The following is a 56596-nucleotide window of genomic DNA, read 5'->3' on the forward strand; positions in this document are numbered from 1 at the left end:
TCTTGGCGAAGAGCTTCATGTTGTCGAAGGAATCATCCGGATAGGCGTCGGCATCGTTGGAGTTGATCGTAACAAAGCCGATGCCTTCGGGCTTGAGGTCGTTGGCATCGCGGACGACGCGGGAAATCGCCGCCTTCACGTAAGGGCAGTGGTTGCAGATGAAGGCCACCACCAGCCCGTTCGGGCCGGCGTGGCTGAAGATCGAATGCGATTTGCCGTCGACACCGGGCAAGACGGCATCGATGGCTTGCCAGCCGAAATCGCAGACAGGTGGGATTGCCCCCATGTTGTGCTCCGATGAAATGGTTTACGCGGCTTTCCGGATCGCCCCGTCGGCTGCCTGCCTGATGGCGCCGATATTGGCGCGATAGGCAGCCTCGCTGCCGCCCTTGAAGATGGCCGAGCCGGCGACCAGCACATTGGCGCCGGCCGCGCTGACCAGCGGGGCGGTCTCGGGGGTGACGCCGCCGTCGATCTCGATGTCGATCGGGCGGTTGCCGATCAGCGACTTGACCCGCCTGACCTTGTCGACGACCGCCGGAATGAAAGCCTGGCCGCCGAAGCCCGGATTGACCGTCATCAGAAGCACCAGATCGAGCCGGTCGAGCACATATTCGATGACGCTTTCCGGCGTCGACGGGTTCAGCGACACGCCGGCCTTCTTGCCGAGATTCCTGATCGCCTGCAGCGAACGGTCGAGATGCGGCCCGGCCTCGGCATGCACGGTGATGATGTCGCAACCGGCATCGGCGAAGGCGGCGAGATAGGCGTCGGCCGGCGCAATCATCAGGTGACAGTCGAAGACCTTGTCGGTTCGATCGCGGATCGCCTTGATCACCGGCGGACCGAAGGTGATGTTGGGCACGAAATGACCGTCCATCACGTCGAGATGGATCCAGTCGGCGCCCGCCCGGACGACTGCTTCGACCTCGTCGCCGAGCCGCGAGAAGTCCGCAGAAAGCACCGAGGGCGCAATGATTGTCTTGGTACCCATGGTCGTCGGCTCCCATTCTGTCTTCCGTACCCGGTCGCTGCTCGCCAACCGGCGTCATCTTGTCAGCGCGGCTTCGTCTCCGGTTCGCCTTCGAGCTTGCCTTCCGCAAACACGCGGCTGCCGCGAATGTCGGATTCCTCAATGGTGATAAGGTCGGTCTTCGTCAACACCCGGTCGCGCGACGTGAAAAGCCGGTTGGCCTGGCGAAGCCGCGCCCGGTCGAGCCCATTGCGGACCGAGCGAGCGTTGGAGAAATGCGGCAGCCGCATGCGGATCGGCAGGTACTCTTCGAGCGCCTTGGCCGCCGCCTCGCTGAGACGGTAATTCTGTTCCGCCAGCATGATCTCGGCGATCGATTTGAGCTCGCCGACGCCGTAGTCGGGAAAATCGAGGTGGTGGGCGATGCGCGAGCGCATGCCGGGATTGCTGTTGAAGAAGCGGTCCATCTTGTCCTTGTAGCCGGCAAGGATCACAACCAGATCGTCACGGTTGTTTTCCATGCATTGCAGCAGGATCTCGATCGATTCCTGGCCGTAGTCGCGTTCGTTCTCGGGCTTGTAGAGATAGTAGGCCTCGTCGATGAAAAGTACCCCGCCCATGGCGCGCTTGATCACTTCGCGGGTTTTGGGCGCGGTGTGGCCGACATACTGGCCGACGAGATCGTCTCGCGTCACCGCGACCATGTGGCCTTCGCGGACATAGCCGAGACGATGCAGGATTTCGGCCATCCTCAGCGCCACGGTGGTCTTTCCGGTGCCGGGATTTCCGGTGAAGTTCATGTGCAGGGTCGGCGCGCCCGAGGTCAGGCCGAACTTGCGGCGAAGCCGGTCGACCAGGAGCAGGGCCGCGATCTCGCGAATACGAGTCTTGATCGGCTTCAGGCCAACGAGTTCGCGGTCGAGCTTGCCCAACACCTCATCGATGTTGGACGCCTCGAACTCGGCCTGCAGATCGACCGGCGCGTCCGGCGCGGCAGTGCCCTTTGCTATCGCGTCCAGCATGGTTCGGCTAGCTCCGCTCGCCTTCAGGCCTGTCGGTCGCATAAGGCACGATCGAATAGCCCTGGCTGCGGCCGTCGCGCTCCTGGCGCAGCAGCCGGAACCCGGGTTCGTTGGGCGGCCGGTTGACGATGAACGACATGCGCGGCGCTTCCCAGCCCTTGCTCGAGTCGAAGGCGGTGACCCGGACATACATGTTGGGCATGGCTTTCCGGCAATTGTTGACTTCAAGCAGGATGCCCGCCGGGTCCTTCAGGTCGAACATCGGGTTGCCGTACATCTCCCAATAGGTGTTTCGCGGATGCGGGTCGTCCGTGTACTCGACGCTGACCGCCCAGTGGTTTTTCAGCGCGTATTTGATCTGCGCCGAAATCTGCTCATCGGTCAGGTCAGGCAGGAACGAAAACTGTCCTTGCGTGACCTTGTTTCCCGGATTGGTCATCATGGCGACGGTTCCTTTCGTCTAGAAGCTGGGCGTTGCGGTTGGCACGAAGTCGGCCGTGTCGGTCGATTCGTAGTTGAAGGTGACGTCCTTCCAGGTCTCCAGCGCCGCCTTCAGCGGCGTGCACCATCTGGCCGCCTGCTCGAGGATTTGGGTGCCTTCGCGCAGATAGTCGCGGCCTTCGTTGCGGGCGAGGATCATCGCTTCCAAGGCGACGCGATTGGCCGTCGCGCCGGCCTGGATGCCGTCCGGATGGCCGATCGTGCCGCCGCCGAACTGCAGGATGACGTCCTCGCCGAGATAATGGATCAGCTGGTGCATCTGGCCGGCATGGATGCCGCCCGAGGCGACCGGCATCACCTTGTTGAGCGAGGCCCACTCCTGGTCGAAGAACAGCCCGGTTTCGAGGTTCTGCGGCGTGCGCTCCTCGCGCAGCGTGTCATAGAAACCCTTGATCATCAGCGGGTCGCCTTCCAGCTTGCCGACCACGGTGCCGGCATGGATGTGATCGACGCCGGCCATCCGCATCCATTTGCAGATGACGCGAAAATTCATGCCGTGGTTCTTCTGGCGCGAATAGGTCGAGTTGCCGGCGCGGTGCAGGTGCAGGATCATGTCGTTGCGGCGTGCCCATTTGGCCATCGACTGGATCGCCGTGTAGCCGATGACCAGGTCGATCATGACGATGCAGGAGCCAAGCTGTTTTGCGAATTCGGCGCGCTCGTACATCTCCTCCATCGTGCCGGCGGTGACGTTGAGATAATGGCCCTTGACTTCGCCGGTGGCGGCCGACGCCTTGTTCACGGCCTCCATGCAGTAGAGGAAGCGGTCGCGCCAGTGCATGAACGGCTGCGAGTTGATGTTCTCGTCGTCCTTGACGAAGTCGAGGCCACCCTTCAGCGCCTCGTAGACGACGCGGCCATAGTTGCGGCCTGACAGGCCAAGCTTCGGCTTCGTCGTCGCGCCGAGCAGCGGCCGGCCGAACTTGTCGAGCCGCTCGCGTTCCACCACGATGCCGGTCGCCGGGCCTTGGAAGGTTTTGAGGTAAGCCACCGGAATGCGCATGTCCTCGAGCCGCAAGGCCTTGACTGCCTTGAAGCCGAACACGTTGCCGATGATCGATGCCGTCAGGTTGGCGATCGAGCCCGGCTCGAACAGGTCGAGGTCGTAGGCGATGTAGGCGAAGTACTGCTGCTCGGTCTTGGTGCCGGGACCGGTGTTCGGCACCGGCTCGGATCTGAACGCCTTGGCCCGGTAGAGCTCGCAGGCGGTCAACCTGTCGGTCCACACCACCGTCCATGTCGCGGTGGAGGATTCACCGGCGATGGCGGCGGCCGCCTCCTCGTGGTCGACGCCTGGCTGCGGCGTGATCCGAAACATGGCGATCAGGTCGGTCTCCTTGGGCCGGTAGTCCGGCTCCCAGTAGCCCATCTTCTTGTAGGGAATGACGCCCGACTTGTAGCGTTCCTTGCCTTCCTTGAGCGTGCCAGCTGACGGCATGTCGATCTTGTTCATGACAGGTCTCCTTTTTGCCGCTCAGGCGGCTTTCGCGGTTGCGATTTGCGGATCGAGTTTTCCCGCGGCGTAACGTTTGGCCATCTCGTCCATGGCGATGACCCTGATCTTCGAGGCGTTGCCGGCGGTGCCGAAGCGCTCGAAGCGATCGCGGCAAAGGTCGCGCAGGGCATCCATGGCGGGTTTCAGGAATTTGCGCGGATCGAATTCGCGCGGGTCTTCCGTCGCGACGCGGCGGAACTGCCCGGCCATGGCCATGCGGCAATCGGTGTCGATGTTGACCTTGCGCACGCCGTAGCGGATGCCGCGCTCAATCTCCTCGACCGGAACCCCAAAGGTCTGGGGCATCTCGCCGCCATATCGGTTGATGACGTCCTGCAGTTCCTGCGGCACCGAGGAAGAGCCATGCATGACCAGATGCGTGTTGGGCAGCTTTTCGTGGATCGCCTCGATCACCTGCATGGCGAGGATGCCGCCGTCGGGCTTGCGGCTGAATTTGTAGGCGCCGTGCGAGGTGCCGCAGGCGATCGCCAGCGCGTCGACCTGGGTGGCGGTGACGAAGTCGACCGCCTGATCGGGATCGGTTAAAAGCTGGTCGTGGGAAAGCACACCTTCGGCGCCATGCCCGTCCTCGGCCTCGCCCTGGCCGGTTTCCAGCGAGCCGAGCACGCCGAGCTCGCCTTCGACCGAAGCGCCGACCCAATGCGCCATGCGTGCGACACGTTCGGTGATGGCGACGTTGTAGTCATAGCTCGCCGGCGTCTTGGCGTCCGCCATCAATGAGCCGTCCATCATCACCGAGGTGAAGCCGTGGCGAATCGCCGAAAGGCAGGTGGCTTCGTTGTTGCCGTGGTCCTGATGGATGCAGAGCGGAATGGCCGGATGCATTTCGGTCAACGCCTCCATCATCTTGGCCAGCATGATGTCGTTGGCATAGGAGCGAGCGCCGCGCGATGCCTGGATGATCACCGGCGCGTCGCAGGCCCTGGCCGCCTCCATGATGGCAAGGCCCTGTTCCATGTTGTTGATGTTGAATGCCGGAACGCCGTAGCCATGCTCGGCGGCATGGTCGAGAAGCTGGCGAAGGGTGATGCGGGCCATTTTTGGGGTCCTTCCTAGATGATGAGCTTCAGCGCCGCTGCGGCGACGGCTTCGGGCGTGATGTCGAAATGCCGGTAGAGATCCGGGGCAGGGGCGCTGGCGCCGAAACCGGCCATACCGACGAACACGCCGGTATCGCCGATCCAGCGGTCCCAGCCGAGCCGTGCTGCGGCTTCGACCGCAATGCGCGGCGCCGAGCCGAGGACCGCCTTGCGGGTGTCGGCATCCTGTTCCTCGAACAGCTCCCAGCACGGCATCGAGACGACGGCGGCGGCGATGCCGTGCTCGGTCTCCAGCCGTTCGGCGGCGGCAACGGCGATCTCGACCTCCGAGCCGGTGGCGATCAGCGTCACTGCGCGGTGCTCGGCTGGCTCGCGCAGGACGTAGGCGCCCTGGCTCGACCGGTTCTCGTCGCTATATGCTTGGCGCAGCATCGGCAGGTTCTGCCGCGAGAGCACCAGCACGCTCGGCCGGTTCTTGTTCTTTAGCGCCAGTTCCCAGCACTCCGCCGTCTCGATGATGTCGGCCGGTCGGAAGACGTTGAGGTTGGGCGTCGCCCGTAGCATCGCCAGGTGCTCGATCGGCTGGTGGGTCGGGCCGTCCTCGCCGAGACCGATGGAATCATGCGTCATCACATAGATGACGCGCTGGCCCATCAGTGCCGAGAGTCGCATCGCGCCGCGGGCATAGTCGGCGAAGCACAGGAAGGTGCCGCCGTAAGGCACGAAGCCGCCATGCAGCGCGATGCCGTTCATGGCCGCGGCCATGCCATGCTCGCGGATGCCGTAGTGGATGTAGCGGCCGGCATAGGCACCAGGCGCTATGCGATCCATGCCCTTGGTGATCGTCAGGTTCGAATGCGTCAGATCGGCAGAGCCGCCAACAGTCAACTCGGTTGCGGCGTTGATGGCGCCGAGCGCCATTTCGGAGGCTTTTCGTGTTGCGACCTTGGTCGCCTTTTCGACATGCTCTTTGCGGAAAGCGCCGAGCGCTTCGAAGACCGCGTCGGGCAGGGCGCCGGCGACCGCACTCTCGAAGGCGTCGCGCTGCGGCGAGGCGGCAAGCCGCTGCTCCCAGGCGTGCCGCGCCGCTTGCCCGCGATCGGCACTTTCGCGCCAGGCGAAAAGGATGTCGTCCGGCACCTCGAACGGCGCGCAGGCCCAGCCGATGTTTTCGCGCGTCGCGGCGATCTCGACATCGCCCAGCGGCGCGCCATGCGTCTTTTCCGAGCCACCCAGATTGGGCGCGCCCTTGCCGATCACCGTTCGGCAGGCGATCAGCGACGGCCGGTCCGACTGCTGCGCGGATTCGATTGCCGCAGCGACGGCTTCCGTGTCGTGGCCGTCCACCGACTGGACATGCCATCCGGCGGCTTCGAACCGTGCCGGCTGGTCCATCGATGTCGACAGCGACGTCGGCCCGTCGATCGAGATCGCATTGTCGTCCCAGAAGACGATCAGCCGGGCGAGCTTCAGGTGACCGGCAAGGTCGATCGCCTCATGGCTGATGCCTTCCTGCAGGCAGCCGTCGCCGGCGATCGCGTAGGTGAAATGATCGACGAGATCGGCGCCGTGGCGGGCAGCAAGCATCCGCTCGGCCAGCGCCATGCCGACGGCGGTCGAGATGCCTTGTCCAAGCGGACCGGTCGTCGTCTCGATGCCAAGCGCATGGCCATATTCGGGATGTCCGGCGGTGCGGCTGCCCAGCTGGCGAAACCGCTGCAATTCCTCGATCGGCATGTCTTCAAAGCCGAGCAGGTAATGCAGCGCATATTGCAGCATCGAGCCGTGCCCGGCCGAAAGCACGAAGCGGTCGCGATCGGGCCAGTCGGGCATCGACGGATCGATGTTGATGAAGCGGCTGAACAGCACCGTCGCGACGTCGGCCATGCCCATCGGCATGCCCGGATGACCGGAATTGGCCTTTTGGACGCTATCCATCGCCAGTGCGCGAATGGCGTTCGCCATGTCGCGCTCCGAGACGGCGGCGACGGGCTTCAGGGCTGCTGCTTGGCTGTTCATGGCGTCCTCCTCACGACACACGATTCTTGCGTTCGATCAATTGCAGGATGAGCGGCGTCAGGATCAGCTGCATGGCAAGATCGAGCTTGTTGCCTGGCACCACTATGGAATTCGGCCGCGACATGAAGGAGTCGTGGATCATCGAAAGCAGGTAAGGGAAATCGATGCCGCGGGGGTTGGCGAAGCGGATGACCAGCATCGATTCGTCGGGCGTCGGAATCCAGCGCGCGATGAACGGGTTGGACGTGTCGACGATCGGCACGCGCTGGAAGTTGATGGCGGTCTGCGAGAACTGCGGGACGATGTAGCGGACGTAGTCCGGCATGCGGCGCAGGATGACGTCCATCACCGCCTCGGTGGAATAGCCGCGGGTTGCCCGGTCGCGATGGATCTTCTGGATCCATTCGAGATTTATGACCGGCACCACGCCGATCCTGAGGTCGGCGTGCCTGGCCAGGTCTATCTTGTCGGTGACGACGCAGCCATGCAGGCCCTCGTAGAAGAGCAGGTCGCTCGGCGGGAATTCGCGCCATTCGGTAAATTGTCCCGGCGGCGTGCCGTACTGCTTCTCCTCGTCCTCGTCATGGATGTAGGTGCGGGTCTTTCCGGTTCCGCGGCGGCCATATTCCTCAAACACCTCTTCGAGGATTGCGAGCTCATTGGCCTCGGCATGGAAGTGGGTGAAGTTCGGATTGCCGGCCTTCTCCTGCTCGGCCACCTTGACCTTCATCGTGGCGCGGTCGTAGCGGTGAAAGGCATCGCCCTCGATGAAGGCCGCGTCGATGTTCTCGCGCCGGAAGATCAGCTCGAAGATGCGCTTGACCGAGGTGGTGCCGGCGCCTGACGATCCGGTGATGGTGATGATGGGGTGCTTTGCCGACATGATGTTCAGGCCCTGAACAGGCCGCGGCGGCTGAACAGCGGCGCACGCTCGCCGATCGCGCTGGGCTCGGTGTGGTAGCGGGTGATGCGCGCGACTTCGCGCGCCGATCCGAACACCACGGGCACGCGCTGGTGCAGGCCCTCGGGTTCGATCTCGAGGATGCGGGTGATCGTGTCGGTGGCGGCGCCGCCCGCCTGTTCGATGAGATAGGCGATCGGGTTGGCCTCATAGACAAGGCGCAGCCGTCCCTGGCGGTAACCCTTGCGCTTGTCGCCTGGATACAGGAACACGCCGCCGCGCATCAGTATGCGGTAGCAGTCGGCGACGAGAGAGGCGATCCAGCGCATGTTGAAGTCCTTTCCGCGTGGGCCTTCAGTGCCTTCGAGGCAGTCGTCGATGTAGAGCCGCACCGCCTCGTCCCAATGCCGGTAGTTGGCGGCGTTGATGGCGAACTCCTGGGTACGCTGCGGGATGATCCGGCTCTCGTAGGCCTGGACGAAGGTGCCGAGCCTGGTCGAGAGAACGAAGACATGCGTGCCGCTGCCGAGCGACAGAACCAGCGCCAGCTGCGGCCCGTAGATGAAGAAACCGGCGCCCAGCTGGTTCACGCCCGCCTGCAAAAAAGAGGCGGCCGGATTTTCGTCCGGCGCGCCAGTTGCAGGGAGGAGCGAGAAGATCGTTCCGATCGACACGTTGGTGTCGATGTTGGAAGAGCCGTCGAGCGGGTCGATGGCGATGGCGAGAGGCGCCTGGCTGTCGAGCAGGACCGGCTGCTCCAGTTCCTCGGAGGCGTAGAGCGCGACCGGAGCGTGGCGCATGGCATCGAGGAAGATGTCGTCGGCGAAGATGTCGAGATCCTTCTGGATGTCGCCGTCGGCATTGGCGCTGCGGGTCCCGGCAAAGGCGGTGCCGAGCACCCCCTGATTGATGGTGTTGCGGACCTTGGTGGCGGCCTGCGTCAGCTGACGGACGGTCGCGACGACTGCCGAACGCAGTTCGTCGGGCGGGCCGAGATAGGAATTCAGAAATGCGTCGAGCGTTGCCGCTGGCATCGTAACCTCCCGCTCCAGCCGCAACTCCTCCGGCCGGATTGGGGAATGAGAACAAACTGCCTCGGATAAGTAAAATTCAATAACTTTACTTTCGTACTAAAAAAAATTTAGTATGGGGCATGCGAAACCTCACGCTCAAGCAATTCAAGACCGTTCAGGCCATCATCAGCCATGGGAAAATTGTTAGCGCGGCCAAGGTGTTAGGCTTGTCTCCTCCAGCGGTGACGATCCAGTTGCGGCAGGTCGAGGAGGAGTTCCAGCTGGCCTTGTTCGACCGGACGTCGGACGGCATGCGTCCGACTGCCGCAGGTCTGGCCTTCGTCGAGACGGCGCAGGCGATCGAGGAGCGGCTTCGCCTGCTCGAAGACAAGATGGATGCGATCAAGGGCGTGCGCATCGGCAGTTTACGGCTCGGCGTGGTCTCCACCGCCAAATATTTCGCGCCGCGGCTGATGGCCGGCTTCATGAAGGAGCATCCCGACGTCGACATGCGGCTCGCCATCGGCAACCGCGCCGAAACCATCGACAGGCTGAAGAACCACGACATCGACATCGCGCTGATGGGACGCCCGGCGAAGGAAGTCCCGGTGCGTGCCTCGGTCTTCGGCGATCACCCGCTAGTCATCATCGCGCCGCCCGACCACAAGCTGGCCTCAGTGCGCGAGATATCCAAGGAGCGGATCGCCGAAGAGCATTTCCTCATCCGCGAGCCCGGTTCCGGCACGCGCATCTCGCTGGAAATATTCCTGAGCGACGTGCCCGGCCGCATCGACGATCTCGGCGTCGAGATGGACTCGAACGAAACGATCAAGCAGGCAGTGATGGCCGGGCTCGGCATCGCCTTCATCTCTGCCCACACCATCGCCGCCGAGACCGAGGCCAGCCGGCTGGTCATCCTCGACGTCGTCGGCATGCCGATCCGCCGGCAGTGGTTTTCGGTGATGCGCAGCGATCACGCGATCTCGCCGGCGATGGCGACGTTCCACGATTTCCTGATGCGCAAGGGCGCGATGTACCTGCCGCTGTTCGGCAAGCTCTATCCGCACGAAGGACCGGATATTGGAGGTCGCGCCTGAATCGAGGGCGGAATGCGTCGCTGGCAACCACCTACGTTGGCGCCTAGTTCGATTTGCCGAGAGCTTTCAAGACAAAGCGAATCTGCGTGCGCAGGCCCGCTTCGGTGTCTTCACCGTGTTGAACGCAGTGCTCGATCAGAATCGGGTGGAAGAACGGCGTGAACGCGGCGTTGACCGCACGCGCCGCTTCTGCCGGGTCCTCGACCTTGAGTTCGCCCGCCTCGGTCCCCTCGCGAATGATCGCCTCAAGGATTTTCAACATTCGCTCGACATGCGCCTTGATTACCGCCCGATTCTCGCGCATGGCGGCGACGATCAAGTCGTGCATGCTTCTTTCCTTGATCAATTTTGTCTTGTTGTGCTGGTGAACGGCGGTCAGGAGCCGGTCGAGTTTCTCCAAGGCCGGCGCGTTGGTGCGCGCGATCGCAACGGCGATGTCCGCGACCTCGTTCACGACCAGCCTGCAGATGGACTCGTTGATTGCATCCCTGGAGGAAAAGAAACGGTAGACGTTCGCCCGGCTCATGCCGAGTTCGGAGGCGATGTCGGCTACCGACGTCTTATGGTAGCCGATGCGGCGAAAATGCTCCTCTGCCACCTCCAGGATGCGAGCCCGCACCTCGTCGGGATCCGTTCGCGTTCCGACCGGATGATTCATCGACGTCTCCAGAACTGATGATGGATCTGCCGGGCTCGCCCTGAACGATCACTTGCAAGCGCTAAGGTCGTGCGACTGGCCCTGCGTGTGTTCAGGCAAAGCCAGCGGCGAAATCTTGATCCGCCTGCTCGACAACAGGGCCCTATTCAGCAGCAATTGCCGGGTGCATTTCCAGTTCCTCCGCGGCGCCCTCACGGGCCTCGTCAGCAGTCGGCTTGATGCCGAACCACGCGGCATAGAGCGCGGGAAGGAAGAGCAGGATCAGCACCGTGCCGACCGCCGTGCCGCCGATCAACGTATAGGCCATCGATCCCCAGAAGACGGAGTGCGTGAGCGGGATGAAGGCCAGCACGGCGGCAAGTGCCGTGAGGATCACGGGCCTGGTGCGTTGCACCGTCGCCTCGATCACGGCGTGATAGTCGTCAAGGCCGGCAGCACGGTTCTCCTTGATCTGTTCGGTCAGGATCAGCGTGTTGCGCATCAGGATGCCGGCCAGTCCTATCATCCCCAGAATGGCGTTGAATCCGAAGGGCTGGTTGAAGGTGAGCAGCATCGGCACGACGCCGACGAGGCCAAGCGGCGCCGTCAGCATGACCATGGCCATCGTCGAGAAGGATCGCACCTGCAGCATGATAACGATCAGCATTGCGGCGATCATTGCCGGAAAGACTTTGCGCAGCGCGGTGTTGGCCTTTTCAGCCTCCTCGATCGATCCGCCCAATTCGATGCGATAGCCGGCCGGAAGGGATGCAATCAGCGGCTGAAGGGCTTTCATGATCTCCTTGGAAACCTCTGGAGGCTGACTCGCTTCGTTGATATCCGAGCGGATCGTGATGACAGGCGTGCGATCGCGGCGCTTCAGGATCGGCTCTTCCAGACGGATTTCCGAATGGCCGATCTGGTCGAGCGGAATCGGGCGACCGTCCCGGCTCATCAGTGAGAAATCCGCCAAACGTGTCGGATCCAGCCGCTCGCCGCCGGCGCTGCGTGCGAGGATGGGAACGTTGCGGATGTCCTCACGAACCTGCGTAACGGCGATGCCGGTGAGCAAGAACTGGAGTTGCTGGCCCACCTCCGCCGGCGACAGGCCGATCAGGTTCAGTCGATCTTGATCCGGGACGAAGCGGAGCACGGGTGTGCGATTGCCCCAATCGCGGTTGGCCTGACGCACGTCCGGGACGCCCCGCATGATGTCGAGGGCCTTCTCGGATATGCTGTAGAGTCGCGCGGGATCAGGTCCGGTAATCCGGAACTCGACCGGGAATGGCGTGTAGGGGCCGAACACGAGTTGCGTGACGCGGACATTGGCCTCGGGTGCAAGCCCCTCTGCCACCGCCTCGCGAAGGCGGTGCTTCAACACCTCACGCGCCTCGGCGTCCTGGGTCAGCACGACGATCTTGGCGAAGGCAGGGTCAGGCAGTTCCGGCGCCATTGCGAAAAAGAAGCGGGGTGCGCCCTGACCGACATAGCTCGTGACGATCTTAGCCTCGGCCTGGTCGTCCAGCCAGCCTTCGAGCTTCTCGACCGTAGCGGTCGTCGTCTCGATGCTGGTGCCTTCGGGCAGGCGAACCTCCACCAGCACTTCGGGGCGGTCGGATGTCGGGAAGAACTGCTGTTTGAGAGAGCCCATGCCGACAACGGAAAGCACGAAGGCGATGCCAACGATACCGCTGATTATGAACTTGTGGCGCACGGCGAAGGTGATCAGCCGCCGCAAGCGCCGATAATTGGGTGTGTCATAGATCGCGTGGTGACCGCCTTCGACCGGTTTGATCGCGGGCAGCATCTTGACGCCGAGGTAAGGTGTGAAGACCACCGCGACGATCCAGGAGACGATGAGGGCGAAGCCTACGACCCAAAAGATGTTGCCGGCGTATTCGCCGGCGGTCGAGCGCGCGAAGCCCACCGGCAGGAAGCCGGCGATCGTCACCAGCGTTCCGGACAGCATCGGCGCCGCAGTGTGGCTCCACGCATAGGCCGCCGCCTTGATGCGGTCCATGCCTTCTTCCATCTTCACCACCATCACTTCGATGGCAATGATGGCGTCGTCCACGAGAAGACCGAGCGCCAGGATGAGAGCGCCGAGCGTGATGCGGTCGAAGAACCGGCCGGTCTCCAGCATGATGAGGAACACGACGGCGAGCGTCAGGGGGACGGCAGCCGCCACGACGATGCCGACGCGCCAGCCGAGGCTCAACAGGCTCACCAAGAGCACCACACCGAGCGCCATCGCAAACTTCATCATGAATTCATCGACCGCAGAGGTGATGTTGACGGCCTGGTCAGTCACCTTGTCGAGCGTCATCCCGAGCGGCAGTGTCTGTGCGATGGCTGCTGTCCTGTCCTCCAGCGCCTTGCCGAGCGCGAGACCATCCCAGCCCTCCTGCATGACAGCCGCGAGCATGATGGTGGGCTCACCCTGACGTCGAATGAGGTAGGTAGGAGGATCTTCATAGCCGCGGCGGACCTCGGCGATATCGGAGAGCTTCAGCGTCCGCCCCGCAGCGGCAATCGGCGTGTCGGCGATCGCCTGAACGCTGTCATAAGCGCCGTCGACCCGGATGAAGACCCGCGGCCCTTGGGTGTCGATCGAGCCTGCCGGCGTGAGGGTGTTCTGCCGCTGCAAGGCGGCGACGATGTCCTGTGCCGACACGCCGAGGGTAGCCAGCTTGGCGTAGGAAAATTCGACGAATATCTGTTCGGGACGTTCACCAAGGATGTTGATCTTCTTGACGCCGGGCACGTGCAGGAGGTCCTGGCGGATCGCCTCGGCCTGCCTCGCCAGCTCACGCATCGGCATACCCTTGGCCTTCAGCGCATAAAGGGCGAAGCTCACATCCGAATATTCGTCGTTGACGAAGGGGCCGAAGACGCCAGACGGCAGGTTGCGGGCTTCATCCCCGAGCTTCTTGCGGGCCTGATAAAACTCCTCCTGCACGACAGAAGGCGGTGTGCTGTCCTTCAGCGTGACCGTCATATACGCGTAACCCGGCCGTGTGGTCGTCTCGACCCGGTCGTACCAGGTCATCTCCTGAAGCCGCTTCTCCAACGGTTCGGCGACGAGGTCCTGCATCTCGCGCGCCGTTGCGCCCGGCCATGCCGTCGTGACCGTCAGGGTCTTGATGGTGAAGTTGGGGTCCTCCGCCCGCCCGAGCATGACGAAAGCGTAGGCGCCGGCGGCCACCAGCAGGAGGATAAAGAACAGCGTGACGGCGCGTTCGCGAACGGCGATCGCGGAAAGATTGAGGTTCATATCAGTTGCCCCCGCTTTCGGGCGCAGTCCTGACGCGAGCGCCCTCCTGCAGGAGATGGGCGCCGAGCGAAACGATCGGATCGCTGGAGTTCAGTCCGGAGACCACAGCGGTTTCGCTGGTCACACGAACAAGCTTGACGGGCCGAAACTTTACGGTCGAGGTGGCGTTGTCCAGGACCCAAACGCCAGTCTTCTCGCCGTCATCGAGCACGGCTCCCAGCGGCACCTGGACTTCGCGCTGGCGCGCCTGGCCCGCAAGCCGAATGGTTACCGTCGCACCAAGCGGTGCTGCCGCGGCCTCACCGTCGAGCACATAACGGGCCTCATAGGTACGGGTTTGGGCATCGGCAGAGTTCGATAATTGCCGCAGATGTGCCGTATAACGACGCCCATCGCCGCCATACACGTTGGCCTCGGCCGCCGACCCAATCGCCGGCCGGATCGTTTCGGGAAGCGCGACCACCGCTTCGCGGGAGCCGGCCTTGGCGATCCGGACCACTGTCTGGCCGGCGGAGACGACCTGCCCCGGCTCGCCAAGCGTTTCGACCACCGTTCCATCCGCGTCGGCCAGCAGGACCGCGTAGATCGCTTCGTTCTTGGCGACCCGTGCGTCGGCTTCGGCGGCGGCGAGTTGCGCCTCGGCCGTATCCACCGCGGCCTTCGCCTGCTCGTAGCGCTGTCGGGGGACCCATCCATCCCTAAGCAAACTGGCGTATCGCCGTTCGTCCGGTTCCGTCTGAACGACTGTTGCACGCGCTGCGGCAACGGCGTTGCGCTTCGCCGTGAGCGCGAGGCGAAGGTCGGTGTCGTCGATGCGCATCAGTGGCTGACCAGCCTTGACCTCCTGACCCACATCCACGAGCCGCTCCACGATCTTGCCGGGGACGCGAAAGCCGAGATCGCTCTGCACCCTCGCCCCGACAATACCGGTAAAGCCGCGTTCGGATCCGGTCACCGGCGCTGCCGTCACCAGTCTGACGATCGGCGGTTCCTGCCTCGGGTCGCCTACGGCGGAGGCTCCCTGCGTAGGAATGGCAAGTGTGGCAAATGCCGCCGCTCCTGACATCGCGATCAGCACGCCCCCCAGCACAACAGCGGGTCTCTTTTTCACGTTCGTCGCCTCCCAAAAAAAAGATTGCGTTTGACCTTTACATCGGCCCGACGGACGCGAGCCCAGCAGCACGCAGGCTGCCGTCTGCAAGGCGGGTCGGTGCATTGGCATCGGCGCGCATGCCGGTCTCGGACGACACCGTCACCTCGTCGCCGGACCGCGAGAACGCGTAGAGCGGGCCGCGGTGGCCCGGCATCGAAAAGGCGACGGAGTCGCCGTCGGCGAGGCCCATGACGACGCGCTGCGGATCGCCGCCGATCTTTGGCGCGAAGGTGGCAGTAACCTCCAGGCGGTCGCCCTCGACCGGGACGTAATAGACGACCATGTCGAGGTGTCCCTCGTGCAGGCTGCCGGCTTCGATCGGGCGTCCTATGGTGGTTTCCTCGGCAAACGCCGGGGCGGCAAGAAACAGCGCGGCCAAAACTGAGGCGCTCAGGGTTTTGCGGATCATCTCGTATCTCCTTCTTTTTGGATTGCGTTCGAGCTCTATAACTGAGTTAGATTACGAATGCAATCTAAAAAATGAAAATTTATGATGCATGTGAGTCGCATGGCGCATCGCGCAGACAGAATGGAGGGCTGCCGGATTGACGCGCTCGGTTCGGATGCCGCCAGGCAGGGCGCCGACGTGAGGCATCATTCGAGGCCGGGGGATCAGGGAATATCCTGGGATGCTCGGTAGCTAGGTTGGCGAGGGCAGGGCAAGAGCCCAGCTGCAAGGCCATTCTCTCGACAATGGCCGGCGCGGTGCTCCTCTCGCGACCATCAGCGACGAGCGGCTGTCGAAGCGGTTCCCGCAAGCGGCCGCCGAGCGCGCGCTGATGGGGTCGGCATGGCCACGGGCTAGCGTACCCGCGGTTACGCAACGCAGCGGGGCGCTGACTGCGCTCCTGCTAGCCTACAATTGGTTCGGCGACAGCTTCTTCGAGGCCAGTTGCCGCCTGGGTGGCAAGACCGCGGGCCGCTGCTTGTGAATCGTAGAATTCCTCAAGTGCATAGACCTTGCCCCATCGCAGGGTGAACACGTGCAGACCGCTGTTGACGTAGGAGGCGTCGCCGTTGAGCAGCGTCGCGGTGCCGTCCCACTGGGCAAATACGGTGGTATGCCACGGCCAGCCCTTCACCCAGACGTGGTTGACCGTGAGATGGAGATTGGGCAGGACGCGGCTGAGGCGCTCAAACCAGCGGCGCACGGCATCCTTGTCGTGGCGCTCACCACCAAGCGCGTGGGCGCCGGAAACGCGGTGATGGACATGCGGCACGAGTGCTTTCACCGCCTCATCCCAGCGATGGTTGTTGACGTGGTCGAAGCTCTGCCGGATCGATTTCTCGACGATATAACTGTATAGCATTTGACCTCTCCTCCAATTTGGATTGCGTTCGTACTCTATACCTGCTATAGATGTCGAACACAAGCTAAATAAGGAGGTCGACATGCGTGTGAGTCGCATTCAGGCGGCGGAAAACCGCGAAACCGTGATCAATGTGGCAAGCCGGCTTTTTCGGGAGCGCGGCTTTGACGGCATCGGCCTCAAGGACCTGATGCAGGCTGCCGGGCTGACCCAGGGCGCGTTCTATAAGCAGTTCGCCTCCAAGGACGATCTGGCTGTGCAGGCGTCGAGGCGGGCGATGGAGAGCGCCACGCTGCGGTGGTCGGCCGCGACTGCGGCAAAATCCGAGGATCCGCTTGGCGCGGTGATCGCATTCTACCTCAGTATGGACCATCGCGGAGAAAAGATGGACGGCTGCCCGATTGTCGCGCTCGGCTCGGATGCCGCCAGACAGGGCAGCGAGGTGAAAGCGTCGTTCGAAGCCGGGATCAAGGAGCATCTCGAAATCCTTGGGCGTTTCATTGCCGAGGCCGATGGTGAGGAGCCCGATAGAAAGGCCATGGCCATTCTCTCGACGATGGTCGGTGCGCTGACGCTATCGCGCGTCGTCAACGACCCTGGCCTCGCCCAGGCCTTCCTGGACGCGGCGACCGAACAGGTTCGCGAAGCAGCCGCCGCTTGAACGGCGTGCGCAGCGCTGGCGGCGCAGCCAAATCGATAGGAAAACAGATGCGACGGATTGTTGTTACAGGCATGGGAGCGGTCACGCCCCTTGCTGCCGATGTCGAAGCGTCGTGGTCGCGGCTGCTGGCCGGTCGCTCGGGCATCCGCAGGCTTCCGGACGATGTGGTGGCAGACCTGCCGGCCAAGATCGGCGGGGTGGTTCCCTCGCTGGAAGACGATCCGGACGCTGGTTTCGATCCGAATACCGTCCTGGCTGCGAAGGACCAGCGCAAGGTAGACCGGTTCATCATCTTCGGGCTCGCCGCTGCACAAGAGGCCCTCGCGCAAGCAGGGTGGGCGCCGGTCTCGGAAGCGGATCGCCTGCGCACGGCCACGATCATCGCGTCCGGCATCGGCGGGTTCCCCGCCATAACCGAGGCGGTGCGCACGGTCGACCAGCGCGGCGTCCGCCGCCTGTCGCCGTTTACGGTACCGTCCTTCCTGGTGAACCTCGCGGCGGGCCACATCTCGATCCGCCATGGCTTCAAGGGGCCACTCGGCGCGCCGGTGACGGCGTGCGCGGCCGGCATCCAGGCGATCGGCGATGCGGCCCGCCTCATCCGCGCCAACGAAGCCGATATCGCCGTGTGCGGTGGAACGGAAGCCTGCATGAACATCGTCAGTCTCGGTGGTTTTGCTGCCGCACGCTCTCTTTCGACCGGCTTCAACTGGGCGCCGGCTCAAGCGTCACGGCCTTTCGACGTGTCGCGGGACGGCTTCGTCATGGGCGAAGGGGCCGGCATGCTGGTCATCGAGGCGTTGAGCCACGCGCTGGCGCGCGGCGCGAAACCGCTCGCCGAACTCGTCGGCTACGGCACGACGGCGGATGCGCATCACGTCACCTCCGGTCCCGAGGATGGCGACGGGGCGCGCCGAGCCATGCAGATCGCGATTGCCCAAGCTGGCATTTCGCCGCGTGAGGTTCGCCACCTCAACGCGCACGCGACCTCGACGCCGATCGGTGATCTCGGGGAAATCGCGGCGATCAAAACACTCTTCGGCGCAGGTTCCACCATCGCCGTCAGCGCAACGAAATCGGCGACCGGACACCTGCTCGGAGCCGCCGGCGGGCTTGGAGCCATCTTCGCAATCCTGGCGCTCAGGGATCAGGTGGCGCCGCCAACCCTCAATCTGAGCGCGCCGGATCCAGCCGGCGACGGCATCGACTTCGTCGCAAACCAGGCCCGCCCGATGGCAATGGACCACGCGATATCAAACGGCTTCGGCTTTGGCGGCGTCAACGCCAGCGCGCTATTCCGGCGCTGGACGGACGAGTTGGCCGGTGCGAACGCCAGGGGCGCTCATAACTGACTCCGACCTTTCGTGCTTCTTCCATGCCAATCCAAAATCAGTCCAACCCAAAGAAAGAAATGATTTCCATGAACAAGACCAATCCTGGCGTCGCCCTGGTGACGGGGGCGTCCTCCGGCATCGGGCGCGCGACGGCCATAGCTTTGCAAAGCGCCGGTTTCCGAGTGTTCGGCACCAGCCGTCGCGCAGCCAAGAACTCCGACGGCCTAACCATGCTGGCCTGTGACGTGACCGATGACGCGTCGGTGGCGAAACTGGTCGATGACGTGCTGGCCGAGACCGGGCGCATCGACCTGCTCGTCAACAATGCCGGCATGGGTCTGCTCGGCGGCGCGGAAGAGTCCTCGCTGGCGCAGGCTCAGGCACTGTTCGATGTGAACGTCTTCGGCGTGCTCCGCGTGACCAACGCGATCCTGCCGATAATGCGCCGTCAAGGCAAGGGTAGAATCGTCAATTTGAGTTCGGTGCAGGGGTTCATTCCAGCTCCCTATTTCGCGCTTTATGCGTCGACCAAACATGCCATCGAAGGCTATTCCGAATCGCTCGACCACGAACTGCGCCCGTTCGGGATTCGCGTTGCATTGGTCGAACCCGCCTATACCCGCACGTCCTTCGAAGATAATCTCGCCAAGCCGGATCAGTTGCTTGATATCTATGACGCTGCGCGCGCTGGCATGAACGCAGTCGTGCGGAAAGCAATGGAAAAAGGCGATACACCCGAAGGGGTAGCCAAGACGGTTTTGGCGACTGCGACCGATCGCGTTCCGAAGAGGCGCTATGCGGCGGGAAAAATGGCGCGCCAGGTCAGTCTCCTGCGCCGTTTCGTCCCCGCATCCGCATTCGACAAGAGTCTGCGCAAGCAGAACGGGCTGCCGGCCTGACGACATCGAAGACACCCCGCGAGATCGGAATCATCGGCCCTGGAAACGTCGGCGCCGCATTGGCGCAGGCAACCTGAAGCAATTGCTTTGGAGAACGCCCGGCGGTTGTTGGCGTTAGATAAGCGATATGTTATGTTGCAGTGCGAAAGAGCGGGGCCACGTCCTTTCAAATCCGTAAGCGATCTGTATGTGCGACCCCTGCAGACTGGTCGGTATCACTGAAACTCCCGGGCATGGGGTTCGGGATTCGATGGGGACGAGGGGTATGCTTTACACGCTGGTTATGATGGTCTGCCTGACGGATGTGCCGCAGACCTGTGAACAACGCGAACAGATGGTGGACGGCCTGGCGATGAACCCCGGGACCGCCTTCATGCAGGCGCAGCCGCTGGTAGCCCAGTGGATCGAGACGCATCCCGGTTATTTCGTGCAGCGCTGGCGCGTGTTGCCCGGCCGGGGATCGTGAGATCCGCTGCGAAGATAGAGGTTCTACTTCTTCGCGGCGAGGGTTTCCGAGACGGCCTTGGACAATTGATAAAGCCGCTGCTCGATGATCGTCGGCACTTCGCAGACGTAAGTCAGTGATTGGACGCGTTCATTGAAAATTCGCGTTGCGAATTTCAGCTGCTCGGTTCGCCGTTCGATGTCATCGGGATCCGCATCCGGCTTTGCCCGCAACGCATCGACGGCGGACGCTTCCTTGCGCAAGGCGGCGGCCATTTCGAGCTGCTTGTGGGCGTAACGGGAAATGCCTGAGATCACGTGCGAACGCTCGGCGTCCATGTGATCGAACATGCCTTGCACCAGCATCGCCATTTTCGGCGCAAGCTGCTCGGCCGGCAGCGACGCGGCGAAATCCTTGATCTTCTTTTGGGCTTCGGCGATCGGCATGCGCCGGGCCGCCACCTCCTCGACCAGGCCGGAGACGGCAGGGTCCTTCGAAAAATCCGTCGCCGCTGGCGGAAGCTCCGGTCCATTCCAGATCTGGCCGAGCGAGAGTTGCGGCACCTTGCGCTGTATGCAGGGCCAGTCCGGATCGGTATTCGCCGCCCTGGCGTTCACGCTCGGCGCGAGCATGGCAACCACAGCCAGGCTGCGAACAAGGCTCATTCGTGCCATCAGCCATTTCCTCCGGTGTCTTGTTTGCGGGTCACCAGGCCGCGCGAAGGGTCGTAGGCGATGATGGCGGCGGCAAGGAACAGAACAGTGCAGCCGGCAACGACGCCCAGCGACAGCCACTCAATCTGGCCGTAGAAGGCGAAACGGATCAGTTCGACGGCATAGGTGAACGGATTGGCGAGGCAGATCTTGTGGAGCAGCGGGCTCGCCTCCTGGATGCGCCACAACGGATAGAGCGCCGGAGAGGCGAAATAGCCGGGAAAGATGACGAAGTTCATGATGCCGGCGAAATTTTCGAGCTGCTTGATCATCGACGACAAAAGCATGCCGAGCGCGCAAAGCATCATGCCCGACAGGAACAGCGCCGGCAGCACCATGAGATAGCCGATCGGTGGCGCCTTGACGCCCCAGAACCAGGCAACGATCAGGAACGCATAGACCTGCGCGATCGATACGGAGACCCCGGCGAGCATCTTCGACACCAGCAGGAACCAGCGCGGGAAGGGGCTGACCAGCAGGGTGCGCATGTTGCCCATCTCGCGGTCATAAACCATCGACAGCGAAGACTGCATACCCGAGAACAGCAGGATCATGCCGCACAACCCCGGCGTGATGTAGACCTCGTAGAGCACGTAGGTCTTGTAGGGCGGGATGATCGACACGCCGAGCACCTGCCGGAATCCGGCGGCAAAGATGAAGAGCCAGATGAGCGGCCGAACCAGTGAGGAAATGAAGCGCTCGCGCTGGTGCAGGAAGCGCAGGCATTCCCGCAGGACGACGCCCTTGAGGCAAATGAGATAGTGGCGCAGGCCGAATTTCTCGTACTTCGCCGGAATGATGCCGGCGACTTTGTCGGGCATTGCGGGAGCGCTCATGGCGATAGCTCCGCGGTGCCGGCCGCCTCGATGCGGCTGAGCCTCGAAAAGGCGTCGCGGATCGAGCCGCCGCCGCTCGTCCTGACGACATCGGCCACCTTGCCCTTGGCGACCAGTTCGCCCTGCCGCAGCACGACGACATGGTCGCCGTCGTCAACCTCGTCGATCAGATGCGTCGCCCACAGCACGCCGATGCCCTCGGTTTCGACGAGCTTGCGGATGGTGGCGAGAATGCCGGCGCGCGACTGGATGTCGAGACCGACCGTCGCCTCGTCGAGCAGCAGCAGGGAAGGGCGGTGGAGCAGCGCCCTGGCGATCTCGATGCGCCGCATCTGGCCGCCGGAAAGACTGCGCGCCTTGTCATGCTGCCGACCTGGCATGTCGACGATATCGAGCAGCGCGGCAATGCGCTGCCGGGCCTCGCGTCCGCCGATGCCATGCAGCGCGGCGTGGTAGGAGAGGTTCTGGTGGACGCTGAGATCGAGGTCGAGCGTGCGCGCCTGGAACACGATGCCGACACGCCTCAGCGCTTCGCCCGAGGCGCGGCTGACGTCATGGCCGAAGATGCGGATCGATCCGCGGCGCGTGTCGTAGAGGTGGCTGATCAGCGAGAACAGGGTCGTCTTGCCGGCGCCGTTGAGACCGAGAAGAACGGTGAACGTCGCCGGCGCGATCGAGAACGAGACGTCGTTGAGCGCCGGCTTCGGACCATAGGAATGGCTGACGGCGGCGACGTCGAGCGCCGCCACCTGATCTCCCGGTTCGCTTGTCCTCACATGCTGCACGCCGTCTGACTCCCTTGTCGTCGACAATAGTCTAGCCCAAGTCTAGCCCTCGAGGCGCGATCGCGCAGGGTCCTGCTTTCAAGTGACCTTACTTGATCGTGATCGTGCCCTTCATGCCCTTGTCGGCGAGGTCGGGCACTGACCATGTGTAGATGCCGGGCCTCACGGTGGTGAACTGTACCTGGATGGTGCCGTCGGCGTCGAATTCGAGCCATGCGGGTGCGCCGTTCATGTGCACCTCGAGATCGTTGATGACGATCTGGTTGTTCCACACATTGCGGAACAGGTCGGTGTGGAATTTGTACTCCAGCCCGCCCGCCGCGGTGATCTTCCAGCGATAGCCCTGGCCGGCGATCAGCTCAAAATCCTTCTGGTTGGCGGTGAACTGGTCTTGCTTGCTGCCGAGGATAAGTTCCGGCACGTCCTTGCTGGCCCGGGTCGTCTTCTCGGCCTGCGGACTGGCCTCCGTGCTGGCGGCCTCGCCCGCGGCTGCGTCGGCGTCATCGTCCTGCGCCCAGACCTGGCCCTGCGTGAGTGCCATGCCCACCAGTGCAGCGAGAACGAGTACCCGAAATTCCCGCATGATTTCCTGCCCTTCTGCTGTTTTTCTGTCGGTTTGATTCACCTGGTTTAATCAATGGTGCATTTGGCGCGAGTCACTTGGGCGAGACGACGACGCCCCACGGCAGCGCGCCGACGGTCACCGACTGCACCGGCTCGTCGGTCGCCACGTCGATGAAAGTGATGTCGTTCGACACGCCGTTGGTCGAGATGATGGTCTTCTGGTCCGGGGTGAAAGCGAGCTGCCAGACGCGTTGGCCGACCAGCACGTATTTCTCGACCTCGTATGTCTGCGTGTTGATCACCGCGACGCGGTTGGCCGGTCCGAGCGCCACATAGGCTTTCTTGCCGTCGGCGGTGATGCGCACACCGACCGGCTGGATGGATTCGGGCCTCAGGCCGGCAACCTCGAAGGTGATCTTCTGGACGACTTCGCGTGTTTGATTGTCGATCACCGAAACCGTGCCACCGATCTCGGCACTCACCCAGGCCTGCTTGCCGTCGGGCGTGAACTCGACGAAGCGCGGACGCGTATCCACCAGCACGTTGTCGGTGATCTCGTGGGTCGTCGTATCGATGAAATGCGCCATGTTTGTCGTTTCCGACGTATTGACCATGGTCTTTCCGTCCGGGCTGACGCCCATGCCTTCCGGTTCGACGCCGACCGGAATCTCAGACAGCACCTTCTTGCCCTCGAGGTCGATGACGGTGACGAGATTGTCGTCCTCATTGGCGACATAGAGCGTCTTGCCGTCAGGCGACAGCACGAACAGTTCCGGGTCGGGTCCGGAAGGCAAGGTGTCGACGATCTCCAGGGTTGCCGTGTCGATGACCTCGATCGAATCGTCGTCGCTGGCGCAGAGATAAATGTGCTTGCCGTCATGCGAGATGGTGATGCCGCGCGGACGTTGCCCGACATTGACCGTCTTCACCACCTGCATCGTCGCGGTGTCGACGACGGACATCGTGTTGTCTTTCTCGTTGGAGACATAGGCCATGTAGGCCGAAGCCGGACCGGCCATGAAGCCGGTCGCAACTATGGCGAGTACGCAAGCTCGTCTCTGCACTAAAATTCCTCCCAATCTTTCTACTTAAGCACGCATTTTGTTTCCGGCTCGTCGACCCCGAGCGTATCGAGCTCGGACAGCTGGTGCAAAAATCCCTCCTGCGGCGATGTCGAGACGACCGACCTGGTGTCGCCGAGGAAGATCGGCTGCCGCAACTGCTGGTTCCACTTGCGGAAGGTCAGTTTCTGCCCCTTGAAGGCGGCGATCGAAAAATCGTCGGAGCGGATGAAATCGGCCATCTTGCGCGGGTCGGCGCCCTGCGTGCGGGTCGCCGCCTCGCCGAGGATGCGCACCGCGGTCCACGCCGCCATGTCCTTCGACACCATGCGGCGGCCGCTTGCCTTGGCGAAGCGGTTCTGGATCTGGGTGCCGCCCCATTGCTCGCTGGCCGGATGCCAGGCCAACGGGGTGAGGCCGGCGGTGCCGGCGACCGGCCGCGGAATCCAGGTGCGGAACGGAACGTAGGTACCGAACACCTCGCTTTCGTCGGCGACCAGCAGCACATCGTGCTCCGGCAGGTCCTGGGTGAAGACAGGCATCTGCCGCTGGATCTGGACGATGCCGGAATCGGTCCGTCGTGCCGTGCCGGTATCCTCGAACAGCTTTTCGCCGACGATCTCGCCGCCGAAGCGCGTCGCCGCCCGGCGCAGCGCCTCGGCAAAAAGCTGGTCGCGCTCGTGCGAACCGTAGATCAGCACCCAACGCCGCCATTGCTTCCAGATGAGATATTGCGCCAGCCCGTCGGCCAGCATGCTGCGCGTCGGGATAGTGTGGAAGATGCTGGCGCGGCATTCCTCCTCGCGAAGACTATCGTCGGTGGCGCCGGCATTGAAGATCAAAACACCGTTGTCGCGGGCAAGATCGGCGATCGACAGCAATTGCCTGGCCGAGAGATCCGCGACCACAAAGCGGTTGCCTTTGGCGATCATCTCCTGGAAGGCCGGGACGACATCGGCATCCGGCTTCACCTCGGTCACGTCGAGGCTGAATTTCTGGCCGAGGAAGCTGCCGGTCGTGTTGTTGTCGGCAATCGCCACATTGCCGCCGGCAACCCCTTCATCGCGCGGCGGGACGTCGAGCACCGACAAGGCCAGCTGCGGCGCATAGGCGCGCAAATAGCCTATCTTGATCTCGGTCAGCTTTTTTTCCGGCTTGGCCGTTGCAGTCGGCTGCTTGCCTGTCGCTTCCTGGGCGAGCGCGCCCGGAACGTTGACGGTCAGGGAAAAAAAGCACAAAAAGGCCGCCAGAGTGCCCGGCACCGCGCTCGTCATCGATAAAATTACCCGTTCTTGCGCTAAAGTCCGATTGTTGTCGGAGCGGCGCGAAGTCAAGGTGCCCGTGATGAGCTTAGCTGACCGGCAATTTTTATCAAACCCTGAAAGTGGACCTCTCACGTCTGCTTTAGTGCCATGCCTGCTCGCCCGAACGGCGACCGAGCGGATTTCGGTATTCGGGCCCAAGAACGTCCTTTTCCTCATGCCGGAGAAAGTCCGTCAATGACCAGAATGCTGGCCAGCGTCACCGGCGCCGACGAGGCGGAGATCGCGCTTTCAGGCGGTGCCGACATCGTCGACCTGAAGGATCCGAAGGCGGGAGCGCTGGGCGCGGTGTCCACGCAGACCATCCGCCGGACGATTTCACTGATCGCCGGCCGGACGCCGGTCAGCGCGGTCTGCGGCGACCTGCCGATGGAGCCGGAGACGATCCGCGCCAAGGCCGAAGAGATCGCCGCAACCGGCGTCGATTACGTCAAGATAGGCTTTTTTCCGTCGGCAAATGTCGCGGCTTGCGCGGCAGCGCTCGCGCCGCTTGCCGCGGGAACGAAACTGATCGCCGTGCTTTTCGCCGACCTGGCGCCGGATTTCGAGCTTCTGCCGATGTTTGCCAAACATCGCTTCCACGGCGCTATGGTCGACACGGCGAACAAGGCAAACGGGCGGCTGCTCGACCATCTGCCGCCCGAGCGTATCCCGGGGTTCATCGATCGAGCGAAATCGCTCGGCCTCATGGTTGGGCTGAGCGGATCGCTGGAAGCCCCTGATATTCCGCGCCTGCTGCCCTTCGCTCCCGATTTTCTCGGCTTTCGCGGGGCGCTGTGCGGCCATTCCGGCCGCGTAGGCTCGATCAGCGCCGAGGCGGTTTCACAGATCCGCGAGCTGATCCCGGAAGCATCCCGGGCCGGCGGCGCGTCAAGCGTCGACTACCGCCTGCTGGCGGCGAGGGGCTATTCGCCGGGCACCGACCCGACACTGGGCACCGACAAGATTTTCGTGCGGGACTTTGTCCTGCCGGTCCAGATCGGCGCCTACAGTTTTGAGCACGGCCATACCCAAAAAGTGCGTTTCGACGTGACCGCCGACGTGCTGCAAGTCACCGACCATCCCGAAGACATGCGCCATGTGTTCTCCTACGACATCATCATGGACGGCATTCGCACCATCGTCGCGCGCGGCCACATCCAGCTTAGCGAGGCCCTGGCCGAGCAGGTGGCGACCTACATCCTGGAGAACCCGCGTGTCGTGCGGGTCACGGTAAGGGTGGAAAAACTCGAGCTCGGCCCGGGCGGCGTCGGCGTCGAGATCGAACGCAAGCGCCAATCGGCTGGCCGCGGCGTCGCCACCGGCCCTGCCGGCCGAAAAGACCAAGGCGCTGTTTCCCAGCCGCGAACGGAAAGGCCCGAAGCCGTCAGGCGCGCCGCCGTCAAGCCGTCCGTCGTCAAGCTTGGCGGCAGCACGGTCCATGCGGCGGAACTGGAAAGCTGGATCGCGGCGCTGGCGGGCTCCAAGCTGCCGATCGTCATCGTGCCCGGCGGCGGCCGCTTTGCCGACCAGGTGCGCGAGACGCAGATTTACATGGATTTTTCCGACACCGCCGCCCACGCCATGGCGATCCTCGCCATGGAGCAGTTCGCCCAAATCATCCTCGACCGTGACGAAAGGCTGGCGCCGGCACGGTCGCTGGAAGAAATGCGGCGGGCGCTGGACGCGGGGAAGGTCCCGGTGTGGCTGCCGTCGTCATTGGCGCTGCCGGCGCCGGACATTCCGGCGTCCTGGGACGTTACCTCCGATTCGCTTGCCGCCTGGCTTGCCGCCAAGCTCGGCGCAAATGCGCTGCTTTTGATCAAGCAGACCGGCGCCTTCGTCAGCAGCGACACGATCGACAGCCTGGCCGTCAGAGGCATCGTCGACGCCGGCTTCGCCGCCATGCTGCCCGACGGTGTCGATGTCCATCTCGCCGGACCGAACGATGCCGCGGCGGCCGGGGCGCTGCTCGCGGCGGGCAATCTGCCCGGCATTGCGATCGCGGCTCCGATCCGGTCGGCAAGAAAAGCAGGGTAGGCGATGGCGACGCTGCATACGCCGCGCTGGGCATGGGTTTTGACCGGTTCCGGTCATTTTTTTACGGAGAGTTTTGCACTCATCCACCAGATCGAGCATTGCGATGTCTTCGTGTCGAAAGCCGCCAACGAGGTGCTGCGCATGTACAAGCTCAAGCTCGATTTCCCGGAGACGACGCGCGTGCTGCACGACAAGACGGCGAGCGCGATCCCGGTCGGCGAATTCTATCACGGTGTCTATCATACGGTGGTGGTGGCGCCGGCCAGCTCCAACACCGTCGCCAAATGCGTGCACGGCATCTCCGACACGCTCGCCACCAACGTCTTTGCCCAGGCCGGAAAATGCCGGGTGCCGGCCATCGTCTTTGCCTGCGACACCGCGCCGGAACTCGAAACCATGGCGCCGCATGGGCTGGTCAAGGTCTATCCGCGCAGGATCGACCTGGAGAATACCAACCAGCTGAAGAGTTTTGAGCGAACCCTGGTGGTCGAGTCGCTTGCCGATCTCGAAGCCTCGGTCAGGCGGCGCCACGCCGAACTCGCACGCCATGGCTGAGCGGCTGGTCTTTCTTACCGGCCATCTGGCAAAAGTCCGGCTGGAAAGGCTGCTTGCCGGACTGGGCGAAACCGAATTTGCCTGGGAGATCATCGACATCGGCGTCAAGGTCGCGGCGCTGATGAGCGAAGACATCATCAAGCGGCGGCTCAGCCTGGCCGACGGCACCGACCGCGTCATCCTGCCCGGCCGCTATCGCGGCGACATCGAGCATCTGTCGAAGCGTTTCGGCGTGCCCTTCATACGCGGGCCCGACGAGATCGCCGATCTGCCGGCCTTTCTCGGCCGGGCGGGCGAGCCACCCGACCTTTCGCGTCACGACATGCGCATCTTCGCCGAAATCGTCGATGCGCCGATGCTGTCGGTCGAGGCGCTGGTGGCGAGGGCACGGACGCTGACCGCGGCGGGCGCCGACGTCATCGATCTCGGCTGCCTGCCGGAAACGCCGTTCCCATTGCTGGAAGAGGCGGTGCGCGAGCTGAAGGCACAGGAATTTCTGGTCAGCGTCGATTCGGCCAGCACCGATGAACTGTCGATCGGCGCGCGCGCCGGTGCGGACTATCTTCTCAGCCTCGATGAGAACACGCTGCCCTTGGCCTTCGATTGCAAGGCTGTGCCAGTGCTGATCCCGGCCACCCCCGGCGACCTGGATTCGCTCGGCCGAGCCATCGAAGCGGCGCAAAAGGCCGGCGTCGCCTTCCTCGCCGATCCGGTGCTCGACCCGATCCATTTCGGCTTTGCGGCGTCACTTGCGCGCTTCATCGAGGTGCGGCGGCGCTGGCCCGAGGTCGAACTGCTGATGGGCACCGGCAATCTCACCGAATTGACCGACGCCGACAGTTCCGGCGTTACCGCGGTTCTGGCCGGGCTCTGCTCGGAACTTCAGATCCGAAACGTGCTTGCCGTGCATGTCAGCCCGCATACGCTGCGAACGATAGAGGAGCACGACGTTGCCCGCCGCATCCTGTTTGCCGCGAAGAACGACGGTGCGCTGCCGCGCAGTTACCATCCAGGGCTGCTGCAGGTCCACGACCGCAAGCCGTTCACCGCCTCGACCGGGGATATCGAAGCACTGGCGGCCGAGGTGCGCGACACCAACTTCCGCATCATGACCGCCGAGGACGGCATTCATGTTTTCAACGGCAAGGGGCATGCGGTTGCCACGGATGCGTTCGAACTCTTTGCCGGGCTTGGCGTTGAGGCGGATGGCGCGCACGCGTTCTATCTCGGCGCGGAACTGATGAAGGCCGAGATCGCGTGGCGCCTCGGCAAGCGCTATGTGCAGGACGAGCCGCTCGCATGGGGCGTTGCCGCGCCGGCTCCCGAAACCGACCGCAGCCGTCTTGCGGAAGCGGGCCACACGCTTCGCGCGAAGAAAGAGCGCTAAACCATGCCCTACATTCGCGAATCGATTATCACCACCGTCAACCAAGCCGGCGACGTCCACATCGCACCGATCGGCATCATCGCCGAGAAGGACGGCTGGGTCATCGCGCCGTTCCGGCCGTCGATCACGCTCGACAATCTCGCCGAAGTGCCGTTCGCCATTGCCAATTACACCGATGACGTGCGCATCTTTGCCGGCTGCCTGACTGGCCGCAAGCATTGGCCGACCGTTGCGGTAAACGGGTGTCCGGTGCCGCGGCTCGCAGCGGCGCTCGCGCATTCGGTCCTCGAAGTCGAAAGTGTCGACGACGATGCCATGCGGCCTCGCCATTTCTGCCGCGTGGTGCGGGAGGAAACGCATGCGCCATTCACCGGCTTCAATCGCGCCAAGGCCGCGGTGCTGGAACTGGCCATCCTGGTCAGCCGGCTCGGCATGCTGCCGCGCGACAAGATCGAGGCGGAAATCGCCTACCTTTCGATTGCCATCGAAAAGACCGCGGGCGAGGGCGAAAAAGAAGCCTGGGGCTGGCTGATGCAGCGTGTCGGCGATCACCTGTCGGTCCAGGAGTCCCACGGCGACGAGGTGCGTGGCTGAACCGGATATGCTGAACCTGGGTAAGCGTCCGGGCTGACGTGTTTTAGCATGATACACGGTGGCGGTGATCTCAAACGGCGGAGTGCGCTCGCGTAGGGTAATTCACCACATTTGGCGGCACCTGCAGATGCTTTTTCGTGTTATGATGGGCCTGCAACGCGCGTAATCTCGACCTCAGCAATATGGCAGAGGTCGAAACCTATTGCCTTGGCACAGGAAGCTTTCGCCCCAGCACTTGATCGCCTCCGAAACGCTGGGTGTGCTGCTTTCCCTGACTGACCCGGGGCGAGGAGGTTGTCCATGTCCACGAGTAGTGTTGACCGCCCGCTGCAGCCGGGCGACCGGGCACCGAATGTTGTGCTCGATGCGATCTCACGCGAAGGCAAGATCGCGCTCGATGATTTTCGAGGCCGTAGCCCGTTGTTGATCGGTTTGTTCCGAGGCCTGCACTGTCCGTTCTGCCGGCGCCATGTCGCGGCGATGGCGCAACTCAAGCCGGCCCTGCGTGATAAAGGAGTCGAATGCCTGGCGGTGGTCAATACGCCGGTCGAGCGGGCGCGGCTCTATTTCCGTTACCACCCGGCACCCGATCTTCTCGCCGCATCCGACCCGGAGCGAGCCTCGCACCGTGCTTTCGGCTTGCGCGAGGTCGGGATGGACACGGTCATGGCGATACCGTTCCATCTCCCGGGCGAGTTGCCCGAGCCTATGGACGTCATGGCAATGAATGAATTTCTTAACAAGAAGGAAGGATATGAGATTACGGAAGTCGATCGGCAGGCGATGGCTTCCAGTCAGGCGCAGCTTGTCGGTCAGTTCCTAATCGACCGGGCGGGCATCGTACGCTGGAACTTTACTGAAGTTCTGGAGGATGGCCTCAACACCTTCAGAGCGCTGAATCCCGAGGAATTGATGTCGGCAGCTTCCCAAGTTGCACATTAATAGGCTGCGGAAATGGGCTGCTGAAAACTCGCTCGACGGCCACCGTCCTGTGGTGATTCTTTGGATTTAACAATCATCGAAATGCTCAGCGCAGGAGGCTAAGGTCTGCCCGTGGGCTTCGTAGCGATTTCGATTCAACGGTCTGCGGACCGCCCCGACGCTAGAGTGAGCAAGCCGCATAGGCGGGGCAACGTCCGCTCCTTGCCGCAATCACGTCGTTCCGACAGGCGCGCATACGGCAAGTTTCCACCCTGTTGCGACCTTGCGCGCGGTCCGGTTTTGGACGCGCTGGTACGGGTTGAGATCTTTCAAGCCGGGCCAATTCCAGGGCGGTACCTCATCGATCCGATTGATCGGATGGCCATGATATAGCACCTACACTTGAGATCCCGCCAGCAGCGCCACCGCTGATGCAGGTGCGACGCTGCTGGCTTCGCTGCGGACGGCGTCATCTGCGGGGGCGATCTCGGCGAAATCGACGAAGCGGCGTTGCATGCGTTCGGCCAGCCGCCTGATCTGCCAGCGGCCGGTCCCGGCGCCAACGATCGGCCGATCCGGCTCCATGGACCCGGCAACCAGGGCCGCTGCGTCGTGGATCTTGCGCAATTGCTGCTCGCTGAACCAGCGTGCGATTTCCTGCCATTCCGGCAGGGGCAGCTCGGTGGCGTCGCGGCCGATCATGCGCGCCAGCCGCGCGATCGAGCCGTCGATCGTCTTTTCCTTGCCGTCGGCGGAAGCGTGCCTGTCGTCGTTCTCGTCGAGCACACCCAGGATCCGGTGCGCATCGGCGATCGAGGCGAAATACTCGTTCATCAGCGGTGTCAGCCGGCCGCGGACGGGGGCCGACGAGGCGACACCGAACAGGAACGTCCTGGTGAAGCCGGTATAGACCAGTTCGCCGCTCAGCAGCCGTCCGGCATCGGTGTAGCCGTCATTGGCGACGGCGCCATTTTTGATGGCGATGATGTCGGTGGTGGTCGAGCCCATGTCGACGAACAGGGCATCGCCGGCGAGCTTTGCCACCAACGACGCTGTCGCGTGCCAGTTGGCGGAGGCGACATCGCTGCTCAGCCGCGCTGCCTGCTCGACCCCGACAAAGCCGGACGGTCCGGCATAGATCAAGTTTTCGCCTGGGACCCGCGCTGAAATCTCATCCAGCAGAGCCGCGGCGCCCGCGTCGCCGGACGGAAAAACGTCCGCCAGTTCGCCGGTCATGGTGAATGCGTTGAGGTCGGCGCCGGCATAGATCGGGGCCGTTTCCTCGAATGCCAAGGTCAGGGTTTGGAGCCCCAGCCAAAGCGGCGTGGCGATCGTTACCGCCTCGACGATGCGGCCGTCTTGCGCACGCGTCACCTTCAGATGGGCGCCGCCAATATCGAAGCCGGCAACGATGCTCTTTCTTTTTTCCACACTTCAAGCTTTCATCACAGTTGGTCAGGGGCAGTTGGCCAGCGAGAAAAAGAGCGTTGCGTATCATTCCGGTTCTCGACCTGAAAGGCGGCGAGGTGGTGCGCGCCCAGCAAGGAAAACGCGATCGCTACAGGCCGATCGTCACGCCGCTCAGCCAAAGTTCCGATGCCGTCGCGGTCGCCGGAGGGCTGCGCCGGCTTTATCCTTTTCCGGCCTTCTATATCGCCGATCTTGATGCCATCGAAGGCGGAACGCCAAACAGCGGCGCGCTTGCCCGGCTGAAGGCGATGGTGGAGCCGCCGGAGCTTTGGGTCGATGCCGGCTTCGCCGACGAGAAAACACTTTCGGCAGCACTTGCCGAACCCTGGCTTTGCCCGGTGCTGGGTTCCGAATCGCAGCAGGACGACGCGCTGCTGCGGCGTTTTTGCGATCATCCGGAGCTTATCCTGTCGCTGGATTTCTTCGACGATGGGTTTCGCGGTCCGGCATCATTTCTCGACGAGCCGGAGCTTTGGCCGCAAAAGGTGATCGTCATGACATTGGCCAAGGTCGGCTCCGCCTCCGGTCCCGATTTCACGCGGCTCGAAGCGATCAAGGCGAAGGCTGGAAGCCGCTCCGTCATCGCGGCCGGCGGGGTGCGCAACGCGGCTGACATTCGCGCCCTTTCGTCACTCGGTATCGCCGCGGCGCTGGTTGCGACCTCGCTGCATGACGGCACGCTCACGCCGGGGCACCTCGCAACGCTTGTCACCTGACAAACGCTGGGCACCTGATAGTCGTGTGGCCTCGAACTTCGGCCGCGGAAACAGGGCCTAGTAGAGCGGCGGGCCGTCAAGTCGATGGTCTCGCCGCTCTATCTCTTTGCTGGAGCATCGGATTCCCAAAACCAATCCCACCCTCGGTCAGGCCCGAGGGCAGGCTCTTTGTCCGGTGCTCTAAAGGCCCAGAAGCTTTTTCAGGCGGCGCAACAGACCATCCGGCTCCGCGGAGGGTTTTGCCTGTGCGGGGCTGTCTCTTGTCTAAGCCGCGAACGGATGTTTCACTTGGTCCCGCTTATCCGTGGCTTCGGCGGCCGTCGGCGTTCCCGCGACCGCGCGCTGGATGGCTTCCTTCGTCGCCTCGTAATTGTACTTCTGGATCTTGGCGTCGTCCGCCGCGTCCCAATGGATGAAAACGCCGACGCAGATGAACAGATCGTCCGCCTCGTTGGCAGGAATGATCCCCTCGGCGACGCTGTCCTGCACGGCCTTTGCAACCGCATGCTGGGCCGGGCCGAACATCTGCACCGCCTGCTTGGCGCCCTTGATCGTGACCTTGTTGAACATCACGGTGTTGGGCTTGCACTGAAGATTGGGCGCGATCACCGCCAAAAGGGAGGTAAAACCGTCCTTGTTGTTGGTCAGCGCGTTGCAAAATGCTGTTTCGACCGCGCTCCCCCGTGGGCCGATGAGCAGGTCGACATGCGCCACTTCGTTGCCGTCTCCTACCAGCGATTCACCGACCATTACTTTCGAGATCTTTGCCATGCCAATTCTCCTCCAAGACACAGTTATGGTGTCCAAAGACGCCGCAAACCGAGCGAGCGCTCGATGGACAGCTATCCTTGTTGGCAGCGCCCGGAGATCCGGACCGGTTGGCTGGATAGCCGCGGAAGCCCAGCTTCCGCTCCTGAAAGTCAACCACCAACGTTGCGATTATGCAAGCTGAACGCCAAGGGTGTGGACTAAAAGAGTAGCCACGGTCAGGTCGGCCGAGGTGCCGGGGTTGACGTTGTTCGCTTTCAGCCGGCGGTCGAGCTCCATGAGCAGACGAATGCGCGACGTCTCGTCGTCATTGCCATGCAGTGCCGCTTCAACGGCAAGGGCTTCTTGCCGCGCCTGATTTGCGACTTCAGCGCCATGGTTGCGCACCACATGACTGTCGGGGAAGCCGGCGAGAAACGCCATATAGGCGAACACCGTCGGCCACATGCCGCCTTCGCCGCGTGCCAACGCGGCCTGCAGAGCCGCAAGCCCGGCGCCGAACACGTCGCCGAAACCGGTAACATACTGGCGGGCGATCATGTCGCGGTCGGCCGCCTCCCGCATGGCGTCGAGCAGATGAACTTTTGGCTCCTGCCGCACATCGTTCGCCGCCTCTCCGAGGCCGCCCGGCGCGGCGGCGACGATCGCTTCGAACACCGCCCTAGTATCGTCCATGCTCATCGCGCGCAGCACCGCGTCGAGATTGTCAGGCAGTCGATTGTCGGGCAGTCGATTGTCGTGCAGTTGGGCGCCCGTCATTTCGGCGGCGCATAGCAGGGGTCCTGCCAGAAGGATGATACCGAGATTGGTATTGGTCGCGACCGCCAGGCGTGTCGCGCGGACCGCTTCCAGCATGCGCTGTCCGACCGACAGGCGCGGGTCGGTCAGCGGTCCGGACGAGACCTCCGCACTCGTCATGAACTGGGCAGCGGACATGCCGTGCCCGTCGGCGAACAGATGGACGTTGCCCGGTTTCAGCGCCTCGATCTCCATCCGGCAGGCGTCCTTGTAGGCAGCCCGGAGGCGTTCTCGCGAAAGCGCCATGCCGTCGGTCACGAATTCGCCGGCGCGGTGAGGCGGTAGGGTCGCGCTGCCGCCGCCCCCTCTGGGCGATCAGCCAGGAATTTCAGCAGCGCGTCGGCAATCGCATCGGCGATGTTGACTGCGACGACCGATTGCAGCCCGGACCAGGCGGGCATGCTGTTGACCTCCAGCACGAACAGCTTGCCGTCGGCCGACGGCACGATATCGACGCCGGCGAAATCCGCGCCGATGGCGGCGGCGGCGGCCCGTGCCAGCGCCGCCAGTTCGGTTTCGCCATGCCCGGAAAGCTGCCCTGAAACCAGCTCTGGCACCGCCCCGCGATTGACGTTGGTGATCCAGTCGTCGCCACGACGGCTCATCATCGCCAAAACCTCGCCTGCGCAGACGAAAACGCGAAAATCGCGGTAAGGAGGGCCGGGGCGCGGCACGTAATGCTGGAGATAGTAGACGCCGTCCACCTCGTCCTCGGCGGGGAGGTCGGACAGTGTTTCGATCAGCCGGATGCCGCGGCCCTGGGCGCCGAAAAGCGGTTTTAGCACCAGTGGCGTGAACGGCAGTTCGCGTCTGGCGACCGCTTCGGCCATGGCAAGGCCCTCGACCGCAAATGTCGGCGGTGTCGGCAGGCCGGCATTTTTCAGCAGGAAGGTCGTCATCGACTTGTCGACGCAGCGTTCGATCGCCTGCGCGGAGTTCCACACCGGGATGGAAAGCTTGGCGAATGCGTGCAGCACGCCGAGGCGCCGGGTGACCGCTTCGAACGATCCGGCGGCGATCGAACGGACAAGCACGGCGTCGGGCAGCGCACCGTCGAAGCCGGGGATCGACAGTCCGCTCGGGCTGCCGGTGTCGAACGCGATCGCCGCCAGCGGCACGGTTGCGACCGCGGCGCCGCGACGGTCCAGCCTTGCCGCCAGGCCCTTGGAGCGGGCGTCCGAGACGTCGCTGACGATCAGGATGCGGGGGATCATGTCACGCCTTGGATACCGGTATATCGAAAGCCGGAACGAATGCCCCGGCAGGCGGATGACAGACCAATCCATTGCAGCGCCATGGTCTAGCCGAGGCTCCGTTCGAGCATCTGCAGATCACGCTCGCCGGCGCGAAACGTATCGCCGGTCTCGATCGCCGTGACGATCACTTCAGCCGGGCTGAACAGCAGCGGATCGATGGCATAGAAATCTCCCTTGAACCGCTTGAAGACTTCGGCGAAGGGGTGGCCGTGGTCGCGGGAGGCGCGGCTCGGCAATCGCTCCGCGAGTTCGCTGGCGTCTTTCGCCGAGCCTTTTACGAAGAGCTGGACGCTGCCGCCATAGATGATGGCGTCGTTGGTCCTGCCCATGGCGGTCAGGAAATCCGGATGCGGAGCGGGGATGGGCGCCGTGCCGATGCCGTCGACAACGTTCTCCAGCGGAAATTTGAGATCGTTGGTCTTGTGCAGGGCGACCTCGAGCGCGCGCGCGACGATCTGCACGCCGCCCGCAAGGCTTTGTGTCGGCGCATAGAGGAAGGTGAGCTTTTCGGCTGGCAATCCGGTGGCCCTGCCGACCTTCTCGACGATCGCCTGGGGCGGTGGCTCGGCGGTCTCCAGGATCAGCACGGCGGATGATGCAGTGTCGCGATAGGAGAGTGTTTCGAACAGCGGTTCGACGCGGGCGAGCGCCCGCGCAGGTCCCGATCCCATGGCGAAATAGCCCTGGCTCGACAGGTTCCAGCCCGCATACTGGCTGCCCAGGCAGGCAAGCACCGGCTGCGACGACCGCACTTCGATGGTGAACGGCCATTTTGGCGAGCCACGGTCCATGCACACCGAAATGCTGCCGAGGCCGCCCATCGCGGCTTCCGCCATACGCAGCCCGGCCTCGACGCCGCCGGCGGCCTTGGCGCCGGCATCGATCAGGCACTCGCCCAATGGCCCCCTGGAAACGCCGATACGCAGTCGTTCGGCGTCACCCATCATGCCGTCGATGATGCGCTGCGCATTGTCGTTGAGGAATGCCGAACCGTCTTTCATGTCCGGTCTCCTTGCCATTGGTGTTGCAACCGGCTGGCTTGTCCCTTGATCAGCCGCCTGGTCAGATCGGCGCTCGGACCGCGCGCGAAGATGGTGCAGACCGGATCGCCAGCAATCAGACGGGTGCCGGGCGACTGATGATCGGCAGTCCATTCAGGCCAGGCAATCGATGGAAAGCGGGCGATCGGCGCCGCCGCGTAGGTCACCATCGACGCCATGGAATCGACGAAGCGCGGCAGACGGCAGGCCTTGCCTGCCGCGGCGCGCAGATGCGCTTCGATCAGCGGCGCGCCGGCATCGTCGAAAATGTCGAGCGTGGCGCCGGGCCTCGGATTGATCTCGATGAGCTTGTAGCCATCCGGTCCGCGAATGAGATCGGCGCTGCACAACCCAACCAGGCCGGCGCGGCGCGCCAGACCTGAAAGCCAGCCGCGGATCATCGCCGCCTGGCTGCGATCGAAGCGCCTCAACCGCACGGCGCCGCCATAGCGATAGGGCGCTGCCGGGGCAGGCGACGCCCATTGTTGGCTGAAGCCGACGATATCAGCGCTTTGGCCGTCGCCGACGAACAGGGCCGAGATGCTGCGGCCGGCAACGAAACGCTGGAAATAGCGGCCGCTAGGAGCCTGACACTGTAATATCGGGGTTTCTCCAGCGGCCCGTCTGATATGCGCGCCGCCGGCGCCGCCTGCGGTCTTGACCACCCAGTTCTCCGGATCGGGCGGCGGGTCCCATCGGAATTGCGGATGCGGGATGCCGAGTTCGGCGCAATCGGCGGCCAGCAATTGCGGGTCCTTGATCCTGCGGATCGCGGCGCCGCTGTTGCCGGCGAGCGGAAAATGGCGCGCGATCTCGTCGACGGTCTCCGTCATCCGCTCGAAGCCCGAACCCAGGATGATGGCGACGGGCTGGTCGTCTCCGGCCAGTTGCCGAAGCGTCTCGATGATGCGCAGGCCGTCGATGCCGCCTTGCAGGTCGCCCGGCAGCATCGTCGCGCGTTCGGCAAGCGCGACCGTGTCGGTATCGGAAAAGAAATCGGCGACCAGCGGACGATAGAAGGCGCGGCGCGCAGCGGCAGCCAGCGCCCGGCCTGAAATCGCCGCGATCAGCAGAGTTCCGGCGTTATTTGGCAGTCTCGCGTGCAAGGGAAAATGCTTCCTGGAAATCGAGCGTGATGGTTTTTTCGGATTCGATCATTCTTTTGAAGAGGCCGAATTCGACCTTGTATTTCACGTTGCCGATGGCGAGCGGACCAATGCCGACAGCATTTGACGCTTCGAGCGGATCGCCATTGGCATTGACGGCCACGCCTTCGATGCCGGCCGGTGGAACCGCATTGACGTCGGCGGCGATGAGCAGGCCGTCGCCTTTCAGCTGGGCTTTCGAGACCACCTGGACGCCGGCCTTGGCGCACGCCAGGATCACCTCGCTCGCCTCGACCAGCTTCGTCTTGCGGGCGTCGCTCGATCCGTCGGCCGCATCGACGGCGGTGTTGAACCGGCTTTTGATCTCGGCCGCGATCTGCTTGACCCTTTCGATGCCGTCATGACCGACCAGCGTGACCCGGGCGCCTTCCCTGGCGGCGATCACGGCAGTGCAGAAGCCGACGACGCCGGTGGCGCCGAAGACAGCGATCCTCGTGTCTTTCAGCCCGCGCTCGAATTTCTTCTCCAGCGCTTTTTCGACCTTGGCCACCATCGCCGCGGCCGTGGTGAACGAGCCGGCCGGATCGGCGAATACAGAAACCTGGAAAGGCGGCACCATCGCCTTTCGCGCTGCGTCGAACATGTCGAGCGCCAGCGAGGCATCCTTGCCGGCGATAAAAATGCCGGTATCGACGCCCGCATCGGGCGGGCGCGAAAAGATCGCGTCCTGCACGAGGCCCGTCACCTCGCCGAGGCTTACATCGACATAGGGGACGACGGCGTCGAAGCCTGCATCGAGCGCCATGTTCACGTCGAACGGGCTCATATGCTTCAACGGCGTCAGCATGTGCAGGATATGTTTGCGGGCCATTTCTCGCCTTCCTTCTTGGACCTGATCGCGTTGCCGGCCGTCAGCTGCCGACGAGATCAAGTCTGGTCGAACTGATCTTCGCGCCGGAATTCCTGCCCTTGACGATCCTGATCTCGATGCCGTCTTCAACTGTCTGCTGAACCGCGCTGACGAAGCTGGCTGCGGCGTCTTGCGATGGGGCGAAGGCAAACCCTGTCGGCCCCCACGAGCTCTGGCCGATGCCGACCGCGCCTGCTTGGTTGAGAGCGTGGGCCACGCTCTCGACCCGCCTGGAGGTGAACACGCCGCCTTGCGCCGGGGCGAAATGGGTGCCGATCAGCATCTGGATCGCGGTGACGGCGGCGCCGAAGGCTGGCAGGTCGTGCTCGACAAGAGCCGGCATGATGCCCATCAGCACCCGCCGGCAGATCTCGCCGCTGCCGGATGCCGGGAACGGCGGCAGCGAACGAAATGCGGCGATCTCGGCATCGCCATGCAGTCCATGCCCGCCATGGTCGAGGATCAGGATGACGCGCCACTCTTCCGGGAACGGCAGTCGCGCCACGACGGGCGGCGGCCTGCCGCTGTCGTCCTTGCCGGCGTCGATAATGACGCCACCGCTTTCGAAGCTGGCGATGCCGATGCCGGATCGTCCGCCGCGATCGAGCAGGGTCGCATCGCTGCCGATATCGAGAGGCAGTTTGTGGAGCGTGCGCAGCGCCGCAGCGACCGCAAGGGCGATCTGCGTGCCGGAGCCCAAGCCGGCATGGCTCGGGATCGACTGTTCGACCACCAGACGGTGCTGACCGCGAATGCCGAGATGGCTGCAGAGCGTCGACAGATGTTCGCCGGCGCGCCGGCTCTCGGCGCCTTCGACGATGGTCTCGCTGGACCGTGACAGGGTGACTGTTGTTTCGGGTTCGCTCAGCGGCAGCCCGACGCTGCCAAAGCGACGCCCGGTATCGCCGTTGAGATCGAGGAAGCCAAGATGCAGGCGGGCGGGCACTTGTATGGTGACAGAATTCGACATCTACCCCCCGATGGGTGCATCATAGACGCATCATGGAAGTTTAGGTGCCCGTCGCCATGATAGCTGTTTTCGTCGAAGGGGCAAGCCGCAGAGAGTGCATTCGTTTTATCTTCTTTTGGCCCCGGCGCGAGAACGGACCGGGCAATTCGCGGAGGTCGAGATGAACGAGACGCCTAAAGAAAAAGTCTATTCGGAAGCCGAGATTGCCGACCGGCTCGAGAAGGAACTGCCGAAATGGTATTACGAGAACGGCTGGATCCGGCGCAAATACAAGACCCACAGCTGGAAATCGACACTGATGGTCATCAACACCGTCGGCCATCTCGCCGAGGCGGCATGGCACCACCCCGACATCACGGCTTCCTATGCCTGGGTCGAGGTGCGCCTGATGAACCATGCAGCCAAAGGCATCACCGACAAAGACTTCGAACTGGCCAAAAAGATCGAGGATGTCGTCCAGTGGCAGCCGGCCAAGGAAGGTGGCGCGCTGGAAGGCACTCCGCCGACCGATCAGCGCTTCGCTTACATCAAATATGATTAAGCGCGGTCGGAATTTGTTGATGGCGTAAGAAAAACATTCGCTAATCTGCTGACAGGCGGGGTTCACGGCCAATCCAGTTTCGTCTAGGATCGGGCCGGCACCAGAAAGTAGCGTAGTGAATGGCGGTTGCTTGGATCGGCAACCGGGAAACGCTGGTCGAGCGCGCGGCCGCACATGCCGCCGCGCTGTTGGGGTCAAGCCGGTGCCCGGTTTTCAGCCTGGATACGGATATACACGGCACCAGGGCGGCGATTGCGCTGGCTGAGCGGGTTGGCGCGGCATACGATCATGCCGATGGCGCGGCAGTTTTCCGGGAGGTCGCGCTTTTTACCGACAAAGGCGCGATGACCGTGGCGCCTGGCGAGACGCGCCGGCGCGCCGATGTCGTGGTGATCGTCGGCGAACTCCCGCAGATCCATCATCAATTTGTCGGCGAGCTTGCTGAGACGGTTCCCGATCTCTCGGCCAAAAATCAGCGCGAAATCTTTCTGGTCGGGTCGAACGAAACGTCTGCGCCGCGATTGAGCAACGGGCGGACGGCGACGCTGCTGTCCTGCGGCGAGGCAAGCCTCGGCGCGACGCTGGCGGCACTGAGGGCGCAGTGGAGGGGGCGCCAGGCATCGCAACCGGTATCGAATTTCGACGATTTCGCCAAAGCCCTAGAGGCTGCGCATTTTCCCGTCTTCCTGTTTTCAGGCGACGCGACCGAAGGGCTGGCGCTGGAGATGCTGCAAGGACTGGTCACCGATCTCAACCGCAAATCGCGGGCATCCGGCCTGCATCTGCCGGCCAGCGAAAATGGCTGGGGAAGCGCGCTCGCCTCGACCTGGATGACCGGTTTTCCACTGCGCACCGGCTTTGCGCGCGGCTTCCCGGAATTCGATCCCTGGCGTTACGATGTCGCGCGGATGCTCGCTGCCGGCGAAGCCGACCTGCACCTGCGGATCTCGTCCTCAACTGTCCAGCCGCAGAAGAAAAGGAACCGCATGGCGCTGATCGCGCTGGCGAAAACGCAGCAGCCGGTCGCGGGCGCCGCAGTCACCATCGCCATCGGCGAAGCCGGCGTCGATCATCAGGCGGTGGTCTATTCCAGCCGCACCGGTTCGCTGAGGTCAGTCGATGCGCGAGCGGCGTCGGAACTGCCCTCCGCTGCAACTGTTATCCGGCTGGTTGCCAGTCATGTCTCCGCCGAGGCGGCGTTGCCATGCTGACGAAAATCGCCGGCGGCGACATCATCGATCCGGTCAACGGCCGCCTCGGCAAGGGCGACCTGTGGATCCGCGACGACAAGATCGTTGCGGCGCCGGCGGCGGGCGCTGCCGAGCGGACCATCGACGCTGTCGGCTGCATCGTCATGGCGGGCGCCATCGACATCCATTCCCACATCGGCGGCGGCAACGTGAATACGGCACGGCTGCTGTTGCCCGAGCAGCATGCCGCGCACCAGGCGCGACCGGCGACGACGCCGCTCTCCAATGCCGGCTGGTCGACCTTCCAGACCGGCTGCCTCTACGCCAAGATGGGTTTCACAACGGTGGTCGAGCCGGCGATGTCGCCGGGAGCAGCACTTCACACCCATCTCGAACTGGCCGACATCCCGATCATCGACAAGGCGACGCTCGCCATTCTCGGCAACGACGATTTCCTGCTGTCGATGATCCGCGACGACGCCTCCTCGCAAATGATCGAGGACTATGTCGCCTGGACGGTCGCCTCGACGCGGGCGCTTGGGGTCAAGGTGATCAATGCCGGTGCGGCGGCCGCCTTCAAGGAAAACGTCCGCACCTTCTCGCTGGACGATGTGGTGCCTTCCTACGGCGTCAGCTCGCGCAAGATCGTCAAGACGCTGCAGGCGGCCGTCGACAGCCTTGGCGTCCCGCATCCGCTGCATGTCCATTGCAACAATCTGGGCAGCCCCGGATCGGCGGACACGGCGGCCGCGACGATCGCGGCGGCGGAAGGATTGCCGCTGCACCTCGCCCATCTCCAGTTCTACGGCTATGGCACGGAAGGCAAGCGCAGGTTTTCCTCGGCTGCGGCGCGTCTTGCCGAACTGGTCAACGCGACGCCGGAAGTCACCATCGACATCGGCCAGGTGATGTTCGGCCAGACCGTCACCGTCTCCTCCGACGTCATGCGGCAGTTTTCGGCGCGTGGCAGTGCGCAGCCGAAGAAATCCGTCATTCATGACGGCGACGGCAATGGCGGCGGCATCGTGCCGTACCGCTATTCCAAGGATTTCTATGGCACGATGCAGTGGGCGATCGGGCTCGAGCTTTTTCTGCTGATCGACGATCCGTGGCGTGTCTTCTTCACCACCGATCACCCCAACGGCGCGCCCTTTACCGTCTACCCGGCTCTGTTCGAGCTGCTGATGAGCCGGGAAGCGCGCACCGAAATGATGGCCGGACTTTCACCTTCCGCCATGGCGCTCTCAACCCTGGCGGCGATCGACCGCGAATACAATTTCGAGGAAATCGCCATCATGACGCGCGCGGCTCCAGCCAGGCTGCTCGGGCTGACGGACCGAGGCCATCTGGGCGCCGGCGCGACTGCCGACATCGCCGTCTACCGCAGGGATCAAAATATCGCGAAAATGCTGGGGCAGGCGGCGTATGTCTTCAAGGATGGCGATCTCGTCGTGCAGGATGGGGAGATCACCCATTACCGCTGGGGCAAGGCGCTCAGGCTCAATCCGTCGTTGGACAAGGCGATGCTGCGGCGTCTGGAGGATTATCACCAGCAGCGCTACGGCCTGTCGCTGGACTGGTTCAATTTCCCGGATTCGGCGATTGCGCGCGAACAGCCATTCGGCGAGGTTGCATGCCGAACGTGAGCGTAAATGGCATCGTGATCGACGATACCTTTGCCGAGGCGTTCGGCATGCGCGCGACCGCCATCATCATCACCGCGCCGAACCGGAAATGGGCGCGTCAGGCGGCGATCACGATGACCGGCTTCGCCACCTCGGTGATCGGCTGCGGCTGCGAAGCGGCAATCGATGTCGAACTGCCGCCATCGGCGACACCGGATGGCCGGCCCGGCTGCCGGGTGATGATTTTTGCGATGGGAACAGACGAGCTGCAGAAGCAACTGCTCAATCGCGTCGGCCAGTGCGTCTTGACCTCGCCGGGTTCGGCCTGCTTCGCTGGACTGGAGGGCAGCGCCGCGTTGAAGCTTGGTTCGGCGCTGCGTTATTTCGGCGACGGCTGGCAGATCTCCAAGAAAATCGGCGGCAGGCATTTTTGGCGCGTTCCGGTCATGGACGGCGAATTCCTGTGCGAAGCGACGACCGGGCTGACCAAGGCTGCCGTCGGCGGCGGCAATTTCTTCGTCATGGCTGAAAGCAGCGCCAAAGCCTTGGCTGCCGCCGAGGCCGCGGTTGCCGCGATCGGCCTGGTGCCCGGCGCGATCGTGCCGTTTCCGGGCGGCATCGCCCGTTCGGGTTCCAAGATCGGCGGTAAATACAAGGGCATGATAGCCTCGGCCAACGAAGCCTACGCGCCGACACTGCGCGGCGTCGTCAGGAGCGAGCTCGGCGCCGACATCAACGCCGTCCTGGAAATCGTCATCGACGGCGAGACCAACGATGCCGTTGCCGCGGCGATGAAGGCCGGCATCAAGGCCGTCATCGAGCTTGGGCCGCAGCGAGGCGCGGTTCGCATCAGCGCCGGCAACTACGGCGGCAAGCTCGGCAAGTTCATCTATTCGCTGAAGGATATGCTGCCGTGAAAGCGCTGACCTTCACCCTTGTCGCCGAGCCGCCGGAGCGCCTTGATCTGTCGCTGCTGACGGCGGAGCGGCTTGCCGGGATCGAAAGGCGCGATTTCGAAAAAATCCAGATCGGCATGTCGAAACATGGATCGAAGGTCGGCGATATTTTTCGCATCGTTGGCAACGATCTGCTGGACATCGTCTTCGAAGGTGGCAGCACGCGCCTCGACCGCGTGGCGGAAGCCATGCGGGGCGGTTCGGTTCGCGTCGTCGGCAATGCCGGCGCCCAGGCAGGGCGCGCCATGCGCGGCGGCACGCTGACGATCGAAGGCAATGCAGGCCCGCACGCCGGCTCCGGCATGCGCGGCGGCAGGCTTGAAATAACAGGCAACGCCGGCGATCACCTTGGGGCGCCGCTCGCCGGGGAACTGGCCGGCATGAATGGCGGCGTGGTGATCGTCAGGGGCAAAGCCGGCGCTTTTGCCGCCGACCGCATGCGGCGCGGCCTGATCGCGGTGCTGAAAGGCTCAGGCGACAATGCCGGCAGCCGCATGATCGCCGGCACGCTGGTGGTGGCCGGCGGCACTGGCGAGATGCCCGGCTACCTGATGCGTCGCGGTTCGATCCTCCTCGATCGCGCGCCGAAAAGCCTGTCGCCGAGCTTCGTCGAATGCGGCGCGCCGGAGAGCGTTTTCGCCGCCGTCATCGATCGTCATCTGATCGCCGAGGGTATTTTGAAACGGCCGCTGCTGGGCAACGCGCCGCAGAAATACGGCGGCGACAACGCGGTGCTGGGCATGGGCGAGGTTCTTTTCCCTCGCTGAGGCGTGCTGCTGATAAAGCTGCAATGCCTTCAGCGCCGTGCTCCGGCCGACATCCGAAAATTTGCAACTGCATCTTGCGGTGAACTGCCGATTTCTTCCCGTGAGACATTTCGCTCTGGGTTGGCTTTGCGACGTTTTGCAAGAAACCACACGATTCCAAAAACCCAATTTCGTGCCTCTTTGCTGGGCAATGAGGGCCGTCTCGCCTTCTCCAGCAGAACTTTTTTGCGCCAATATGCCCAAATTATCAACAAAATAGGGCGAGTTCGTCTCTCCTTGCGCAGTATCCGCAGCATGCAGCAAGAATCTGTGTTGCCAAGCGGAGAGTTTTGGATAACCTAAGGAAAACCACAAAACCACATAACGAAAAAGGGGAACGACAGATGAGCGAGTCAAGCAGGCGCGATTTCATGAAAGGTATGGCGGCGTTCGGAGCGGGCGCCGGCCTTATGGTGATCAACCCGGAATTCCTTGTCTCGGGCGCGGCTGCCCAGGCGGGCAAGCAACTGGTTTTCCTGTCGGCCGAGAACATCACCGGCAACTGGGATCCGACCGCGCATACGACGCTGTCGCAGAAGAACATCGAGGGTTTCGTCATGGGGTTCCTGACGCGCACGCCGATGCGCGTCGAAAAACCCGACGAGGTCATCTACGAACTCGCCACAAAGATCACGCTGCTTGAGCCGACCAAGCTTGAGATCAAACTGCGTGAAGGGGTGAAGTTCCACGACGGAAAGCCATTCAAGGCCGAAGACGTCAAGGCGACCTTCGAATACGGCTCGCAGCCAGACCGGCCGGCGCAATGGTATCCGGGGCCGACCGAGACGCTGACGATCACGACGCCGGACGACTACACGGTGATCGTCGACACATCGAAGGGCGGCTATCCGGCGCACCTGTTCATCTTCCTCGCCTCCTACCTGCCGATGCTGTCTGCAACCGACATCGCCGCCGGGCCGAGCGGGCCGCTTTCGCAGCGCTTGAACGGCACCGGGCCTTACAAGTTCGTCGAGCAGCGAGGCAACGACACGGTGTTGGAAGCCTACTCGGACTACTTCCTCGGGGCGCCGACCATCCCCGGCATCAGCTTCAATTTCGTTGGCGATTCGACCACCCGCATGCTGTCGCTGATGAACGGCCAGGCGTCCATCGTGGAGCGGCTCGAACCGGAGCAGGTGGCGACCCTGCAGGGTAACGAGAAGGTGGCGATCAGCAGCGTGGTCTCGGTCGAGAACAAGTATTTGTGGTTCCGCTGTTCCAAGCCGCCCTTCGACGATCCGCGCGTGCGAATGGCGGCCTGTCACGCGATCGACCGGTCCATGCTGCTCGAAATCCTCGGCGAAGCCGGCCATGCCTCGGCGAATTATATCTCGCCGGTGAAGTTCGGCTATATCGACCTACCCAATTATCCCGAATACAGCCCGGAGAAATGCCAGGCCCTGCTCGCCGAAGCAGGCTTCCCGAAGGGGCAAGGGCTGCCCGAGCTCGAATACATCACCTCGGTCGGTTTCTATCCCAAGACCAAGGAGTATGGCGAGGTGATCACTGCCATGCTGCAGGAGCAGGGGTTCCCCGTCACACTGTCGGTGCTGGAGATCGCGGCGTGGAACGAGCGTCTCTATGACCGTCCCGGCGGCGGTCCGGGCCATATGGTCGACTGCGGCTGGTCGACCGGATCGCCCGAGCCGGACCTCGTGCTGCGTACGCATTTCCATTCCTCATCCAAGCGCATCACCGGCATTGTCGATCCCGAACTGGACGCCTCACTCGACAAGGAGCGCAGCGCGGCGTCACTCGAGGAGCGCAAGCAGATCCTCCAGACCGAGACGATGCCGATGATTGCTGCGAAGGTGCCGTCGTTCTCCCTGTTCACTTCCGTCATGATCCACGCGATGGACAAGTCTCTCACCGGGCTTTTCATCTATCCGGACGGTTCGATGGACGCGTCGAAGGGGGCGTTCGCCTGATTGGCGCCAGCCGCGGCCCGGGAGAAACAACCTGGGCCGTGACAGTCGTCGACGGCCGGGTGGAACACACGAATTAGGCTGCCGGCAACCAGTCCTCGGGCTTCGTCCGCCGCAGGAGATGGAATGTTCATCATTAGCTTTCTTGTCCGCCGCCTGGCCCAGGGTGCGCTGATCATTTTTCTTGTAACGCTGTTGATTTTCACCCTGCTTCGCGTCGTTCCGGGCGATCCCGTCCGGTTGATGGCGGGCGGAATGGCGCCCGAGGCGCTGATCGAGCAGATCGCCAAGGAGATGGGGCTTCGCGACCCGGTGCTGGTTCAATTCGGGCGCTACATGAGCGGCGTCGTCAGGGGCGACCTCGGCCAGTCGTTCGTTCGGCCGGCCAGCGGCGCCTCGACCGGCGGATCCAGTTTCGGGGATGCCACGCGCGGCGAGCGCGCCGATGTGCTCACCCTTATCGGCGAAACCCTGCCGATGACGCTGCAGCTCGCGTTTCTGGCGATCGTGTTCGCGATGCTCTTTTCGTTCCTGGTCGGCATCCCGGCCGGATTGTCCCCCGGGCGATGGCCGGACAAGGTCGCTTTTTACGTGTCATCGATCTTCATATCCCTGCCGGGTTTCTGGCTCGGCATCGTGCTTGCGCTGCTGCTTTCCGTGAAGCTCGGATGGCTGCCGGCGATCGGCTACAAGGGCTTTGCCTACACCATCCTGCCGGCAATCGTGCTGGCGGTCGAACTTTCGCCGGTTCTGATCCGGACGCTGACCGGCTCGATTTCCTCGGCAATGATGATGCCGTTCATTGCAGTCGGCCGCGTGCGCGGGCTCAGCCAGCGTCGGATCATCTTCGCACATGCGCTGCGCAATGCATCGGTTCCGCTGCTAAACCTTCTCGGCATCCAGATCAGCGGCCTGCTCGGCGGCGTGCTCGTCATCGAATTCATCTTCGACTATCCCGGACTGGGGCTTCTGACCATCAACGCTGTGCTGCAGCGCGACTTTCCGCTGATCCAGGGCATCGCGATCGTCACCAGCGCCATCTTTGTCCTGATCAACATCGCGGTCGATCTGATCGCGACGCTGATCGATCCGAGACTGGAATACTGATGAGCCTCGCGCAAACAAATCTGAGCCTGAAGGTAACCGCGCCGGAAGCGCAGCGCGGCGCTTCCCTGTCCCGGCGGATATGGAAGGCGGCGCTGGCGTCGAACGAGTTCCGGGTCGGCCTCGTGATCTTCGCCATACTGGGTCTCGCGGCGCTGCTCTACCCGGCCTTGAGCGGGATCGACCCCACCAAGATGAACGTCGCCGGCCGTTTGCAGTCGCCGCCCTTCCTCGGCGACAAATGGAACTGGGCGGCACCGCTTGGCACCGACCAGATCGGTCGCGACATGCTCGTGCGCAGTCTGGTGGGCTTGCGCTATTCCCTGCTGATCGGCCTGTCCACCGTGGTGGTGATGCTGATCATCGGCTGCTCGCTTGGCTCGCTCGCCGGCTACTATGGCGGCAGGATCGACATGGTGATCATGCGGATCACCGACGCGCAGCTCTCCATCCCGATGATCATCCTCGCAATCACCGTTCTGGGGGTATCGCGGCCGACGATCCCGGCCATCATCCTTGTGCTCGGGCTTTCGAGCTGGCCGGTCTATGCCCGCGTCACGCGCAGCGTCGTGATGACCGAACGCAAGAGCGAATATGTGCGCGCCGCCCAGCTCAGCGGCGCTTCGGATTTTCGCATCATGGTCTGGCTGCTCGCGCCGCTGGTGCTGCCGCCGATCATCTTCGTGTCGGTGCTCGACGTGGCGCGCATGATGATCTTCGAGTCGATCCTCGGCTTTATCGGCCTCGGCGTGCAGCCTCCGACGCCGACCTTCGGCAATATCATCGCCGATGGCAGGAAGTACCTGCTCAATGCGTGGTGGATCGCCACTATGCCCGGGGTGTTCCTGTGCCTTACCCTGACCAGCATCAATCTCATGGGCGCTTCGCTCGAGCGGGCCCGCAACCGGATCTACGGAGGCGTGTCGTGAACAGCAGCCCGGTTCTGTCGGTCAAAAATCTCGGCGTGGAAGTGGGCACGGGGGCGGGCGCCCGGCCGGTCCTCACCGATGTGAGCTTCGATCTCGCCCCGCGTGAAATCGTCGGCATCATCGGGGCCAGCGGTTCGGGCAAGACCGTTCTGGCGCGAGCCCTGGTCAACTGGATCGACCCGCCGCTGCGCATCTCGTCCGGCTCGCTCGAGTACAAGTCGCAGAACATCCTCGACCTGGCCGGCGGGCAGATGCGCCTGCTGCGCAGGGAGATCGCCTATGTCGGCGCCAACCCCTTGGGAGCGCTGGATCCGACTTTGCCGGTCGGCCGCCAGATCGTCGAGAAGCTGAGCGCCGTAGTGCCCGGCATCGATCCCTCGGAAGCCCGCAAGCGGGTCATCGATCTTCTTGGAGCGGTCCGCATTCCCTCGCCACGACTACGTTTCGACGAGTACCCCTCCCAGTTCAGCGGCGGCATGATGCAGCGCGCGCTGATCGTCGACGCTTTGATCAGCAATCCAGCTTTTCTCGTTGCGGACAACGTCACCCAGCCGCTCGACGTGACAGTCGCAGCGCAGGTCCTGCGTCTGATGCGCGAGTTGACGGAGCGTTTCGACACCGCGGTGGTGTTCGTTTCCTCTTCGCTGCCGACGGTCAAGGAGGCGGCCGACCAGGTCCTGGTGCTGTCCGAAGGCAGGATTGTCGAGCGCAACACACCGCAGCGGCTCATCGACGCGCCGCAGCATCCCTATACGCTGCAGTTGATCAGCCAAATCCCGAAAATCTGGACGAGCGAAGCAGTCGCGGTTCCACGTACACTGAACGCGGTCAGGCCAACGATCAGCATACGCGACGCAACCCGCACCTACCGTGTCCGCAAACGGGGAACGTTCGCGGCCCACAGCGAGGTCCGCGCCGTGCGCAACGTCACATTCGACGTCATGCCGGGCGAGAATTTCGGCGTGGTCGGCGAGTCCGGCTGCGGCAAGTCCACCCTGATGCGGCTTCTCAGCCGCCTGGAGTTTCCGGACAGCGGCAGCGTCATCTGCGATGGCCAGGATCTCTCGAAACTGAGGGGAAAGTTGCTGCTGAAGTTCCGGCGCGATTTTCAGCTCGTGCTGCAGGATCCGTTCAACTCGCTGCCGCCGCGGACATCGATCGGGGCGATCCTGGAGGATCCGCTGCGTGTGCACGGCATGCGCAATGCGAAGGAGATACGCGATCGCGTTCTGGCGGTAATGGCCGAGGTCGAGCTTCCCGCGAACCTCTACGATGAGTTGCCGCTTGGGCTCAGCGCCGGCCAGCGTCAACGTGTCAATGTCGCCCGGGCCATGGTGCTCGAGCCGAAGGTGCTCATCATGGACGAGACGCTGTCGTCGCTTGACCAGACAGAGCAGTTCCGCCTGCTGGCGCTGTTCGAAAAACTGCAGGCCCAGCACGGCCTGACCTACGTCTTCATTTCGCATGACCTTGCAATGGTCCGCCGCGTCTGCAACCGGGTTGCCGTGATGTATCTCGGCGAGGTGGTCGAGATCGCCGACAATGAGCGTCTTTTCTTCGATCCCGGGCATCCGTACACGAAGGCGCTGTTGAGCGCGGTACCGACACTGGAGGAGCGCCGCTATAAGCCGGAGGACTGCCTGCTCGAAGGAGAGCCGCCGAGCCCGATCGACCTGCCGCCGGGTTGCAGTTTCGCCAGCCGCTGTCCGCATGCCTTCGAAAGGTGCCATGCCGAGAGCCCGACGCTGACGGTGCGAAATCACGGTGAGTTGGCGGCCTGCTTCCTCGTTGAAAGACAGGGGGCCCGCGCCGCCGCATGATGGACAAGAAAAAACGGGGAGGAACATACCGATGGAAGCGAAATCCGCATGAGCGATCCTGAAGATCGCTTGCAATACGCACTTGCAGAACTCGAGACGCACGGGCGCGTCTCGGTGCAGGCACTCGCCGAGCATTTCCATGTCAGCCGGGAGACGGTTCGTCGCGACCTGAAGCAACTGGAACTCGACGGGCACCTGCGGTGCATCTATGGCGGTGGCGTCAAGCCGCGCCCGGACGCCGACGAGCCCATCGCCGACCGGATGCGGCTGAACGCGCGCGAGAAGGCGCGCATCGCCGAATGCGCGGCGACCCTGCTCAGAGACCATATCAAGATCTTCGTCGACACCGGCACGACGACGCTGGCCTTCGCCAAGTATCTGAGGAATTGGCCTGATATCACCGTCTACACCAACTCGCTCGACATCGTCGCGCTGCTCGCCGATGCCGGACATCCCAATCTCGTGGCGGTCGGCGGCGACGTCAGGGCGAGCTACCGCGCCTTCATGGGTCAGGATCCGGTCGATCTCGTCACGCGGCACCTGTTCGACATCGCCTTCGTCAGCATTGCAACCGTGGATAGCAGGTTCGGCTTCATGGACCTCGGACAGGACGAGGCGAACATTCGCCGCGCGCTGCGAAAGCACTCCAAACAGTGCGTCATGCTGGCGGACAGCAGCAAGTTCGGCCGGCAGGGCTCCATCTGCACATACGAATTCCGGGACGTCGACATCCTGATCACCGACGCTCCCCTCAAGGCGGACTTCGCCGCGCAAATGGATCAGGCGCAGGTAAAGGTGCTCTATGCTTGAAATTCGCAAGGACCCGTCGGCTTTTCCCGGCATCGACGCCGAAGCCCTCCATCGGATGATGGATGAGGTTTCCGCCTTCGGCGGTGGTCCGGACGGCTCGATGACGCGACTCACCCTGTCCCGCGAGGATGGACTGGCACGCGACTGGCTGGCTGCATGGTTTGCGCAGGAAGGCCTGCGTCTTGAGGTCGACGCGATCGGCAATATGTACGGATTCCTCGACTGGGCCGGCAGGGATGCTCCCTGGATCATGTGCGGGTCGCATCTCGACAGTCAGCCGAATGGTGGCCGTTTCGACGGCGCCTATGGGGTGATTGCCGCCTGCAGCGCGATAGAGGCGATCCGGCGCCGGGTGGCCGAAACCGGCATAACGCCGAAATGCAACTTCGTCATCGTCAACTGGACCAACGAGGAAGGGGCGCGATTCCAGCCCAGCCTGCTTGGCAGCAGCGTCAATTCCGGTGAGATCGACCTCGATTTCGCGCTGGCGCGCCGGGACGGCTCCGGCGTTTCGGTGGCCGAGGCGCTGTCGGAGATCGGCTATGCGGGCAAGGCCGCTCGCGTGGTGCCGGACGCCCTGATCGAGATCCACATCGAAGGTTCAGCCCATCTGGAGAAGGCCGGTCTGCGGATCGGGGCATTCACCCGTTTCTGGGGCGCCGTCAAATATCGGCTCGCTTATCTCGGCCGGCAGGCCCACACCGGCCCCACACCGATGGCCGAGCGGCAGGATGCGCTGCTCGCTGCCGCCTATCTGATCGCCGAGCTCAGGGACATGGCCGACAAGGCCGGTCCGGATCTGCACACCTCGGCGGCGCGGCTGGAAGTCCATCCCAATTCGCCGAACGTGGTGCCGGCAGAGGCGGTGATGTTCATCGAACTGCGGTCGGGAAGCGCCGAGCTTCTGGCGTCGGCCGAAGCGGAGTTCAAGCAGAAGATCGCAGCCTGCGCCGGGCGCGCCAACACGTCTTTCGAAGTCCGATCGATAGACAGGAGGCGAGCAGGAGAATTCGACGCCGGACTGATCGATCTGGCCGAACAGACCGCCAAATCGCTCGGGCAGACGGTGCTGCGGCTCGACACGATCGGTGGGCACGACGCCGTCAGCATGTCGGCGGTGACGCCGGCCGTCGTCATCGGGGTGCCGAGCGTCGGCGGTGTCATCCACCATCCGACGGAGTTTACCACGCCCGAGGACCGGCTCCTGGGGACGGAACTGCTCGCCGGGATGCTGTGGCGGTTCTGCGTTGACGGCAACATCCTGAAGAACTGAAGGGCCAGACGATGAAGACGCTCGGCGAAGCCTCGACCCCCGCGGAAGTTCGTGCCGAGGCGGCGCTCACTGCTGTTGCGGCCTGGACGGGAAAACAGATTGGTTTTACCTCAGCTCCTCCAGGTATCGCATCGCCCTCGCATCGCGGCGTCGACAGCGAAGCATGGCTGGTGGCGGTCGACGAGCCGTCTCCGGCCTTTTTCCTGAAGATCGTGAACTCGGACCAGAAGGCGTTCATCGATCTGGAGGCCGTGTTTGAAGCCGCCTCCATCGCGGCCGGACTGGGCTGCACGCCAAGTCCGCGGCACCTTGCGCGAGACGCCGACGCGATCGTCTTCGAGCTCCTGCCGCCCGGTTGGAAAACCGCGCGCATGGACGATCTGCGGCGGGCGGAGGTGATGGAACAGGTCATCGCGCTTAAAAAGGCGATCCACGGAGCGCGGCCATTCACTTTGTCCTGGACGGTCTTCGATAGGATCCGGGTGCTGGACAACGCCTGCCAAGCCGCTGGCCTCGACCGCCCGGACGATCTTTGGTGGGTGCTCGACGGCGTCGGCGAGATCGAGCGCGCGATCACGGCTGCGGGTTACGATGTCCGGCCCAGCCACGCCGACGGCCTCGCCTCCAACGTCATGATAAGCCAGGACGGGGCGGTTCAGCTCGTCGACTTCGACGAAGCCCGCAATGTCGACCCTCTCTACGAGATCGGCATTCTTCTAAACGAGGCCTTTCCATTCGAAGAAGAGATGCGGCCGGCGCTTGAGGTGTTCGAGGGGTCCTTCCGTCAGGCTTCCCTCGACCGCTGCCGTGCCTATGCGGTGGCCGACGATCTGATGTGGGGGCTCTGGGGGATGCTTATGAACTCGACCTCGCCACGCGGCGACATCGAGTTTCTGAAATACGCGCAATGGCGCCTGCTGCGCTGCCGGATGGCCCTTCGCCATCCGGACTTCGAACTGAAGTTGAGACGGCTTTGAGCGACTGCAAGGAGGCTGTACATGGTTGAGAAGCGGCCGGGCGAGGCGGTGAGCGAAGCCGAGCGGGAGATCGAGGCCGTCATCTGTGCCGTCGAACCGTGGGCCGGCCGCGAACTCCGCTACGGGCCGGTGCATGGCGGCATCAGCAATTCCAACTGGCGCGTTCGCATCGCGGGACAGGCAGGGAGCTATTTCGTGAAGGTTCCGGGCCGCGGCACCGAGATGTTCATTGACCGGAAGGCGGCGGCGGAGGCGAGCCGGCGTGCGCACTCGCTCGGTATCGGACCCGCGGTCTACGGCTATCTGGACGAACGCGGCGTCGAGATCGCCGATTTCATGGAGGGGCGGCGCTCCTGTACCAACCGCGATTTCCTCGACCCGGATGTGCGGCGCTCGGTGCTGGGTCTCTACCGGCGCTTCAACAATTCGGGCCTGCTGTCGCTGACCAAGACCGTCTTCGATATGATCGACGAGCATGTCGATCAGGTGCGCGAGCTCGGAGGCGCGCTGCCCGCGGATTTTGCCTGGCTGCATCGCCAGTACCGGCTGGCGCGGGCGGCGCTCGAGGCTTCGGGCATCGACCTGGTGCCGTGCTTCAATGATCCGATGCCGGGAAACTTCATGATCGCGCCCGATCGGTCGATGATGCTGATCGATTATGAGTATGCGGCAAACAATGATCGCTGTTACGAACTCGGCATCTGGTGCGGAGAAATGTTCTTCTCCGATGCGGTCGAGGCCGAGGTCATCGAGGAATATTTCGGCAGGTTCAATCCGCGGTTGAAAGCTCGTCTGGTCGTGCACAAGGTGCTCGCCGATGTGAAGTGGGGAACCTGGGCGATGGTGCAGAACGTCGTATCGGCGCTCGATTTCGATTTCTACAAATACGGGGCGTGGAAATATATGCGCGCGCGCTCGGTGATGCAGACCCCGCAATGGGTCGAGCATCTCAGGGCGGTCTGACGGGTGTCTCTCGCGGAGGCATCTGTCTCCAGCTGCTGCCAGGTTGGATGCAGACGGCATACGGCTAAGCCGCCAGGTTAACGGCCCGGCATGTCTGCTGGGACCGTCAACGGTCGTCGTTGGCAATCAGTTTCGTCAGGCAGTCCCCCGCCTGGCTCCGGGGCATGCCGAGATCTCTGACACTGTCCATGTGGTTGCGGTTGGTGAGAACAACCGACGTTACCGGCGAACCCTGCTGCTGCAGGTGCTCTTTGAATCGATCTGCCTGCTGATGGAAAGGCGGCGTCTCGTTGGCTCCGACCAGAACCATCGCCCTGGTTTGAGGGTCATGCCGACAGGTAAGCGGTGTAAGCCTGGCGACTTCCTCATCGGTGATCCCAATCTCATTGGCGAGAAAGGAGTTCTGGAGCGGTTTCAAATCGTAGAGCCCGCCGAGCAGAAGGGCGGCCCGCACATTCGAGGGGGCATGCTCGCTGTCGAACAGGAACGTTGCAAGATGGGCTCCGGCCGAATGACCGCTGACGGTCAGATCTGCCGGGTTTCCGCCGCAGTCGGCGATATTGTCCAGAACCCACCGCTTGGCGCGGCGCACCTGGTCGACGATCGTCGCCATCCTGACCTTGGGCATCAGCGCATAGTCGACGATGACGGCAATCGCACCGGCCCGGGTAATCGTCGCCGCGACGTATGAGTAGTCGCGCTTGGAGAACATTCTCCAGTAGCCGCCATGGATAAACATGTGCACCGGCAGGCCGCTTGTTTTGCCCGGGGGAAAGAACAGGTCGATGGTTTCGGCCTGATCCAGCCCATAGGCAATGTCCGCAGTCATCGGGATGGTTGCGCGGACGGCCTCGCTGCGGCGAACGATATCCTGGACGATTTGATCGAAATCGGCGACATGGTCGCGGATGCGGAACGGATCGTTTTGCACTCTTCCTCCGCTCAGATGCTGACGGCGAGGTATTTCGCCTCCATGAACTCGGCAATGCCGTGATGCTGGCCGCCCTCGCGGCCGAGGCCGCTCTGCTTGACCCCGCCGAACGGTGCTGCCGGATCGGACATCAAGCCGCGGTTGAGAGCGACCATCCCGACTTCGATCCTGGATGCCACCCGCATTCCACGCGCAAGATCGCGAGATGTAGGCGGCAAGGCCGTATTCGGTGTCGTTGGCGCGCGCGATGATTTCGGCTTCCGTGTCGAATCTCGAGATCGGCGCCACCGGCCCAAAAATTTCCTCATGCGCCATCTCCGCCTCGGCCGGGACGTCGCAGAGCACGGTCGGCGGATAGTAGTATCCCGTTGCCGAGCCTGCCTTGCCTCCGCACAGCACCCGCGCGCCACGGGCGACAGCATCGTTGACCAGACGGTCGATCTTGTCGACGGCCTTCCTGGTGATCATCGGCCCGCACTCCGTGGCCGCGTCCGTGCCGGCGCCGATCTTGAGTGCCGACATCCGCCTGGCGAGGCTTTCGCAAAACGCTTCGTAAACGCCGGACTGGACATAGATGCGGTTTGCAGCCGTGCAGGCCTCGCCGGCGTTGCGCATCTTCGCCACCATCGCCCCATCGACCGCCGCGTCGAGATCCGCGTCATCGAACACAAGGAATGGCGCGTTGCCGCCAAGTTCCATCGAACACGAAACCACGTGCTTTGCCGCCTCGGCCAGCAGAACGCGCCCGACGCCGGTCGAGCCGGTGAAGGAGAGTTTGCGCACCCGCGGATCGGCCAGCATCGCGGCCGTCACCGGGCCGGGATTGGAGGTTGTCAGAACGTTGACAACTCCCGGTGGGACACCCGCTTCTTGATAGAGGGCGGCAAGCGCGTATGCGGTGAGCGGGGTCTCGCTGGCCGGCTTGAGGATCACCGTGCACCCGGCAGCCAGGGCCGGCGCGATCTTGCGCGTCGCCATGGCGGCAGGAAAGTTCCAGGGTGTGACAAGGACGCAGATGCCGATCGGCTCGTAGTCGACCACGATCCGGTTGGTGCCGGAAGGCGCCATCCCGAATTCGCCGGTGATGCGAACGGCTTCCTCGGCATTCCAGCGAAAGAATTCCGCAGCATAGGCGATCTCGCCACGCGCGTCCCGCAGTG

General features: G+C 63.3%; 54 protein-coding genes and 1 pseudogene (2 of these 55 only partly in view). 25 read left to right on the plus strand and 30 right to left on the minus strand.

Features of this window, described 5'->3' with window-relative positions; all coding sequences use genetic code 11:
* From AC0L16_RS04650 to AC0L16_RS04690, 9 genes are all read right to left on the minus strand, one after another.
* On the minus strand, positions 1–286 hold the 5' portion of the coding sequence (locus AC0L16_RS04650; RefSeq protein WP_473619275.1) for a thioredoxin family protein. It extends 272 nt beyond the left edge of the window; only the first 286 of its 558 coding nucleotides appear in the window; its start codon is at positions 284–286; its stop codon lies beyond the left edge, outside the window.
* A gap of 21 nt (positions 287–307) precedes the next feature.
* Complete coding sequence (rpe, locus tag AC0L16_RS04655; RefSeq protein WP_473619277.1) at positions 308–994, minus strand: ribulose-phosphate 3-epimerase; 687 nt, start codon at positions 992–994, stop codon at positions 308–310.
* Between the two features lie 62 nt (positions 995–1056).
* A complete protein-coding gene (cbbX, locus tag AC0L16_RS04660; protein ID WP_473619278.1) occupies positions 1057–1995 on the minus strand; it encodes a CbbX protein in 939 nt (312 codons plus the stop codon).
* A gap of 7 nt (positions 1996–2002) precedes the next feature.
* Positions 2003–2437 carry a ribulose bisphosphate carboxylase small subunit gene (locus tag AC0L16_RS04665; RefSeq protein ID WP_023797690.1) on the minus strand — a complete coding sequence of 145 codons (435 nt, stop codon included), beginning with the start codon at positions 2435–2437 and terminating at the stop codon, positions 2003–2005.
* 18 nt (positions 2438–2455) lie between these two features.
* Entirely contained in the window at positions 2456–3949 is a 1494-nt protein-coding gene (locus tag AC0L16_RS04670) for a ribulose-bisphosphate carboxylase large subunit (RefSeq protein WP_473619279.1), read from the minus strand.
* 21 nt (positions 3950–3970) lie between these two features.
* Complete coding sequence (gene fba / locus AC0L16_RS04675) at positions 3971–5050, minus strand: class II fructose-bisphosphate aldolase (RefSeq protein ID WP_027151308.1); 1080 nt, start codon at positions 5048–5050, stop codon at positions 3971–3973.
* 14 nt (positions 5051–5064) lie between these two features.
* Positions 5065–7071, minus strand: a complete 2007-nt coding sequence (gene tkt / locus AC0L16_RS04680) for a transketolase (protein ID WP_473619280.1) — start codon at positions 7069–7071, stop codon at positions 5065–5067.
* Positions 7072–7081: 10 nt separating this feature from the next.
* On the minus strand, positions 7082–7954 hold the full coding sequence (locus tag AC0L16_RS04685; protein ID WP_077373871.1) for a phosphoribulokinase: 873 nt from the start codon (positions 7952–7954) through the stop codon (positions 7082–7084).
* Between the two features lie 5 nt (positions 7955–7959).
* Complete coding sequence (locus AC0L16_RS04690; RefSeq protein ID WP_287342085.1) at positions 7960–9006, minus strand: class 1 fructose-bisphosphatase; 1047 nt, start codon at positions 9004–9006, stop codon at positions 7960–7962.
* A 119-nt stretch (positions 9007–9125) separates the two neighbouring features.
* On the opposite strand from AC0L16_RS04690, the gene AC0L16_RS04695 reads away from it, so the two are divergent.
* Positions 9126–10082 carry a LysR family transcriptional regulator gene (locus AC0L16_RS04695; RefSeq protein WP_473619281.1) on the plus strand — a complete coding sequence of 319 codons (957 nt, stop codon included), beginning with the start codon at positions 9126–9128 and terminating at the stop codon, positions 10080–10082.
* 43 nt (positions 10083–10125) lie between these two features.
* On the opposite strand, the gene AC0L16_RS04700 is transcribed toward AC0L16_RS04695, so the two are convergent.
* From AC0L16_RS04700 to AC0L16_RS04720, 5 genes are all read right to left on the minus strand, one after another.
* Positions 10126–10740 carry a TetR/AcrR family transcriptional regulator gene (locus tag AC0L16_RS04700; protein ID WP_473619283.1) on the minus strand — a complete coding sequence of 205 codons (615 nt, stop codon included), beginning with the start codon at positions 10738–10740 and terminating at the stop codon, positions 10126–10128.
* A gap of 142 nt (positions 10741–10882) precedes the next feature.
* Positions 10883–13993, minus strand: a complete 3111-nt coding sequence (locus tag AC0L16_RS04705; RefSeq protein WP_473619284.1) for an efflux RND transporter permease subunit — start codon at positions 13991–13993, stop codon at positions 10883–10885.
* A 1-nt stretch (position 13994) separates the two neighbouring features.
* Positions 13995–15104 carry an efflux RND transporter periplasmic adaptor subunit gene (locus AC0L16_RS04710; protein WP_473619286.1) on the minus strand — a complete coding sequence of 370 codons (1110 nt, stop codon included), beginning with the start codon at positions 15102–15104 and terminating at the stop codon, positions 13995–13997.
* A gap of 37 nt (positions 15105–15141) precedes the next feature.
* Complete coding sequence (locus AC0L16_RS04715; protein WP_473619287.1) at positions 15142–15555, minus strand: hypothetical protein; 414 nt, start codon at positions 15553–15555, stop codon at positions 15142–15144.
* Between the two features lie 442 nt (positions 15556–15997).
* Entirely contained in the window at positions 15998–16456 is a 459-nt protein-coding gene (locus AC0L16_RS04720) for a nuclear transport factor 2 family protein (RefSeq protein ID WP_473619288.1), read from the minus strand.
* Between the two features lie 82 nt (positions 16457–16538).
* Between AC0L16_RS04720 and AC0L16_RS04725 the strand changes: the two genes are divergently transcribed.
* The 4 genes from AC0L16_RS04725 to AC0L16_RS04740 all read left to right on the plus strand — a co-directional run bounded on the left by AC0L16_RS04725 (position 16539) and on the right by AC0L16_RS04740 (position 19816).
* The gene (locus tag AC0L16_RS04725; protein ID WP_473619289.1) at positions 16539–17117 is read left to right on the plus strand and encodes a TetR/AcrR family transcriptional regulator; all 579 of its coding nucleotides are present in this window, start codon (positions 16539–16541) and stop codon (positions 17115–17117) included.
* A gap of 47 nt (positions 17118–17164) precedes the next feature.
* Positions 17165–18469, plus strand: coding sequence for a beta-ketoacyl-ACP synthase II (fabF, locus tag AC0L16_RS04730; RefSeq protein ID WP_473619291.1), 1305 nt, complete (start codon positions 17165–17167; stop codon positions 18467–18469).
* Positions 18470–18537: 68 nt separating this feature from the next.
* Complete coding sequence (locus AC0L16_RS04735) at positions 18538–19350, plus strand: oxidoreductase (protein WP_473619292.1); 813 nt, start codon at positions 18538–18540, stop codon at positions 19348–19350.
* A 265-nt stretch (positions 19351–19615) separates the two neighbouring features.
* On the plus strand, positions 19616–19816 hold the full coding sequence (locus AC0L16_RS04740) for a hypothetical protein (protein WP_095518885.1): 201 nt from the start codon (positions 19616–19618) through the stop codon (positions 19814–19816).
* A 23-nt stretch (positions 19817–19839) separates the two neighbouring features.
* Here AC0L16_RS04740 and AC0L16_RS04745 read toward each other — a convergent pair whose 3' ends face one another.
* The 6 genes from AC0L16_RS04745 to AC0L16_RS04770 form a co-directional block, all read right to left on the minus strand.
* The gene (locus AC0L16_RS04745) at positions 19840–20469 is read right to left on the minus strand and encodes a hypothetical protein (RefSeq protein ID WP_473619293.1); all 630 of its coding nucleotides are present in this window, start codon (positions 20467–20469) and stop codon (positions 19840–19842) included.
* Positions 20469–21344 (minus strand): ABC transporter permease, encoded by an 876-nt coding sequence (locus tag AC0L16_RS04750; RefSeq protein WP_473619295.1) that lies wholly within the window; start codon positions 21342–21344, stop codon positions 20469–20471. Before AC0L16_RS04750 ends, AC0L16_RS04745 begins: the two co-directional genes overlap by 1 nt.
* Positions 21341–22129 carry an ATP-binding cassette domain-containing protein gene (locus AC0L16_RS04755; protein WP_473619296.1) on the minus strand — a complete coding sequence of 263 codons (789 nt, stop codon included), beginning with the start codon at positions 22127–22129 and terminating at the stop codon, positions 21341–21343. The genes AC0L16_RS04750 and AC0L16_RS04755 overlap by 4 nt, the downstream gene beginning before the upstream one ends.
* Positions 22130–22217: 88 nt before the next feature.
* Positions 22218–22712 (minus strand): cupredoxin domain-containing protein, encoded by a 495-nt coding sequence (locus tag AC0L16_RS04760; RefSeq protein WP_473619297.1) that lies wholly within the window; start codon positions 22710–22712, stop codon positions 22218–22220.
* A 73-nt stretch (positions 22713–22785) separates the two neighbouring features.
* Positions 22786–23757, minus strand: a complete 972-nt coding sequence (locus AC0L16_RS04765; RefSeq protein ID WP_473619299.1) for a YVTN family beta-propeller repeat protein — start codon at positions 23755–23757, stop codon at positions 22786–22788.
* A 20-nt stretch (positions 23758–23777) separates the two neighbouring features.
* On the minus strand, positions 23778–25028 hold the full coding sequence (locus AC0L16_RS04770) for an ABC transporter substrate-binding protein (RefSeq protein ID WP_473619300.1): 1251 nt from the start codon (positions 25026–25028) through the stop codon (positions 23778–23780).
* Positions 25029–25253: 225 nt separating this feature from the next.
* Between AC0L16_RS04770 and AC0L16_RS04775 the strand changes: the two genes are divergently transcribed.
* From AC0L16_RS04775 to AC0L16_RS04795, 5 genes are all read left to right on the plus strand, one after another.
* Positions 25254–27095 (plus strand): (5-formylfuran-3-yl)methyl phosphate synthase, encoded by a 1842-nt coding sequence (locus AC0L16_RS04775; RefSeq protein ID WP_473619301.1) that lies wholly within the window; start codon positions 25254–25256, stop codon positions 27093–27095.
* A gap of 3 nt (positions 27096–27098) precedes the next feature.
* Positions 27099–27650, plus strand: a complete 552-nt coding sequence (locus AC0L16_RS04780; RefSeq protein ID WP_473619302.1) for a flavoprotein — start codon at positions 27099–27101, stop codon at positions 27648–27650.
* Positions 27643–29037 carry a DUF6513 domain-containing protein gene (locus AC0L16_RS04785; RefSeq protein WP_473619304.1) on the plus strand — a complete coding sequence of 465 codons (1395 nt, stop codon included), beginning with the start codon at positions 27643–27645 and terminating at the stop codon, positions 29035–29037. The genes AC0L16_RS04780 and AC0L16_RS04785 overlap by 8 nt, the downstream gene beginning before the upstream one ends.
* Positions 29038–29040: 3 nt before the next feature.
* Positions 29041–29631 (plus strand): DUF447 domain-containing protein, encoded by a 591-nt coding sequence (locus AC0L16_RS04790; RefSeq protein WP_473619305.1) that lies wholly within the window; start codon positions 29041–29043, stop codon positions 29629–29631.
* 300 nt (positions 29632–29931) lie between these two features.
* Positions 29932–30573 carry a peroxiredoxin-like family protein gene (locus AC0L16_RS04795; RefSeq protein ID WP_473619307.1) on the plus strand — a complete coding sequence of 214 codons (642 nt, stop codon included), beginning with the start codon at positions 29932–29934 and terminating at the stop codon, positions 30571–30573.
* Positions 30574–30948: 375 nt separating this feature from the next.
* Here the strand turns inward: AC0L16_RS04795 and AC0L16_RS04800 are convergent, their stop codons facing one another.
* Positions 30949–31983 (minus strand): hydantoinase/oxoprolinase family protein, encoded by a 1035-nt coding sequence (locus AC0L16_RS04800; RefSeq protein WP_473619308.1) that lies wholly within the window; start codon positions 31981–31983, stop codon positions 30949–30951.
* A gap of 56 nt (positions 31984–32039) precedes the next feature.
* Here AC0L16_RS04800 and AC0L16_RS04805 point away from each other — a divergent pair, with 56 nt between their 5' ends.
* Positions 32040–32738 (plus strand): HisA/HisF-related TIM barrel protein, encoded by a 699-nt coding sequence (locus tag AC0L16_RS04805; protein WP_473619310.1) that lies wholly within the window; start codon positions 32040–32042, stop codon positions 32736–32738.
* Positions 32739–33002: 264 nt separating this feature from the next.
* On the opposite strand, the gene fae is transcribed toward AC0L16_RS04805, so the two are convergent.
* From fae to AC0L16_RS04840, 7 genes are all read right to left on the minus strand, one after another.
* The gene (fae, locus tag AC0L16_RS04810; protein WP_077373969.1) at positions 33003–33509 is read right to left on the minus strand and encodes a formaldehyde-activating enzyme; all 507 of its coding nucleotides are present in this window, start codon (positions 33507–33509) and stop codon (positions 33003–33005) included.
* A 168-nt stretch (positions 33510–33677) separates the two neighbouring features.
* Positions 33678–34562, minus strand: coding sequence for a triphosphoribosyl-dephospho-CoA synthase (locus AC0L16_RS04815; RefSeq protein WP_473619312.1), 885 nt, complete (start codon positions 34560–34562; stop codon positions 33678–33680).
* Positions 34559–35518: an ATP-grasp domain-containing protein gene (locus AC0L16_RS04820; RefSeq protein ID WP_473619313.1), complete on the minus strand. Its 960-nt coding sequence runs from the start codon at positions 35516–35518 to the stop codon at positions 34559–34561. The genes AC0L16_RS04815 and AC0L16_RS04820 overlap by 4 nt, the downstream gene beginning before the upstream one ends.
* Positions 35519–35604: 86 nt before the next feature.
* Positions 35605–36561 (minus strand): methenyltetrahydromethanopterin cyclohydrolase, encoded by a 957-nt coding sequence (gene mch / locus AC0L16_RS04825; protein WP_473619314.1) that lies wholly within the window; start codon positions 36559–36561, stop codon positions 35605–35607.
* The gene (locus tag AC0L16_RS04830; protein WP_473619316.1) at positions 36558–37706 is read right to left on the minus strand and encodes an ATP-grasp domain-containing protein; all 1149 of its coding nucleotides are present in this window, start codon (positions 37704–37706) and stop codon (positions 36558–36560) included. The genes mch and AC0L16_RS04830 overlap by 4 nt, the downstream gene beginning before the upstream one ends.
* Positions 37684–38577, minus strand: a complete 894-nt coding sequence (locus tag AC0L16_RS04835) for an NAD(P)-dependent methylenetetrahydromethanopterin dehydrogenase (RefSeq protein ID WP_473619317.1) — start codon at positions 38575–38577, stop codon at positions 37684–37686. The genes AC0L16_RS04830 and AC0L16_RS04835 overlap by 23 nt, the downstream gene beginning before the upstream one ends.
* A gap of 40 nt (positions 38578–38617) precedes the next feature.
* Entirely contained in the window at positions 38618–39586 is a 969-nt protein-coding gene (locus tag AC0L16_RS04840) for a beta-ribofuranosylaminobenzene 5'-phosphate synthase family protein (protein WP_473619319.1), read from the minus strand.
* Positions 39587–39746: 160 nt separating this feature from the next.
* On the opposite strand from AC0L16_RS04840, the gene AC0L16_RS04845 reads away from it, so the two are divergent.
* The 14 genes from AC0L16_RS04845 (at position 39747) to AC0L16_RS04910 (ending at position 54505) form a co-directional block, all read left to right on the plus strand.
* Positions 39747–40127, plus strand: a complete 381-nt coding sequence (locus AC0L16_RS04845; protein ID WP_473547715.1) for a 4a-hydroxytetrahydrobiopterin dehydratase — start codon at positions 39747–39749, stop codon at positions 40125–40127.
* A 119-nt stretch (positions 40128–40246) separates the two neighbouring features.
* A complete protein-coding gene (locus AC0L16_RS04850; protein ID WP_473619321.1) occupies positions 40247–41338 on the plus strand; it encodes a tungsten formylmethanofuran dehydrogenase in 1092 nt (363 codons plus the stop codon).
* Entirely contained in the window at positions 41332–42963 is a 1632-nt protein-coding gene (locus AC0L16_RS04855; protein WP_473619323.1) for a formylmethanofuran dehydrogenase subunit A, read from the plus strand. Before AC0L16_RS04850 ends, AC0L16_RS04855 begins: the two co-directional genes overlap by 7 nt.
* Positions 42951–43859 carry a formylmethanofuran--tetrahydromethanopterin N-formyltransferase gene (gene fhcD / locus AC0L16_RS04860; RefSeq protein WP_473619324.1) on the plus strand — a complete coding sequence of 303 codons (909 nt, stop codon included), beginning with the start codon at positions 42951–42953 and terminating at the stop codon, positions 43857–43859. The genes AC0L16_RS04855 and fhcD overlap by 13 nt, the downstream gene beginning before the upstream one ends.
* Positions 43856–44665 carry a formylmethanofuran dehydrogenase subunit C gene (locus tag AC0L16_RS04865; RefSeq protein ID WP_473619325.1) on the plus strand — a complete coding sequence of 270 codons (810 nt, stop codon included), beginning with the start codon at positions 43856–43858 and terminating at the stop codon, positions 44663–44665. The genes fhcD and AC0L16_RS04865 overlap by 4 nt, the downstream gene beginning before the upstream one ends.
* Before the next feature lie 3 nt (positions 44666–44668).
* Entirely contained in the window at positions 44669–45007 is a 339-nt protein-coding gene (locus AC0L16_RS04870) for a hypothetical protein (RefSeq protein ID WP_473619327.1), read from the plus strand.
* A 41-nt stretch (positions 45008–45048) separates the two neighbouring features.
* Positions 45049–46632: an ABC transporter substrate-binding protein gene (locus AC0L16_RS04875; protein WP_473619328.1), complete on the plus strand. Its 1584-nt coding sequence runs from the start codon at positions 45049–45051 to the stop codon at positions 46630–46632.
* Positions 46633–46755: 123 nt separating this feature from the next.
* Positions 46756–47736 (plus strand): ABC transporter permease, encoded by a 981-nt coding sequence (locus tag AC0L16_RS04880; RefSeq protein WP_254026901.1) that lies wholly within the window; start codon positions 46756–46758, stop codon positions 47734–47736.
* The gene (locus AC0L16_RS04885; RefSeq protein ID WP_473619329.1) at positions 47736–48662 is read left to right on the plus strand and encodes an ABC transporter permease; all 927 of its coding nucleotides are present in this window, start codon (positions 47736–47738) and stop codon (positions 48660–48662) included. The genes AC0L16_RS04880 and AC0L16_RS04885 overlap by 1 nt, the downstream gene beginning before the upstream one ends.
* Complete coding sequence (locus tag AC0L16_RS04890; protein ID WP_473619331.1) at positions 48659–50482, plus strand: ABC transporter ATP-binding protein; 1824 nt, start codon at positions 48659–48661, stop codon at positions 50480–50482. Before AC0L16_RS04885 ends, AC0L16_RS04890 begins: the two co-directional genes overlap by 4 nt.
* Positions 50483–50530: 48 nt before the next feature.
* On the plus strand, positions 50531–51292 hold the full coding sequence (locus tag AC0L16_RS04895) for a DeoR/GlpR family DNA-binding transcription regulator (protein WP_473619332.1): 762 nt from the start codon (positions 50531–50533) through the stop codon (positions 51290–51292).
* Positions 51285–52565 (plus strand): allantoate amidohydrolase, encoded by a 1281-nt coding sequence (locus AC0L16_RS04900; RefSeq protein WP_473619333.1) that lies wholly within the window; start codon positions 51285–51287, stop codon positions 52563–52565. Before AC0L16_RS04895 ends, AC0L16_RS04900 begins: the two co-directional genes overlap by 8 nt.
* An 11-nt stretch (positions 52566–52576) precedes the next feature.
* Positions 52577–53542, plus strand: a complete 966-nt coding sequence (locus tag AC0L16_RS04905; RefSeq protein WP_473619335.1) for a phosphotransferase — start codon at positions 52577–52579, stop codon at positions 53540–53542.
* Positions 53543–53563: 21 nt separating this feature from the next.
* Complete coding sequence (locus AC0L16_RS04910) at positions 53564–54505, plus strand: phosphotransferase (protein WP_473619336.1); 942 nt, start codon at positions 53564–53566, stop codon at positions 54503–54505.
* Between the two features lie 106 nt (positions 54506–54611).
* Here AC0L16_RS04910 and AC0L16_RS04915 read toward each other — a convergent pair whose 3' ends face one another.
* Both AC0L16_RS04915 and AC0L16_RS04920 read right to left on the minus strand, forming a co-directional pair.
* Positions 54612–55334 carry an alpha/beta hydrolase gene (locus tag AC0L16_RS04915; RefSeq protein WP_473619450.1) on the minus strand — a complete coding sequence of 241 codons (723 nt, stop codon included), beginning with the start codon at positions 55332–55334 and terminating at the stop codon, positions 54612–54614.
* A 113-nt stretch (positions 55335–55447) separates the two neighbouring features.
* Positions 55448–56596: pseudogene (locus AC0L16_RS04920) on the minus strand (NAD-dependent succinate-semialdehyde dehydrogenase) (it continues 334 nt past the right edge of the window).

The organism is Mesorhizobium sp. WSM4848 (genome assembly GCF_055811375.1).

Excerpts from the sequence above, each read along its gene's own strand:
- rpe (WP_473619277.1), bottom strand. The coding sequence starts at position 994 with ATGGGTACCAAGACAATCATTGCGCCCTCGGTGCTTTCTGCGGACTTC.
- cbbX (WP_473619278.1), bottom strand. The coding sequence starts at position 1,995 with ATGCTGGACGCGATAGCAAAGGGCACTGCCGCGCCGGACGCGCCGGTC.
- AC0L16_RS04665 (WP_023797690.1), bottom strand. The coding sequence starts at position 2,437 with ATGATGACCAATCCGGGAAACAAGGTCACGCAAGGACAGTTTTCGTTC.
- AC0L16_RS04670 (WP_473619279.1), bottom strand. The coding sequence starts at position 3,949 with ATGAACAAGATCGACATGCCGTCAGCTGGCACGCTCAAGGAAGGCAAG.
- fba (WP_027151308.1), bottom strand. The coding sequence starts at position 5,050 with ATGGCCCGCATCACCCTTCGCCAGCTTCTCGACCATGCCGCCGAGCAT.
- tkt (WP_473619280.1), bottom strand. The coding sequence starts at position 7,071 with ATGAACAGCCAAGCAGCAGCCCTGAAGCCCGTCGCCGCCGTCTCGGAG.
- AC0L16_RS04685 (WP_077373871.1), bottom strand. The coding sequence starts at position 7,954 with ATGTCGGCAAAGCACCCCATCATCACCATCACCGGATCGTCAGGCGCC.
- AC0L16_RS04690 (WP_287342085.1), bottom strand. The coding sequence starts at position 9,006 with ATGCCAGCGGCAACGCTCGACGCATTTCTGAATTCCTATCTCGGCCCG.
- AC0L16_RS04695 (WP_473619281.1), top strand. The coding sequence starts at position 9,126 with ATGCGAAACCTCACGCTCAAGCAATTCAAGACCGTTCAGGCCATCATC.
- AC0L16_RS04700 (WP_473619283.1), bottom strand. The coding sequence starts at position 10,740 with ATGAATCATCCGGTCGGAACGCGAACGGATCCCGACGAGGTGCGGGCT.
- AC0L16_RS04705 (WP_473619284.1), bottom strand. The coding sequence starts at position 13,993 with ATGAACCTCAATCTTTCCGCGATCGCCGTTCGCGAACGCGCCGTCACG.
- AC0L16_RS04715 (WP_473619287.1), bottom strand. The coding sequence starts at position 15,555 with ATGATCCGCAAAACCCTGAGCGCCTCAGTTTTGGCCGCGCTGTTTCTT.
- AC0L16_RS04720 (WP_473619288.1), bottom strand. The coding sequence starts at position 16,456 with ATGCTATACAGTTATATCGTCGAGAAATCGATCCGGCAGAGCTTCGAC.
- AC0L16_RS04725 (WP_473619289.1), top strand. The coding sequence starts at position 16,539 with ATGCGTGTGAGTCGCATTCAGGCGGCGGAAAACCGCGAAACCGTGATC.
- fabF (WP_473619291.1), top strand. The coding sequence starts at position 17,165 with ATGCGACGGATTGTTGTTACAGGCATGGGAGCGGTCACGCCCCTTGCT.
- AC0L16_RS04735 (WP_473619292.1), top strand. The coding sequence starts at position 18,538 with ATGAACAAGACCAATCCTGGCGTCGCCCTGGTGACGGGGGCGTCCTCC.
- AC0L16_RS04740 (WP_095518885.1), top strand. The coding sequence starts at position 19,616 with ATGCTTTACACGCTGGTTATGATGGTCTGCCTGACGGATGTGCCGCAG.
- AC0L16_RS04745 (WP_473619293.1), bottom strand. The coding sequence starts at position 20,469 with ATGGCACGAATGAGCCTTGTTCGCAGCCTGGCTGTGGTTGCCATGCTC.
- AC0L16_RS04750 (WP_473619295.1), bottom strand. The coding sequence starts at position 21,344 with ATGAGCGCTCCCGCAATGCCCGACAAAGTCGCCGGCATCATTCCGGCG.
- AC0L16_RS04760 (WP_473619297.1), bottom strand. The coding sequence starts at position 22,712 with ATGCGGGAATTTCGGGTACTCGTTCTCGCTGCACTGGTGGGCATGGCA.
- AC0L16_RS04770 (WP_473619300.1), bottom strand. The coding sequence starts at position 25,028 with ATGACGAGCGCGGTGCCGGGCACTCTGGCGGCCTTTTTGTGCTTTTTT.
- AC0L16_RS04775 (WP_473619301.1), top strand. The coding sequence starts at position 25,254 with ATGACCAGAATGCTGGCCAGCGTCACCGGCGCCGACGAGGCGGAGATC.
- AC0L16_RS04780 (WP_473619302.1), top strand. The coding sequence starts at position 27,099 with ATGGCGACGCTGCATACGCCGCGCTGGGCATGGGTTTTGACCGGTTCC.
- AC0L16_RS04785 (WP_473619304.1), top strand. The coding sequence starts at position 27,643 with ATGGCTGAGCGGCTGGTCTTTCTTACCGGCCATCTGGCAAAAGTCCGG.
- AC0L16_RS04790 (WP_473619305.1), top strand. The coding sequence starts at position 29,041 with ATGCCCTACATTCGCGAATCGATTATCACCACCGTCAACCAAGCCGGC.
- AC0L16_RS04795 (WP_473619307.1), top strand. The coding sequence starts at position 29,932 with ATGTCCACGAGTAGTGTTGACCGCCCGCTGCAGCCGGGCGACCGGGCA.
- fae (WP_077373969.1), bottom strand. The coding sequence starts at position 33,509 with ATGGCAAAGATCTCGAAAGTAATGGTCGGTGAATCGCTGGTAGGAGAC.
- AC0L16_RS04820 (WP_473619313.1), bottom strand. The coding sequence starts at position 35,518 with ATGATCCCCCGCATCCTGATCGTCAGCGACGTCTCGGACGCCCGCTCC.
- mch (WP_473619314.1), bottom strand. The coding sequence starts at position 36,561 with ATGAAAGACGGTTCGGCATTCCTCAACGACAATGCGCAGCGCATCATC.
- AC0L16_RS04835 (WP_473619317.1), bottom strand. The coding sequence starts at position 38,577 with ATGGCCCGCAAACATATCCTGCACATGCTGACGCCGTTGAAGCATATG.
- AC0L16_RS04840 (WP_473619319.1), bottom strand. The coding sequence starts at position 39,586 with ATGTCGAATTCTGTCACCATACAAGTGCCCGCCCGCCTGCATCTTGGC.
- AC0L16_RS04845 (WP_473547715.1), top strand. The coding sequence starts at position 39,747 with ATGAACGAGACGCCTAAAGAAAAAGTCTATTCGGAAGCCGAGATTGCC.
- AC0L16_RS04850 (WP_473619321.1), top strand. The coding sequence starts at position 40,247 with ATGGCGGTTGCTTGGATCGGCAACCGGGAAACGCTGGTCGAGCGCGCG.
- AC0L16_RS04855 (WP_473619323.1), top strand. The coding sequence starts at position 41,332 with ATGCTGACGAAAATCGCCGGCGGCGACATCATCGATCCGGTCAACGGC.
- fhcD (WP_473619324.1), top strand. The coding sequence starts at position 42,951 with ATGCCGAACGTGAGCGTAAATGGCATCGTGATCGACGATACCTTTGCC.
- AC0L16_RS04875 (WP_473619328.1), top strand. The coding sequence starts at position 45,049 with ATGAGCGAGTCAAGCAGGCGCGATTTCATGAAAGGTATGGCGGCGTTC.
- AC0L16_RS04880 (WP_254026901.1), top strand. The coding sequence starts at position 46,756 with ATGTTCATCATTAGCTTTCTTGTCCGCCGCCTGGCCCAGGGTGCGCTG.
- AC0L16_RS04885 (WP_473619329.1), top strand. The coding sequence starts at position 47,736 with ATGAGCCTCGCGCAAACAAATCTGAGCCTGAAGGTAACCGCGCCGGAA.
- AC0L16_RS04895 (WP_473619332.1), top strand. The coding sequence starts at position 50,531 with ATGAGCGATCCTGAAGATCGCTTGCAATACGCACTTGCAGAACTCGAG.
- AC0L16_RS04900 (WP_473619333.1), top strand. The coding sequence starts at position 51,285 with ATGCTTGAAATTCGCAAGGACCCGTCGGCTTTTCCCGGCATCGACGCC.
- AC0L16_RS04905 (WP_473619335.1), top strand. The coding sequence starts at position 52,577 with ATGAAGACGCTCGGCGAAGCCTCGACCCCCGCGGAAGTTCGTGCCGAG.
- AC0L16_RS04910 (WP_473619336.1), top strand. The coding sequence starts at position 53,564 with ATGGTTGAGAAGCGGCCGGGCGAGGCGGTGAGCGAAGCCGAGCGGGAG.
- AC0L16_RS04915 (WP_473619450.1), bottom strand. The coding sequence starts at position 55,334 with ATGACTGCGGACATTGCCTATGGGCTGGATCAGGCCGAAACCATCGAC.